The sequence below is a fragment of the Bradyrhizobium canariense genome (genome assembly GCF_019402665.1).
Classification (GTDB): Bacteria; Pseudomonadota; Alphaproteobacteria; order Rhizobiales; family Xanthobacteraceae; genus Bradyrhizobium; species Bradyrhizobium canariense.
Genome location: NZ_VSST01000004.1, coordinates 1 through 56,612, shown reverse-complemented (window position 1 = coordinate 56,612; position 56,612 = coordinate 1). Strand labels below are relative to the sequence as shown.

50 protein-coding genes (1 of these 50 running past the window's edge) are annotated in these 56,612 nt (G+C 64.7%); 25 read left to right on the top strand and 25 right to left on the bottom strand.

Going from position 1 to position 56,612, the window contains the following annotated elements:
* From FXB41_RS01785 to FXB41_RS01755, 7 genes are all read right to left on the bottom strand, one after another.
* On the bottom strand, positions 1-189 hold the 5' portion of the coding sequence (locus FXB41_RS01785; RefSeq protein ID WP_246648514.1) for an ABC transporter ATP-binding protein. Its footprint begins 540 nt before the window's first position; only the first 189 of its 729 coding nucleotides appear in the window; its start codon is at positions 187-189; its stop codon lies beyond the left edge, outside the window.
* Entirely contained in the window at positions 182-949 is a 768-nt protein-coding gene (locus tag FXB41_RS01780; protein ID WP_007615741.1) for an ABC transporter ATP-binding protein, read from the bottom strand. Before FXB41_RS01780 ends, FXB41_RS01785 begins: the two co-directional genes overlap by 8 nt.
* Complete coding sequence (locus tag FXB41_RS01775) at positions 942-1,886, bottom strand: branched-chain amino acid ABC transporter permease (protein WP_219679016.1); 945 nt, start codon at positions 1,884-1,886, stop codon at positions 942-944. The genes FXB41_RS01780 and FXB41_RS01775 overlap by 8 nt, the downstream gene beginning before the upstream one ends.
* Complete coding sequence (locus FXB41_RS01770; protein WP_219679014.1) at positions 1,883-2,800, bottom strand: branched-chain amino acid ABC transporter permease; 918 nt, start codon at positions 2,798-2,800, stop codon at positions 1,883-1,885. Before FXB41_RS01770 ends, FXB41_RS01775 begins: the two co-directional genes overlap by 4 nt.
* A 311-nt stretch (positions 2,801-3,111) precedes the next feature.
* Positions 3,112-3,330 (bottom strand): hypothetical protein, encoded by a 219-nt coding sequence (locus FXB41_RS01765; RefSeq protein WP_027514447.1) that lies wholly within the window; start codon positions 3,328-3,330, stop codon positions 3,112-3,114.
* Between the two features lies 1 nt (position 3,331).
* The gene (locus FXB41_RS01760) at positions 3,332-3,991 is read right to left on the bottom strand and encodes an acyl-homoserine-lactone synthase (RefSeq protein ID WP_219679010.1); all 660 of its coding nucleotides are present in this window, start codon (positions 3,989-3,991) and stop codon (positions 3,332-3,334) included.
* Positions 3,992-4,074: 83 nt separating this feature from the next.
* A complete protein-coding gene (locus tag FXB41_RS01755) occupies positions 4,075-4,803 on the bottom strand; it encodes a helix-turn-helix transcriptional regulator (protein ID WP_007597931.1) in 729 nt (242 codons plus the stop codon).
* Between the two features lie 167 nt (positions 4,804-4,970).
* On the opposite strand from FXB41_RS01755, the gene FXB41_RS01750 reads away from it, so the two are divergent.
* The 9 genes from FXB41_RS01750 to FXB41_RS01710 all read left to right on the top strand — a co-directional run bounded on the left by FXB41_RS01750 (position 4,971) and on the right by FXB41_RS01710 (position 14,009).
* Positions 4,971-5,147: a hypothetical protein gene (locus FXB41_RS01750; protein WP_007597932.1), complete on the top strand. Its 177-nt coding sequence runs from the start codon at positions 4,971-4,973 to the stop codon at positions 5,145-5,147.
* 328 nt (positions 5,148-5,475) lie between these two features.
* On the top strand, positions 5,476-6,414 hold the full coding sequence (locus FXB41_RS01745) for a LysR family transcriptional regulator (RefSeq protein ID WP_219679008.1): 939 nt from the start codon (positions 5,476-5,478) through the stop codon (positions 6,412-6,414).
* A gap of 143 nt (positions 6,415-6,557) precedes the next feature.
* On the top strand, positions 6,558-7,436 hold the full coding sequence (locus tag FXB41_RS01740) for a shikimate dehydrogenase (RefSeq protein ID WP_219679005.1): 879 nt from the start codon (positions 6,558-6,560) through the stop codon (positions 7,434-7,436).
* Between the two features lie 58 nt (positions 7,437-7,494).
* Positions 7,495-8,625, top strand: a complete 1,131-nt coding sequence (locus tag FXB41_RS01735) for an ABC transporter substrate-binding protein (protein ID WP_219679003.1) — start codon at positions 7,495-7,497, stop codon at positions 8,623-8,625.
* A gap of 157 nt (positions 8,626-8,782) precedes the next feature.
* Positions 8,783-9,658, top strand: a complete 876-nt coding sequence (locus tag FXB41_RS01730; protein ID WP_219678999.1) for a branched-chain amino acid ABC transporter permease — start codon at positions 8,783-8,785, stop codon at positions 9,656-9,658.
* Positions 9,655-10,653, top strand: coding sequence for a branched-chain amino acid ABC transporter permease (locus FXB41_RS01725; protein ID WP_007597943.1), 999 nt, complete (start codon positions 9,655-9,657; stop codon positions 10,651-10,653). Before FXB41_RS01730 ends, FXB41_RS01725 begins: the two co-directional genes overlap by 4 nt.
* A complete protein-coding gene (locus FXB41_RS01720; RefSeq protein ID WP_219678996.1) occupies positions 10,650-11,393 on the top strand; it encodes an ABC transporter ATP-binding protein in 744 nt (247 codons plus the stop codon). The genes FXB41_RS01725 and FXB41_RS01720 overlap by 4 nt, the downstream gene beginning before the upstream one ends.
* Positions 11,394-11,403: 10 nt before the next feature.
* Complete coding sequence (locus tag FXB41_RS01715; RefSeq protein ID WP_007597945.1) at positions 11,404-12,141, top strand: ABC transporter ATP-binding protein; 738 nt, start codon at positions 11,404-11,406, stop codon at positions 12,139-12,141.
* Positions 12,138-14,009: a bifunctional sugar phosphate isomerase/epimerase/4-hydroxyphenylpyruvate dioxygenase family protein gene (locus FXB41_RS01710; RefSeq protein ID WP_219678994.1), complete on the top strand. Its 1,872-nt coding sequence runs from the start codon at positions 12,138-12,140 to the stop codon at positions 14,007-14,009. The genes FXB41_RS01715 and FXB41_RS01710 overlap by 4 nt, the downstream gene beginning before the upstream one ends.
* A 150-nt stretch (positions 14,010-14,159) precedes the next feature.
* Here FXB41_RS01710 and FXB41_RS01705 read toward each other — a convergent pair whose 3' ends face one another.
* Positions 14,160-15,332, bottom strand: a complete 1,173-nt coding sequence (locus FXB41_RS01705; RefSeq protein WP_219678992.1) for an ABC transporter substrate-binding protein — start codon at positions 15,330-15,332, stop codon at positions 14,160-14,162.
* A gap of 307 nt (positions 15,333-15,639) precedes the next feature.
* Between FXB41_RS01705 and FXB41_RS01700 the strand changes: the two genes are divergently transcribed.
* A complete protein-coding gene (locus tag FXB41_RS01700; protein WP_007597949.1) occupies positions 15,640-16,902 on the top strand; it encodes an NAD(P)/FAD-dependent oxidoreductase in 1,263 nt (420 codons plus the stop codon).
* A gap of 176 nt (positions 16,903-17,078) precedes the next feature.
* On the opposite strand, the gene FXB41_RS01695 is transcribed toward FXB41_RS01700, so the two are convergent.
* Both FXB41_RS01695 and FXB41_RS01690 read right to left on the bottom strand, forming a co-directional pair.
* Complete coding sequence (locus FXB41_RS01695; protein ID WP_007597950.1) at positions 17,079-18,290, bottom strand: ABC transporter substrate-binding protein; 1,212 nt, start codon at positions 18,288-18,290, stop codon at positions 17,079-17,081.
* 44 nt (positions 18,291-18,334) lie between these two features.
* A complete protein-coding gene (locus FXB41_RS01690; RefSeq protein ID WP_007597951.1) occupies positions 18,335-19,555 on the bottom strand; it encodes a cytochrome P450 in 1,221 nt (406 codons plus the stop codon).
* A gap of 84 nt (positions 19,556-19,639) precedes the next feature.
* Here FXB41_RS01690 and FXB41_RS01685 point away from each other — a divergent pair, with 84 nt between their 5' ends.
* A complete protein-coding gene (locus FXB41_RS01685; protein WP_007597952.1) occupies positions 19,640-20,146 on the top strand; it encodes a MarR family winged helix-turn-helix transcriptional regulator in 507 nt (168 codons plus the stop codon).
* Positions 20,147-20,505: 359 nt separating this feature from the next.
* Here the strand turns inward: FXB41_RS01685 and FXB41_RS01680 are convergent, their stop codons facing one another.
* Positions 20,506-22,356, bottom strand: a complete 1,851-nt coding sequence (locus tag FXB41_RS01680) for a feruloyl-CoA synthase (RefSeq protein WP_219678989.1) — start codon at positions 22,354-22,356, stop codon at positions 20,506-20,508.
* A gap of 307 nt (positions 22,357-22,663) precedes the next feature.
* Here FXB41_RS01680 and atzF point away from each other — a divergent pair, with 307 nt between their 5' ends.
* A complete protein-coding gene (gene atzF, locus FXB41_RS01675; RefSeq protein ID WP_219679040.1) occupies positions 22,664-24,469 on the top strand; it encodes an allophanate hydrolase in 1,806 nt (601 codons plus the stop codon).
* Between the two features lie 111 nt (positions 24,470-24,580).
* Here the strand turns inward: atzF and FXB41_RS01670 are convergent, their stop codons facing one another.
* The 10 genes from FXB41_RS01670 to ugpB form a co-directional block, all read right to left on the bottom strand.
* The gene (locus FXB41_RS01670) at positions 24,581-25,303 is read right to left on the bottom strand and encodes a GntR family transcriptional regulator (RefSeq protein ID WP_219678988.1); all 723 of its coding nucleotides are present in this window, start codon (positions 25,301-25,303) and stop codon (positions 24,581-24,583) included.
* 4 nt (positions 25,304-25,307) lie between these two features.
* A complete protein-coding gene (hpxZ, locus tag FXB41_RS01665; RefSeq protein ID WP_219678985.1) occupies positions 25,308-25,700 on the bottom strand; it encodes an oxalurate catabolism protein HpxZ in 393 nt (130 codons plus the stop codon).
* Position 25,701: 1 nt separating this feature from the next.
* Positions 25,702-27,099, bottom strand: a complete 1,398-nt coding sequence (locus FXB41_RS01660) for an AtzE family amidohydrolase (protein ID WP_219678982.1) — start codon at positions 27,097-27,099, stop codon at positions 25,702-25,704.
* Between the two features lie 7 nt (positions 27,100-27,106).
* The gene (locus FXB41_RS01655; protein WP_007597962.1) at positions 27,107-27,286 is read right to left on the bottom strand and encodes a DUF4089 domain-containing protein; all 180 of its coding nucleotides are present in this window, start codon (positions 27,284-27,286) and stop codon (positions 27,107-27,109) included.
* A 19-nt stretch (positions 27,287-27,305) separates the two neighbouring features.
* Positions 27,306-29,051 (bottom strand): dipeptide ABC transporter ATP-binding protein, encoded by a 1,746-nt coding sequence (locus FXB41_RS01650; protein WP_219678980.1) that lies wholly within the window; start codon positions 29,049-29,051, stop codon positions 27,306-27,308.
* A gap of 103 nt (positions 29,052-29,154) precedes the next feature.
* Positions 29,155-30,054: an ABC transporter permease gene (locus tag FXB41_RS01645; RefSeq protein WP_007597966.1), complete on the bottom strand. Its 900-nt coding sequence runs from the start codon at positions 30,052-30,054 to the stop codon at positions 29,155-29,157.
* A gap of 9 nt (positions 30,055-30,063) precedes the next feature.
* Positions 30,064-31,077: an ABC transporter permease gene (locus FXB41_RS01640; protein WP_219678974.1), complete on the bottom strand. Its 1,014-nt coding sequence runs from the start codon at positions 31,075-31,077 to the stop codon at positions 30,064-30,066.
* A gap of 239 nt (positions 31,078-31,316) precedes the next feature.
* Entirely contained in the window at positions 31,317-32,939 is a 1,623-nt protein-coding gene (locus tag FXB41_RS01635; protein WP_219678972.1) for an ABC transporter substrate-binding protein, read from the bottom strand.
* A gap of 395 nt (positions 32,940-33,334) precedes the next feature.
* Entirely contained in the window at positions 33,335-34,282 is a 948-nt protein-coding gene (locus FXB41_RS01630; protein ID WP_219678969.1) for an aminoglycoside phosphotransferase family protein, read from the bottom strand.
* Between the two features lie 190 nt (positions 34,283-34,472).
* Positions 34,473-35,855 carry a sn-glycerol-3-phosphate ABC transporter substrate-binding protein UgpB gene (gene ugpB / locus FXB41_RS01625; RefSeq protein WP_219678966.1) on the bottom strand — a complete coding sequence of 461 codons (1,383 nt, stop codon included), beginning with the start codon at positions 35,853-35,855 and terminating at the stop codon, positions 34,473-34,475.
* 143 nt (positions 35,856-35,998) lie between these two features.
* Between ugpB and FXB41_RS01620 the strand changes: the two genes are divergently transcribed.
* From FXB41_RS01620 to FXB41_RS01575, 10 genes are all read left to right on the top strand, one after another.
* Positions 35,999-36,994: a TRAP transporter substrate-binding protein gene (locus FXB41_RS01620; RefSeq protein WP_219678964.1), complete on the top strand. Its 996-nt coding sequence runs from the start codon at positions 35,999-36,001 to the stop codon at positions 36,992-36,994.
* Positions 36,995-37,048: 54 nt separating this feature from the next.
* Positions 37,049-39,079, top strand: a complete 2,031-nt coding sequence (locus FXB41_RS01615) for a sensor histidine kinase (RefSeq protein WP_219679037.1) — start codon at positions 37,049-37,051, stop codon at positions 39,077-39,079.
* Positions 39,049-40,794: an ATP-binding response regulator gene (locus FXB41_RS01610; protein ID WP_219678962.1), complete on the top strand. Its 1,746-nt coding sequence runs from the start codon at positions 39,049-39,051 to the stop codon at positions 40,792-40,794. The genes FXB41_RS01615 and FXB41_RS01610 overlap by 31 nt, the downstream gene beginning before the upstream one ends.
* Positions 40,795-40,804: 10 nt before the next feature.
* Positions 40,805-41,539, top strand: coding sequence for a response regulator (locus tag FXB41_RS01605; protein WP_007597984.1), 735 nt, complete (start codon positions 40,805-40,807; stop codon positions 41,537-41,539).
* Between the two features lie 409 nt (positions 41,540-41,948).
* Positions 41,949-42,560, top strand: a complete 612-nt coding sequence (locus FXB41_RS01600) for a sigma-70 family RNA polymerase sigma factor (RefSeq protein WP_018456005.1) — start codon at positions 41,949-41,951, stop codon at positions 42,558-42,560.
* Between the two features lie 454 nt (positions 42,561-43,014).
* On the top strand, positions 43,015-43,713 hold the full coding sequence (locus FXB41_RS01595; protein WP_219678959.1) for a cytochrome c biogenesis CcdA family protein: 699 nt from the start codon (positions 43,015-43,017) through the stop codon (positions 43,711-43,713).
* A 31-nt stretch (positions 43,714-43,744) separates the two neighbouring features.
* The gene (locus FXB41_RS01590; protein WP_219678957.1) at positions 43,745-44,308 is read left to right on the top strand and encodes a thioredoxin family protein; all 564 of its coding nucleotides are present in this window, start codon (positions 43,745-43,747) and stop codon (positions 44,306-44,308) included.
* Positions 44,309-44,411: 103 nt separating this feature from the next.
* Complete coding sequence (locus FXB41_RS01585; RefSeq protein ID WP_007597993.1) at positions 44,412-45,386, top strand: hypothetical protein; 975 nt, start codon at positions 44,412-44,414, stop codon at positions 45,384-45,386.
* Between the two features lie 383 nt (positions 45,387-45,769).
* Positions 45,770-46,363 carry a L,D-transpeptidase gene (locus tag FXB41_RS01580; RefSeq protein WP_007597994.1) on the top strand — a complete coding sequence of 198 codons (594 nt, stop codon included), beginning with the start codon at positions 45,770-45,772 and terminating at the stop codon, positions 46,361-46,363.
* Between the two features lie 54 nt (positions 46,364-46,417).
* Positions 46,418-47,455 carry an amino acid ABC transporter substrate-binding protein gene (locus FXB41_RS01575; RefSeq protein WP_219679035.1) on the top strand — a complete coding sequence of 346 codons (1,038 nt, stop codon included), beginning with the start codon at positions 46,418-46,420 and terminating at the stop codon, positions 47,453-47,455.
* Positions 47,456-47,736: 281 nt separating this feature from the next.
* Here the strand turns inward: FXB41_RS01575 and FXB41_RS01570 are convergent, their stop codons facing one another.
* Together FXB41_RS01570 and FXB41_RS01565 are read right to left on the bottom strand one after the other, a co-directional pair.
* Positions 47,737-48,876, bottom strand: coding sequence for an acyl-CoA dehydrogenase family protein (locus FXB41_RS01570; protein ID WP_219678955.1), 1,140 nt, complete (start codon positions 48,874-48,876; stop codon positions 47,737-47,739).
* Between the two features lie 144 nt (positions 48,877-49,020).
* Positions 49,021-50,235, bottom strand: a complete 1,215-nt coding sequence (locus FXB41_RS01565; RefSeq protein ID WP_219678953.1) for an acyl-CoA dehydrogenase family protein — start codon at positions 50,233-50,235, stop codon at positions 49,021-49,023.
* 136 nt (positions 50,236-50,371) lie between these two features.
* On the opposite strand from FXB41_RS01565, the gene FXB41_RS01560 reads away from it, so the two are divergent.
* A complete protein-coding gene (locus FXB41_RS01560) occupies positions 50,372-50,917 on the top strand; it encodes a carboxymuconolactone decarboxylase family protein (RefSeq protein ID WP_219678951.1) in 546 nt (181 codons plus the stop codon).
* A 91-nt stretch (positions 50,918-51,008) separates the two neighbouring features.
* On the top strand, positions 51,009-51,503 hold the full coding sequence (locus FXB41_RS01555; protein WP_219678950.1) for a VOC family protein: 495 nt from the start codon (positions 51,009-51,011) through the stop codon (positions 51,501-51,503).
* A gap of 127 nt (positions 51,504-51,630) precedes the next feature.
* On the opposite strand, the gene FXB41_RS01550 is transcribed toward FXB41_RS01555, so the two are convergent.
* Together FXB41_RS01550 and FXB41_RS01545 are read right to left on the bottom strand one after the other, a co-directional pair.
* Entirely contained in the window at positions 51,631-52,869 is a 1,239-nt protein-coding gene (locus tag FXB41_RS01550) for an MFS transporter (RefSeq protein WP_219678948.1), read from the bottom strand.
* Between the two features lie 141 nt (positions 52,870-53,010).
* Positions 53,011-54,258, bottom strand: a complete 1,248-nt coding sequence (locus FXB41_RS01545; protein ID WP_219678946.1) for an MFS transporter — start codon at positions 54,256-54,258, stop codon at positions 53,011-53,013.
* A 217-nt stretch (positions 54,259-54,475) separates the two neighbouring features.
* Between FXB41_RS01545 and FXB41_RS01540 the strand changes: the two genes are divergently transcribed.
* Positions 54,476-56,545, top strand: coding sequence for a prolyl oligopeptidase family serine peptidase (locus FXB41_RS01540; RefSeq protein ID WP_219678943.1), 2,070 nt, complete (start codon positions 54,476-54,478; stop codon positions 56,543-56,545).
* Positions 56,546-56,612 lie beyond the last annotated feature (67 nt).

The window sequence follows — 56,612 nt, the reverse complement described above, 5'->3', positions numbered from 1 at the left end:
GCGCGCCGGCGTCAGGCCCATGATGGAGCGGATGGTCGTGGTCTTGCCCATGCCGTTGCGGCCCATCAGCGAGACCATCTCGCCTGATTTGACCGACAGCGACAGGCCGAACAGCACCTGGGACAGGCCATAGCAGGTCTCGATGCCGTCGACCTTGAGCAGCGTGTCACCCATCCCTTTTTCAGCCATGGTGCGTCACCACATGCGCCTCGCCGAGATAGGCGCGCTTGACGTCCTCGTTCGCCCTGATCGCGGCCGGATCGCCGGAGGCGATGACGCGGCCATAGACCAGCACCGAGATACGGTCGGCCAGCGCAAACACCGCCGGCATGTCGTGCTCGACCAGCACGATCGAGACCTCTTTACGCAGTTCCTGGAGCAGCTGCACCATGCGCTGGGACTCGGTGACGCCGAGGCCGGCCATCGGCTCGTCGAGCAGCAAAAGTTTCGGCTTGCTTGCCAGCGCCACGGCCAGCTCGATCTGGCGACGCTCGCCATGACTGAGCCTGGACACCAGGACATCGGCACGATGGGCGAGACCGACGCGGTCGAGCGCGGCATGCGCGGCATCGCGCAGGCCCTTCTCCTTGCGTGCATCGGCGAAGAAGCGAAACGAGGTGCCGGCATGCGCTTGCGCCGCGAGCGCAACATTGTCGGCGGCGGTGAAATCGAGCAGCAGCGAAGTGATCTGGAACGAACGTGCCAGGCCCAACGCGCAGCGGCGATAGGCCGGCAGATAGGTGATGTCGCGCCCCGCCAGCGAGACGCTGCCGGAATGCGGCTCCAGATGCCCGGTGAGCTGGCTGATCAGCGTGGTCTTGCCGGCGCCGTTCGGGCCGATGATGGCGTGCAGCTCACCCGCCGCGACGTCGAGCGAGACGTTGTCGGTCGCAATGATGCCGCCGAAGCGGCGCACCAGCCTGTCGACGCGGAGCAGCGGCTCAGCCACGTTGGAGCCTCCCGAGCAGGCCCATGATGCCGCCGCGGCCGAACAGCACGATCAGCAGCAGCAGTGGGCCCATGATCAGCGCCCAGTATTCGGTGAGCTGCGACAAGAACTCTTCCAACAGCAAATACACCACCGCGCCGATGACCGGACCGAACAGCGTGCCCATGCCCCCGAGGATCACCATCACCATGAGGTCGCCGGAACGCGTCCAGTACATCACGGCCGGGCTGACGAAATCGGTGTTGTTGGCGAGCAGCGCACCGGCGAGGCCGCACATCATGCCCGAGATGACGAAGCAGACCAGCTGGTAGCGTTTCGAGGGAAAGCCGATCGCCTGCATGCGCTGCTCGTTGGAGCGCAGGCCCTGCAGGACGAGACCGAAGCGCGAATTGGCGATGCGCCAGATCAGGAAGACCACGCCGAACAGGCAGGCGAGGCAGAGATAATAGAACTGCGTGCGGTTCGACAGATTGATCAGCCCGGAGAAGTCGCTGCGCTTGTAGACGGTGAGGCCGTCATCGCCGCCATAACGCGCCAGCCCCGAGGCGACGTAATAGGCCATCTGCGCGAAGGCGAGCGTGATCATGATGAAGTAAACGCCACGCGTGCGAAGCGAGAGCGCGCCAATCACCAGCGCGTAAGTCGCGGACGCCGCGAGCGCGACGGGAAACTGGATGAAGCCGCTTCCCACGCCTTCCTGCGCCAGCATGCCGACCGCGTAACCGCCGATGCCGAGATAGGCGGCGTGGCCAAAGCTCATCATGCCGCCAAAACCCATGATGAGGTTGAGGCTCGCGGCCGCCAGCGCCAGAATGACGACGCGGGTGAACAGCGTCAGGATGAAGATGTTGCCGGAGAGTTGCGAATAGAGCGGCAGCAGCACGAGGCCCGCCAGCATCAGGGCCGTGACGGCCTTAGCTACAGTGAAAGTCTTCATCGGCGGCTGGCCGGAAACAGCCCCTCCGGACGCACCACCAGCACGATCGCCATCAGCAGATAGATCAGCATGGACGACAACGCGGGCGCGGCGGTGGAGGCCGCGGCGCCGCTCAGCACCTGCCGCAACAAATTGGGCAGGAAAGCGCGGCCGAGCGTGTCGATCATGCCGACAAAGATCGCGGCCAGGAACGCGCCGCGGATCGAACCGATACCGCCGATCACGATGATGACGAAAGCGAGGATCAGGATGTTCTCGCCCATGCCGATCTGCACGGTGAGGATCGGCGCCTGCATCAATCCGGCAAGGCCGGCGAGCGCGGCACCGAGGCCGAACACCAGGGTGTAGAGCAGCTTGATGTTGATGCCGAGCGCACCGATCATCTCGCGATTGGAGGCGCCGGCCCGGATCAGCATGCCGATGCGGGTGCGCATCACGCCGAGATAGAGCAGCAGCGCAACCAGCAGCGCCACGACGATGATGGCGAGGCGATAAGCGGGATAGTGAATGCCCGGCAGGATCGGCACCGGCACGGTGAGCCAGGCCGGCAGCGGCAGCGCAAGCCCGGCCGGGCCCCAGATCAGCCGCACGGCTTCATTGAAGAACAGGATCAGGCCGAAGGTCGCGAGCACATGGTCGAGATGGTCGCGTCCATAGAGATGCCGCAGCGCGGTCATCTCGAGCACAATGCCGAGCACGAGCGTCGCGCCGAGCGCCAGCAGCGCGCCGAGCAGGAAGCTGCCGGTCCAGGCTGCGAAGGTCGCGGCGAAATAGGCGCCCATCATGTAGAGCGAGCCGTGCGCGAGGTTGACGAGATCCATGATCCCGAACACCAGCGTCAGGCCGGCGGCGAGCAGGAACAGCAGCAGGCCAAACTGCAATCCGTTCAAGAACTGTTCGACGACGAGCAGCATCAAAACTCTTTCAGGCGCACGCAGGTTCGCGCCGATGTTCGAACACGGTCGCCATCAGTGAAAGAGCTCCCCCTGCCTCTACAAGGCGGAAAAATGGGTAATGGCAGTATCGTTCCGAGGCAAGAGCGATTCGACACCCAACATGCACTTTGTTGCATGCCGATGCATGCGATCGGTCCTGGCCCCTGCAATCGGCCTTGCAAGAAGACTGCCGCGCAGGATGGGTCAACCTGACGCACCCAAAACGGATCACCCTCCCTCCGTTGCCGGAGAGAGGGTGTGAATTCGTCGCAACGTGTAGATGGAGCCGCCTAGTGCGACGTCATCTGCCGGGGAAGGTCATCCGGCTCGGCAAGCACGCTATTGGCCGTCGAGGCCTCCAGCGCCGCCATCCGGAACAGATAGGCGAGCGTCGCCAATCCGGTGTCTTCCGCCATCTGCGCGAGTTCGAGCGCCATGTCGGACATGTAGCCGAGATTTTCGTCCTTGATCTGCGCCATGATCTGGCTGTCCCGCATCATGTTCGACATCTCAGGCGCTCTTTCGTTGCGCGGCAGCGAGGCCGCAGAGGTTGGCACGGGCGACGGCGTCCAGACGCGGGCCGTCCTGTTGCACGATAGAAGGCACACCGATGCGATCATGCAGGGCATCGAGCGTCTCGCGACGAATGTCGATCGTCGCCGCCATGGTCCACGCATTCTCCACCAGAGCCGGTAGGCCGAGCGGGGTCACGACGAAGCCGGCCTCATGAAAGCGCGGCAACCACCAGGTTTCCATGATCGCGCTGACCTGCGCGATCCCCTGACCGAGGCAGAACTCCTGCACCGCCGCCATCAGTTGCAGGTTGAGCGCGCCGTCGCGGCGATCGCGCACGACGAAGTAGCGCGACCATTCCCAGACCAGCGGATCCGAAGGACAGCCGCGAACCGATGCCAGATGCGGAAAGACTTCGCTCATCATCGAAGGCTTGGTGGTCGGGTAGAGCCGGTGACCGCCGATAACACGGCGTCCCTCCAGCGCAAGCAGATAGACTGTGTCCTCGTCGTCATAAGAATCGATCTCGCGACAATCCGGCCTGCGCAGCGTCTCCCAGCGCCGCTCTTCGACGAAGATGTCGTGCCGCAGCCGGAAATGCTGATCGAGTACATCTTCGTAAAGGTGGCGATTTACTGCAGAAATGGCGTGAATCATGAAAGCCCCCATTCGTCCTCAATGGAGGGCACCCTCTGCGAAAAGAGAATGGTTCGATATTGGGAAATTTCCCAGTACGTCGCTTAGGGATTGATGATCTTGTTGCGAATCGCCAGTGCAACCGCATGCGTACGGTTCACGGCTCCGAGCTTGCGCCCGGCGGTCGCGAGATGCTCTTCGGCGGTACGCTGCGTGATGTGCAGTATCTCGCCGATTTCCCAGGCCGATTTGCCCTGTGAGGCCCAGGAGATCACCTCGCGCTCGCGCGGAGTGAGGCGCGTCGAGGGATACGGCGCCGGATCGAGCAGACGGCGAATGTGGTCGAAGCCATACATCGCCATCAGGTGCAATGCCGGCTTGCTGCGGGCGTTGAGATCGAGATGGATGCCGCCGAGCGACACGGCGGCTTCATAGCCGGTGAGCCCGTGGATCGGCACGATGAAGCCGCGCGACATGCGGAAATCGCCGGCGCGGTTCATGACCTCCGCCGCGCCCGGATCGAGTTCGGCATCATAGGGTGCTTCCGACCACTCGAATGGGTTGACCGATTGTCGGCACATCCGCACCACGGGGTCGACGCGGTCGTAGTTGTTCTGGGTGTAGAGGCTGAACCATTCCGCGGGCCAGCGCTTGGCGAGCACCATCTGTGCGAACCGCTGGTCGGGATTCGGCAACCCTGTCACGATGATGGTTTCAAAGCCGAAGCGCCCGAAGGCCCCTTCGAGCGCATTCATAGCGTCCGGAACCCTCCGATAGGCCCCTAGCCCCTCAATGAAGTCGAGCGCTTCCCGGCCATAATCCACGGCGGACATCGGTGCGTTTCCTGACCCTCGCTGTGCGATATAGCACGTCTTTGGGCACTGCCTCAATTCACGGTTTCCGTAGTTTCCCGGTATCCCATTGACCAAGAAGGTTTAATCTACTTGTGGAAGAAGCGACGTCAAGATACACCTACAATGTCTGAAGCGGGGAAACCACGATGGAAGACGAGGACATCGCCCTCAACAGCGTGCTCGGCCTGGAACTCAACCGCGTATTTTTCGCGGTCCGCGAAACGGCAAACAAGCAGAAGATCATCGAGTTCGCGCGCGGGGTGCTGCAAAGCGAGCGCAGCAAGCCAGCAGAGAGCGCCTCGCCGGACGGACCGGCGAGCTAGCACGCAATCGCTGTGAGCGCACGAACGGTCCGTTCGGTGCCATGCCTTCCTCTGAACCGAACAACCGAACGCGAATGTTTCCTTCCTTCTCCCCTTGTGGGAGAAGTGGCATAGGCGGCCTTCGGCCGCCGTTCTTAAAACAAAACGCCGATGCTTCGCATCGGCTATGGCGCCGGATGAGGGGTTGTTTCCACGCGTTCAAATGCGCGAGGCTCGCGCGGGAGAGAACCCCTCACCCGTCTCGCTCTATCGCTGTGATCCACCCTCTCCCACAAAGGGGAGAGGGAAAGGCAGCGCCGCCCACGATTATCTTTTGGATGCCTAGGACATGATGACGCTGCGCCAGGTTGAAGTGATCCGTGCCGTGATGGTGACGGGCACGATCGGCGGCGCGGCGAAGCTGCTGAACGTTTCGGCGCCGGGCATCAGCCGCCTCGTCAAATACACCGAGCGCTCGCTCGGCATCCGCTTCTTCCAGCGCCAGAACGGACGCTATTTCCCCACCCCGGAAGCCGAGAACATCTTCGAGCAGATCAACGGCGTCTACAAGAAGGTCGACGACCTTTCCGAGATCATCTCCAAGATCGGACGCGGCGGATTGTCGGAATTGCGCATCGGCTCGGTGCCGAGCATTTCGCAAGTCATGGTGCCGCGCGCGATCGAGCGGGTCCGGCGGCGCTATCCGGATCTCGGCATCGACATCAACATCCTCAAGCTCGAGGAAGCCATCGACTACCTCATGCTCGGCCGCGGCGAGTGCGTGGCGATGAGCTACCGCCTGGAGCATTCCGGGCTCGACTTCATGCCGCTCGCCTCAGGCGAGCTCTACTGCATCGTGCCGCCGGGCCACGAGCTCGCCGGCCGCAAGCAGGTCTCCGCCGCCGAGATCACGCGCTATCCGCTGATCGGCATTGATCCCAACGATCCCTACGGGCGGATCATGGCCGAGATCTTCGCGCGCCACCGCCTCGCATACAACATCACCATCCGCGCCCGCTTCGGCACCACGGTCTGCGCGCTGGTGAAGGCGGGGCTCGGCATCGCCGTCATCGACCAGTTCACGGTGGCCCATGGCGGCTATCCCGGCATCGAGCTGATCAAGATCACCGAGCCAACGCGATTCGAGACCTATATCGCGGTGAAGCGCGGCGCGCCGCTGTCGCTTCATGTCGAGTATTTCATCGAGTCCCTGCGCGCGGAAATGCGCGCAGTCGAGCCGTCGCAGGGCAAAGGCAGGGCCGCGGCGGCACGGGGGCGGAAGAGATAACATTATGTTAGGTTTGCAGGACAAAAGGGTAATTGTGTTAGGCTGAGGAAAGACTATCGTTCCTAGGGGAAGCCCCTTGGAACTGGGCGGATTTCCCCGCTAATGGCCGGGACCGAACGCTCCCAACGAGACGATAGCGAACCATGTCAAAGCGCGGACCCGCCGCATCCAAAAAGCTCCTGACCGGCCTGATCGGCGCACCCATCGCGCATTCCGCCTCCCCTGCCATGCATGAGCGCGCCGCGGAGGGGCTTGGCCTGCGCGGACATTATCAGCTCATCGAAGTGGCCGGCGCCGATACGGCCGGGCTCCGGCTGATGCTGGAAGGCGTGCGGCGCCTCGGCTTTGCCGGCGTCAACGTCACCTTTCCCTACAAGGAGGCGGTGGTCCCGCTGCTCGATGAACTGGCACCGGGTGCGGCCGCCATGGGCGCGGTCAACACCGTCGTCGTCAGGAACGGACGGCTGACCGGCCACAACACCGACACGACCGGCTTTGCGCGCGCCGTCGCGCCGCTGCTGGCGCCGTCCGGCAACGCGGTGGCCGTGATCGGCACCGGCGGCGTCGGCAAGGCGATCGCCTTTGCGCTGGCGAGCCTTGACGTGACCGACATCCGCATCTTCGACAGCGAGCCGGCACGCGCCGAAAAACTCGCCGCGCTGCTCGTCAAGCAGGGGGGCGCCAGGGTCGCCGCAAGCGTCGAGGATGCGCTCGACGGCGCAACCGGCCTCGTCAACGGCACACCGGTCGGCATGCTGCCGAACCGGGAAACGCCGGTCTCGGCGACGCTGCTGCGTCAAAACCTGTGGGTCGCCGACGCCGTCTACTCACCGCTGATCACACCGCTGCTGGCGGCTGCCCAAGCCAAGGGCGCGCGGATCATGACCGGCCGGGAGCTTGCGATCTACCAGGCCGCCGACGCTTTCGAACTGTTCACGGGTCTTGCCCCATCGACCGAGATCATGGGAGAGGCATTCGACGAGGTGATGGCGGCACGAAGCTCGGCCTATCACGCAGCGTAACCGAAGCGGCCGGACACAAGGCCGCGCACAACATCAACGAAAAATGGGAGGAGAGACCATGAAATCGACCATTCTGGCCGGCGCCCTGCTTGCCTTCGCGACTGCAACCAGCGTCCACGCCCAGGCGATCAAGCTCGCCGACGTCGCCGAGTTGTCCGGCGGCGGCGCCACCGTCGGCACCAATTGGAAGAACGGCATCGACCTCGCGATCGAGGAGATCAACGCCAAGGGCGGCGTGCTCGGCCGCAAGCTCGAAGTCACTCATGCGGATTCGCAATCCAACCCCGGCGTCGCGCGCGCGCAGGTGCAAAAGGCGCTCGATGCCGAGCCCTATGTGCTGCTCGGACCCGGCTATTCCGGCTCCGTGAAGGTGACGGCGCCGCTGGCGGCCGAGGCCGGCATCGCGCAGATCATGGGCGGCGAAGCCGCCGAGCTGACGCAAGGCGGAAACAAGTTCCTGTTCCGCACTTCGTTCGGCCAGCAATCGTCGATGCCGAAGGTCGCCAAATACATTCACGACGACATGAAGGCGAAGTCGGTCGCGGTGGTCTGGGTCAACAATGACTTTGGCCGCGGCGGTCGCGATGTCGTCGTCAAGGAGCTCGACCGGCTCGGCTCCAAGGTGGTCGCCGATCTCTCGACCGAAGCGGGTCAGGCCGATTTCGCCGCCGACGTCGGCAAGATCAAGGCCGCCAATCCCGATGCCGTGTTCGTCTATTTGAACGAGGAAGAGAGCGCACGCATCCTCAAGGAGCTGAAGCGCCAGGGCGTCACCGCGCCGCTGATGGGCGAGACCACGCTGATCGGGCAGAAGGTAATCGAGCTCGCGGGCGATGCCGCCAACGGCGCGCGTGGCCATGTCGGTCTCACCACCGATGCGCCGGTCGACCTGATCAAGGCGTTTCGCGACAAGTTCGCGAAGAAGTACAATTACGTGCCTGATCATAACGGCCTGAAAGGCTATCTCGCGGTCTACATGGTGAAGGCCACCACCGACAAGATGGGGAAGGTGGATTCGAAGGCGTTCGCCGACACCCTGCATGGCCTGACCATCAAGGCGGTGGACGAGCCAGGCATCCTAATGGACGTCACCTTCAGCGACACCGGCGACATCGACCGCCAGAGCTTTCTGGTGGAAGTGGTCGAAGGCAAGCAAGTGGTGAAGCAGGTGCTGCCGAAGGTGAATTGAGGTCTTTGCCTCTCGCCGCGCCTGTCCGTCGAAGGTTTAGCGAAGGCGGATGCGGAGCGAGATCTTTCGTCTCCCTCTCCCCGCCCTTCGCGGGGAGAGGGAGAAAAGGAAGAGCGGGGAGAGCGAGAAGACAGAGCGCGAGCGCCGAGAGGGGAAAATGTCCAATCTGTTCGATCTTCTGGTCGCGGGACTTGCCACCGGCGCGATCTATGCGCTGGTCGCGGTCGGCTTCACGCTGCTGTGGCAGACCTCGCAGACCATCAATTTCGCGCAGGGCGAGTTCGTGATGCTGCCGGCGTTCCTGATGCTGGCGGCGATGCATGCCGGCGCGCCGTTCTGGCTCGCGATCATCCTCGGCATCCTGCTCTCGATGCTCCTGCTCGGCCTCGCCTTCAAGATGCTGCTGGTGGATCCGATGCTACGCCACGGCGTGCTGCCGCTCGCGATCGCGACCATGGCGCTCGCGATCGGCCTCAAGGAGGCCGTCAAGCAGTTCTTCAGCGCCGAAGCCTCACCCTTCCCCTCGATCGTGCCGACCGGCGATATCTCCATCCTCGGCCATGCCGTCTCGCTGCAAAGCATCGGCGTTCTCCTCCTCGCCATCCTTGCCGTCTTCGGCTTGACTGCGCTTCTCAACCGCACCTCGCTCGGCCACCAGATGCAGGCGGCGGCGCAGAACCCGACGGTGGCGCGCATCATCGGCGTCCCTGTCGAGCGCATGATTCTCCTGACTTTCCTGATCAACGCGTTCCTGGTCGCGCTCGCCTCGCTGTTGATCACGCCGATCTACCTCGCGAAATTCACGTCCGGCGAGGTGCTGGGCCAGGCTGCCTTCATCGCCGCGATCATCGGCGGCTTCAACCAGGTGCGAGGGGCGATCGCAGGCGGCCTCCTGATCGGCGTGCTCGACAATCTCGCAGCCGCCTATGTCTCGACGCAGTATCGCGCCGCCGTGCCGATGATCTTCCTGATCGCCGTCATCCTGTTCCGGCCGCAGGGCCTGCTCGGCCGCGCCGAGGAGCGCACCGTATGAGCGGCTTCGCCAAACCTCTCAAGATCGCGTTCGGCCTCATCGTCATCGCTGCGCTGATCGCAGTCCCCATGAACTTCAACCGCTATGGCCTGTTCATCCTGAGCCAATGGGCGGTGATGGCCATCGCCGCGATGGGCCTCAACCTCACGCTTGGCTATGCGGGCCAGGTCTCGCTGGCGCAGGGCGCCTTCGTCGGCATCGGCGCTTACGTGGCAGCGATCATGACCACGCATGGCTGGCCGCTGCCGGCGGCGATCGTCGTCGCGATCGGCCTGAGCTTCGCGGTCGGCTGGGTGCTCGGCTATCCGGCGCTGCGGGTGCAGCACCACTACCTCGCCTTCGTCACGCTCGCCTTCTCCACGCTGGCCTTCCTGGTGTTTCGCAACGAGAGCTGGCTCACCGGCGGCATCTACGGCATCTCCAACATTCCGCGCCCGCACATCTTCGGCATCGCGACCAACAAGCCGCTGCCGTTCTACTATGTCTGTCTCGGCTCGCTCGCGATCGTGTCGCTTGCAGTGTGGTGGCTGATCCGCTCGCCCTGGGGCCGCGCCTTCATGGCGCTGCGCGAAAACCCGCTGCGGGCGCAGTCGCTGGGCGTCGACACGCGACGCTATACGCTGATGGCGTTCGCGATCGGCTCTGCGCTCGGCGGCGTCGCCGGCGCGCTCTATGCGCCGCTGACGCAATATATCGATCCCGTGCCGTTCAACCTGTCGCTCTCGCTCGACCTCCTGATGATGGTGATCGTCGGCGGCGCCGGCTTCTTCCTGGGTCCGTTCCTCGGCGCGATGATCGCGGTGCTGCTGCCGGAATGGCTGCGCTTCACCGAGGGCTATTATCTGATGCTGTACGCGATCGCGGTGATGGGGCTGCTGATCTGGTCGCCGACCGGCATTTTGGGAATCCTCGACCGCTATCTCGCCGAGCGCCGAACCAAGGCGGCCTCGGCCCAGCGCGCCGTCGCAAAGTCCCGGCTGGAGACAGTGCAATGAGCGCGGTCCTCGAAGTCTCCGACATCAAGAAGAATTTTGGCGGCATCAGCGCCGTCGGCGGCGTCTCTTTCGACGTCCGCGAGGGCGAGATCCTCGGCCTGATCGGACCGAACGGCTGCGGCAAGTCGACCCTGTTCAACTGCATCCTCGGCCAGCTCACGCCGAGCGGCGGCGAGGTCAAGCTCGACGGCAAGGTCGTCACGGGCCTGCGACCCGCCGAGCTCAACAAGCTCGGGGTCAGCCGCACCTTCCAGCTCCTGCAGGTGTTCCCAAAACTCTCGGTGCGCGAGAACCTGATCCTCGCAGGACAGGAGCACCAGGGCAGCATGGCCTCGCGGCTGGTCGGCCGCTCCGATGCCGGCCTGACGGAGGCCGCCAACCAGATGATCGGCTTTTTCAAGCTCGATCATCTTGCCGACGAGCCGGCCGGCGGTTTGTCCTATGGCCAGCAAAAACTACTCGACGCCGCCATGGCCTTCATGGGCGGACCGCGGCTGGTGCTGCTCGACGAGCCCGCCGGCGGCGTCAACCCGTCGATGCTGGCGGACCTGAAGGAGCGGCTGGTCGCGATCAACCGCGAGAAGAACGCCACCTTCGTCGTGATCGAGCACAACATGGAATTCGTGATGTCGCTGTGCTCGCGCGTGATGGTGATGGCGGAAGGCAAAGTGCTGGCAATGGGACGACCCGACGAGGTCCGAAAGAACCCCGCCGTGATCGAAGCCTATCTCGGACATTAGGAGAGCGACCATGAGCGATCCGATCCTCTTGGTTCACAATCTCGTCGGCGGCTACGGCAAGATGACGATCCTGAACGGCACCACCTTCGCCGTGCCGCAGGCCACCATCACCACCATCATCGGCCCGAACGGCGCCGGCAAGTCCACCGTGTTCAAGGCGATCTTCGGCCTGCTCAAGCTGCGCGAGGGCAAAATCAGCTTCGCCGGCCGCGACGTCACCAATCTGAGCCAGCGCGCGCTGCTCAATGCCGGCATCTGCTACGTGCCGCAGGGCCGCAACATCTTTCCCGAGCTGTCGGTGCGCCACAACATCGAGCTCGGCGGCGTTTCCGCCGGCAAGGGCATCGACCTGCAGAGCCGGATCGAGGCCGCGCTCGACCTGTTCCCGGCGCTGCGGCGGAAATCGACGCAGCAGGCCTCCACGCTATCTGGCGGCGAGCAGAAGCAGCTCGAAATCGCCCGCTCGCTGCTGCTCGAGCCGAAGCTCGTGCTGATCGACGAGCCGTCGATCGGCCTGTCGCCGCTGATGGTGCAGCAGACTTTCGACATCCTGAAATCCCTGCGCGACCGCGGCGTCACCATTCTGATGATCGAGCAGAACGCACGCTCGGCGCTGGAGATTTCCGACATCGGCATCGTGCTCGAGCTCGGCCAGACCCGCATGGTCGACGGTGCGAAGCGCATTTTGAATGATCCCCGCATCGGACAATTGTTCCTTGGCGGCGCCATGGAGGACAACGCAGCATGACCAAACGCTCGATCGCAACGGTCTCTCTCTCCGGCGCCCTTGACGAAAAGCTCCGCGCCATCGCATCCGCCGGATTCGACGCGGTCGAGATTTTCGAGAACGATCTGCTGTCGTTCGGCTCAGGCCCGCGCGACATCGCAAAGCTCTGCGGGGACCTCAATCTCGAGATTTGCGCGTTTCAGCCGTTCCGCGATTTCGAGGGCATGCCGGAGCCGCAGCGTTCGCGCAACTTTGCCCGCGCCGAACGCAAGTTCGACCTGATGCAGGAGCTCGGCACCGATCTGCTGCTGATCTGCTCCAACGTGTCGCCGGCCGCGCTCGGCGGCATCGACCGCGCCGCAGACGATTTTCGCGAGCTTGGCGAGCGCGCCGCCAAGCGGTCCTTGCGCGTCGGCTACGAGGCATTGGCCTGGGGACGCCACGTCAACGATTACCGCGACGCCTGGGAGATCGTGCGGCGCGCCGACCATCCCGCGATCGGCGTGATCCTCGACAGCTTTCACGCACTGGCCCCCGGCTTTCCGGTCCGCGCGATGGCCTCGATCCCCGGTGACAAGATCTTCCTGGTCCAGCTTGCGGACGCGCCGAAGCTCGAGCTCGACATCTTGTCGTGGAGCCGGCACTTCCGCTCCTTCCCCGGCCAGGGCGACCTGCCGGTCGGCGAGTTCATGGCGGCGATCGCGGCGACGGGCTATGCCGGGCCGCTGTCGCTGGAGATCTTCAACGACCAATTCCGCGCCGGCTCGGCCATACAGACCGCGGTCGACGGCCTGCGTTCGCTGATCCTGCTGGAGGACCAGCTTGCACCGGCTTGGCCAAAGCTCGTCAGCGAACCCTTGGCGCCCAAGCCCAAAAGTGGAGGCACGGGATTCATCGAGTTTGCCGTCAACGAGACCAAGGCCGGCGAACTGGCCCGCCTGCTCGCGCAACTCGGTTTCCGCAAGACCGGCAAGCATCGCAGCAAGGCGGTGGAGCGATGGTCGCAAGGCAAGGTCGAGCTCGTCGTCAACTCCGAGACCGACGGCTTTGCGCATTCGCACTACGTGACGCATGGCCCCGGCGTCTGCGCCATCGCGCTCGACGTCGACAATGCCGGCCTCGTCATGCAGCGCGCCGAGACACTGAAGGCGCGCACCTTCTACCAGCCGGTCGGGCCGGGCGAGCTCGAGATCCCCGCGATTCACGGCGTCGGCGGCAGCCTGCTGTATTTTCTCGACCAAGCCGGCAAGAACTGGAACACGGATTTCGAACCGGTCCCGAGCGACGCCGGCGCGGACGCGCTGCTAGCTGTCGATCACATCGCGCAGTCGATGCCCTACGACGAGATGCTGTCCTGGCTGCTGTTCTACACCGGCATCCTCGATCTCGAGCGGCTGCCGCAGATGGAGATCGCCGATCCCAGAGGCCTCGTGCAAAGCCAGGCCGTCATCAACGGCGACCAGAGCCTGCGCTTCGTGCTCAACGGCTCATCCGCCAACCGCACGCTGCCGGCCCGTTTCATCTCGGAGTTTTTCGGCTCGGGCGTGCAGCACGTCGCGTTCTCCTGCCGCGACATCTTTGCGGCGGTCGCGGAAATGCGCAAGCGCGGCGCGGATTTTTTGGATATCCCGGACAATTACTACGATGACATCGAAGCCAAATACGACCTCGCACCCGAGCTGATGGCGCAGCTGCGCGCCAACCATATTCTCTACGACCGCGAAGGCGACGGGGAGTTCTTCCAGGTCTACACCCACATCTTCGATGAGCGTTTCTTCTTCGAGATCGTGGAGCGGCGGGATTATCAGGGGTTTGGTGCAGCCAATGCCGGGATCAGGCTTGCCGCGCAGTCACGCGAAGTGCGGCCTGTGAGCATGCCGCGGGTGTAGTGGCCGTCATTGCGAGGAGCCCTTGCGACGAAGCAATCCAGAATCCCTCCGTGGAAAGATTCTGGATTGCTTCGCTACGCTCGCAATGACGAGAGAGAGAGCTGAGAACCCCTCTCCCCGTAAGGACGGGGAGAGGGAGAAGCAATCAGCTCACTTCATCGCGCATTTGTCGTGGAAACGATCCTGGTCGTTTTCGACGATGGTCGCGACCGTCTTCAGCGAGAGTTGGCCCTCGCCGTCCTTGACCACGTCCTGGAGATAGAAGCTCTGCACCGGGATGTGGTTCTTGCCGTACTTGAGGGGACCGCGCAGCGACTTGAAGTTGGCCTTCTCCATCTCGGCCTTCATCGCGTCCTTCTTGCTGGTGTCGCCCTTCACCGCGACCACCGCGCTGTTGATGAGCTGGGCCGCGTCGTAGGCTTGCGCGCCGTAATAGGTGGGACGCAGGCCGGTGTATTTCTTGCGATAGTCGGCGACGAAGCGCTTGTTCTGCTCGTTGGGCAGATCATTCACCCATTCCTGCGCGCCGGGAACGCCGAGCGCATTCTCCTTCTGCAGCGGCAGCGACAGCTCGTCGACGGTGAAAGCCGTGTAGAGCGGCATCGTGCTCTTCAGCCCGGCCTGCGCATATTGATTGAGGAACTGCACGCCGGCTGCACCCGGATAGAACACGAAGATCGACTCGGCCCCCGAGGCGCGCGCCTTGGACAGCTCGGCGGAGAAGTCGAGCTGGCTCGGCCAGACCGTGTATTCCTCGCCCTTGACCTCTCCCTTGAACGTGCTCTTCACGCCCGCGAGCATGTCCTTGCCGGCGGCATAGTTCGGGCCGATCAGGAACACGCTCTTGACGCCCTTCTGGTTCATGTAGAGGCCCATGGCAGCCGGAGTCTGGTCGTTCTGCCAGGAGGTCGAGAACACGTAGGGCGAACAAAGATCGCCGGCGAGTTGCGACGGGCCGGCATTGGCCGAGATCAGGAAAGTCTGCGAGTCCACCGCGGTCTTCAGCGAGGCCAGCAGCACGTTGGACCAGATATAGCCGACGATGAAGTCGACCTTGTCGGACTGCACCAGCTTCTCGGTCTTCTGCTTGCCGACGTCGGGCTTCTGTCCGTCGTCCTCGTAGATCACCTCGACCGGCTTGCCGTCCATCTTGCGGCCGAGATGATCGAGCGCGAGCTCGAACGAGTTGCGCATGTCATTGCCGATCACGGCGGTCGGGCCGCTGAAGGTCGAAACGAAACCGATCTTGATGGTGTCGCCGGCGGATGCCGGGCCTGCCAGCACCAGCGCCGCTGCGCCCGCCAGCCAGAATGCCGTCCTCATAACCACTCCCCTCCATATTATTATGCCCGGAAGCGGGGTGATTGCCGCCCCGGGTCATCTCTATTGAACGCAAAATCTTTCGCGCCGCCAATGGCTCGGCGCCCGCCCCTGCACCATATTTCGCCCCGATCGGCGATAGCAAGAAATATAATTCTACTCACTTCGGCGGAGCATGCGGCGCTTTTTCGCGGGATAGCGATACACTCGATATCCTTAGCCTATGCGTCCATTGATGACGGCTATTGGACCACCACGCCCAATCCGCACTTAAATGAGAGAATAGAGCAGCGAGATTCGAGGGCGCAACATGACCACGACACCGCACCGCGTCGTCATTGTCGGAGCCGGCTTCGGCGGGCTGGAGACGACCTACCGGCTCGCCGGCAGCCCGGTCGAGATCACGCTGATCGACCGCCGCAACCATCATTTGTTCCAGCCGCTGCTCTACCAGGTCGCGACCGCCTCGCTCGCGACCAGCGAGATCGCCTGGCCGGTCCGGCATCTGATGCGCGACCGGCGCGACGTGACGACGCTGTTTGCGGCCGTCAGCGGGGTGGATGCCGACAGGCGCTGCGTGCTGATCGACGATGGCAGCGAGGTGCCGTACGACACGCTGGTGCTCGCCACTGGCGCCCGGCACGCTTATTTCGGCCACGACGAATGGGAGCAGTTCGCGCCCGGCCTGAAGACGCTGGAGGACGCGACCACCTTGCGCCGTCATATCCTGGTGGCGTTCGAGCGCGCCGAGCGCGAGACCGATCCGGCCAAACGCGCGGCACGGCTGACTTTCGTCATCGTCGGCGCCGGCCCCACCGGCGTCGAGCTCGCCGGCACCATCGCGGAGATGGCGCATCACACGCTGCCAGCCGACTTCCGCAACATCGACACCAACAAGGCGCGCGTGGTGCTGATCGAGGCCGGCCCGCGCGTGCTGGCAGGCTTTCCAGATGATCTCTCGGCCTATGCCCAGGCCTCGCTGGAGAAGATCGGCGTGGAGGTCGTGCTGGGACAGGCCGTCACCGAGATCGACCGCGACGGCGTGGTGTTCGGCGGCGAGCGGCTCGATGCCAAAACAAAGATCTGGGCCGCCGGCGTCCGTGCCTCGCCCGCCGCGGAATGGCTGGGCGCACCGGCCGATCGCGCCGGACGCGTCCAAGTGGAAGCCGATCTCACCATCCCCGGTCATCCAGAAATCTTTGCGATCGGCGACACCGTTTTGATCAACGCCTGGGACGGCAAGCCGGTGCCCGGCATCGCGCCGGCCGCCAAGCAGCAGGGCCGTCACGTGGCCGAGACCATCAAGGCCCGGCTGCGCCAGGAGCCGACCGGGCCGTTCCGCTACAAACACTCCGGCAGCCTCGCGCAGATCGGCAAGCGGCTGGCGGTGATCGACTTCGGCCGCATCAAGCTGCGCGGCACCATCGCGTGGTGGATCTGGGGCATCGCCCACATCTACTTCCTGATCGGCTTGCGCCACCGCCTCAGCGTCGCCCTGAGCTGGCTCTGGATCTACGCCCGCGACCAGCGCGCCGCGCGGCTGATTACGCAGGGAAGCAGCAAGGTGGTGTAGCTTTTTCTTCCTTCTCCCCTTGCGGGAAAAGGTGGCGCGAAGCGCCGGATGAGGGGTCTGTCTCAGCGCGCTCGAAAGAGAATGACTCGCGGAGAGAACCCCTCACCCGGCTTCGCTTTGCGAAGCCACCCTCTCCCACAGATGGAGAGGGTGCAGCGGCGCTCGCGGCTACATCACTACTTCACCAACCCGCACCCACCTTCCGCCAACGGTCGAAACGCCTGCTCCGCAGAGATCGTCGAGACCAGCTTGTAATAGTCGTACGGATATTTCGATTCCTCCGGCTTCTTCACCTCGAACAGATACATCGGATGCACGACGCGGCCGTCCTGGCGGATCGTGGTGTCGCCGAACAGCTTGTCCTTACCCCTAAACTTCTTCATCTCGGGCACGGCGTCCTTGGCGTTGTCGCTGCCGGTCGCGGCGACCGCGTTGAGATAAGCGAGCGTGGAGGCATAAACTCCCGCCTGGTTACCGCTCGGCATCTTGCCGTTCATACCGGGCCGCGCCGCGAAGCGCTTGGCGAAGGCGCGGGTGTCGTCGTTCATGTCCCAATAGAACGCTTCCATGAGCTGGAGCCCTTGCGCGACCTTGATGCCCATGCCGTGGACGTCGTTGATGAAGAGCAGGAAGGCGACGAGCTTTTGTCCGCCCTGCTGGATCCCGAACTCAGCGGCCTGCTTTACCGCGTTGATGGTGTCGCCGCCGGCATTGGCGAGCCCGATCACCTGCGCCTTCGAGCCCTGCGCCTGCAACAGGAAGGAGGCAAAGTCGGAGGTGCCGAGCGGGTGCTTGCTGGAGCCCAACACCTTGCCGCCATGCGCTTCGATGTATTTCTGGGCTTCCGCCTCGATGCCCTTGCCGAGTGCGTAGTCGACCGTGAGAAAATACCACTCCTTGCCGCCGCGCGACATCATCGCCGCCGCCGTGGTGTTGCCGGTGGCCCAGGCGTCGTTGACCCACTGGATGGTGTTGGGCGAGCAGGCCTTGCCGGTGAGATCGGAGCTCGCGGTGGACGACGCAAGAAACGTCATGCGGCTGTCGCGCAGCAGCGTGTTGATGGAGAGACCGACGGCCGAGTTCGGCACGTCGACGATGGCGTCGACACCCTCGACATCGAGCCATTTGCGCGCGATGGCGTTGCCGACATCGGCCTTGTTCTGGTGATCGGCATAGACGATGTCGACCTTGATGCCTTTTCCGCCGCCGTTGAAATCCTCGGCGGCCATGCGCGCGGCCTCGACCGAGCCCATGCCGTTGGTGTCCTGGAAGATGCCGGAGATGTCGTTGAGCACGCCGACACGCACGACGTTGTCCGAAATCTCGGCATTTGCCGCGCCGCCAATCAGGCTCGCGGCCAGCGCAAGCGTCCACTTCAAGTTCTTCATTGTTCCCTCCCCTGTCGTATTTGTTGTTTTCGATGCCGGTCGCGTCAGGCCGGCGTGATGCTCACGGGCAGGCTGTCGAGCCCGCGCAGCGTGTTGTTGAAGCGGCGCTTTGGCTCGCCCGTGATCTCGATTTTTGCGATCCGTCGGGCCAGCGCCGCGAGCATTGTCTCGCCTTCCAGCCGCGCGACCAGCTGGCCGACGCACATGTGAATACCTGAGCCATAGCCAACATGGCCGGACGTGCGGCGGGTGATGTCGTAGCTGTCAGGCTTGTCCCAGCGCCGCGGATCGCGATTGGCAGCCGCCAGGAACATCAACACCTTCTCGCCCTCACCGATGGTCGCGCCTGACAGTTCGACCTCGCGCGTTGTCGTGCGGAAGAAGGTCTGCACCGGGCTTTCAAAACGAACGGCCTCCTCGAAAGCGTTGCGCGCCAGGGTGGGATCGCCACGCAGGCGCTGCCACTGCTCCGGAAAGCGCGCCAGGCAATACACCGCAGCACCGATGCCGTTGACCGTGGTGTCGAGGCCCGCCGACAGCAGCGAACGCACCAGCAGCGGCGCTTCGGTGGCGGTGATGGCACCCTCGTCGACATGGGCGTGGATGCAGGCGCCGATGCCGCCGGGCGTGAGGTTGTCCCGCTGGCACTGCTCGGTGACGTAGGCCTGGTGCGGCGCCGAGCGCGCGATCGCTTCCTGGCGCAACTGGTTCGGCGGGCCGAAGGCGTTGAACACGACACTGGCATAGGGAATGAGATTCTCGCGCCCCTCCGGCTTCAGCCCGAGCGCATCCGGGAAGATCGACAGCGGATAGGCCTCGGCGAGGTCCGTGATGGCATCGAAGCTGCGCTTCTCCAGCAGCGCGTCCACACGCTGTTCCGCTACCGCGGCAAAGCGGTCGCGGAGCCCCTTCATCACCGTCGGCGACAGCACCTTTGAGAGCACGGCGCGGGTACGGGTGTGCGCGGGAGGATCGGCTTCGAGGATCAGGCTCGGCGGCCGCCACGGCGTCTCCTTCTTGAAGTCGGACAGGCCGACGCCGCGGCTGGAGCAGAAGGTCGCGGGATCATTCAGCACGGCATGGACCTCGGCATAGCGCGCGACGCCATAGACGTTCCACTTGTCGAGATAGACGACAGGTCCCGCCTCCCGCAGCAGCTCATGCGTGGGATAGGGATCGGCGAAAAAATCCATCGCGAAAGGATCGACGTCGAGATGCGGGACGGCCGACGAACCGTTGATTTCCGGGGAGCTGGAAGCGCTCATGGAAGTCCTCACTTATTTTGATCTTGTGCAAGGGCGGCGCTTACCCTTAGGTCTTTCGGACACGCCGCGAGACAGAATCCCGATATGCCGCCGTCTTCGACCAGAGCCCGCCAGAAACCTGCGCCCGCCGATACGGGACCGACGCTCGATCTCGACCGCTACGTCCCCGCGTTCATCACCTTCATCGCCAACAAGCTCTCGAACAGCGCCACGGCGTTCTATCAGCGGCAGTTCGGCGTCAACGTCACGGAATGGCGGATCATGTCGCTGCTGGCGATCGAGCCCGGCATTCCGGCGTCGCGCATCTGCCACGTCATCGGTTTCGACAAGGGCCCGGTGAGCCGAACGCTGGCCGGTCTGGAAAAGCGGGGCCTGATCTCGATCCGCACCGATCCCAACGATGGGCGCACCCACTCGATCTCGCTGACGGCGAAGGGCCGCGCCATCCATGACAAGGTGATCGTCGCGGCATTCGAGCGCGAACGGCGCCTGTTGTCCTGCCTGGACAAAGACGAGCGCGAGGTGCTGATCGACCTGTTGCGCCGTCTGCACGAAAATCTCGGCGCGGTCACCGGCAGCACCGAGACCTGACGAACCACGCAGCGAGCGCTGAGCCCTGTCATGTCCGGGCATGCACCGTCGTTCGCCGGCGGTACCCTCTCTGCCGAGCATAGCTTCCTCCGATCCGACGCGGCGGTTCTCCCGCCGTCATCCTAGTCTGGAACGGTTCGCACAAACTAGTTGCTTAGGCAACAAAAGAATCATGCAGGATAATGCGGCAGGTTGGCTGGCCTTTTTCTTTGCCCCGCTCTCGTGTTCCGGACGCGCTGCAGCGTGAAGCGCTGCTGCGCAGAGCCGGGATCCACGCGACCGCGCGCACAAACGAGATAGGCCCGGCTCTGCAGCGCATCACTGGGTGCTGCGCTGCTTCCGGGGCACGGGCCCAAGCGCTACAGACCGATCCACTCGCCTGGCGCAGCGTCATCCAACCGCGCCACCGCATCGGCACGCCGCGTCAGCACCGCGCGCTGATTGATGTAGCCCTTGTCGGTGATCTCGCCGCCGTCCACCGACGGCGGCTCGTCGAGCAGCAGGGCACGCGTGGCGTGGCCGGAGGAGTTGGCGCCGTGTTGCTTGAGCTTCGCCAGACCCTGCGCGATCGCGGCTCTGACCTTGTCATGCGCAAGCACGTCGTTGACGCCTGCGGTCTCAGGCAGGCCGGCATGCGCGCGGCACGCAGCGATGTTCGGAAACACCAGGAAGCGCACCTCGTCGCCGCCATGGCCGGTGATGACGATATCCTGCGCGAGCGGCGCCAGCGCGGCGATGCCGGCGAGGCGCAGCGTGCCGACGCTGACCCAGGTGCCGGAATTGAGTTTGAAATCCTCCGCGACGCGACCGTCGAAGAACAGGCCGCGCTCGGGCCGCTTCGCATCGGCGAACTTCACGGCGTCACCGATGAGATAAAATCCCTCGTCGTCGAACGCCTGCCTGGTCAGCTCCGGCGCTTTCCAATAGCCCGGCGTGACGTTGGGGCCGCGCACGCGCACCTCCAGCTTGTCGCCCGAGGTGACGAGCTTCAATTCGGTGCCGGGGATAGGCACGCCGATGTTGCCCGAGCGTTCCGCGAGGAAATGGCAGTCGGTGGCCAGCGGCGAGGTCTCGGTCGAGCCCCAGGCCGAGACCATCGGCATCGCGCGGCCAACAGTCTTGACGGAGAGTTCTTCGAGCGCGTCCCAGAGATTCTGCGGCAACGCGGCACCGGCGTAGAACGCGAATTTCACCTCGCTGAAGAAGCGGCGACACAGTTCCCCGTCGCCGCGCAGCGCCGCGATCAGCATATCGAAGCCGCGCGGCACGTTGAAATAGACCGTCGGCATCACGCTTCTGAGATTGGCGAGTGACATCGCAAACAGACCGGGCGCCGGCTTGCCGCCGTCGATATAGAGCGAGCCGCCATTGCGCAGCACGAGATTGAAATTGTGGTTGGCGCCGAAGGTGTGGCTCCAGGGCAGCCAGTCGAGAATGACGAGATCGTCGCGCCCCTGTTCGAGAAACGTCCAGGTCTGCGCCTTGGCCTGCTGGCTCGACGTCAGCATGCGCTGGGTGTTGATCACGGCTTTCGGCGTGCCGGTCGAGCCCGAGGTGAACAGGAATTTTGCGATGGTGTCCGGTGTGACAGCGGCGAAGGCTCTTGCGACGTCCGCCGTTTCAGGCGTCGCCGCAACGGTGCGAAAGGCGAGCGCATCGGCGTCGCTCGCGTTGCCGCTGATGATCTGCGCGCTATGCAGCGGCTTGATCGCGGCCAGTGCCGCCGCAAACGGCCTCGTCGCGGAGACATAGATCGCGGCGGGCTCAAGCAGCGTGATCATGCTCTTGAGCTTGTCGAAATCCTTGGACATCAGCGAATAGGCCGGCGAGGTCGCCGCCGAGGGCACGCCGACATGCTGGGCCGCCAATGCCAGCAACGCATGATCGATGCTGTTGTCGGAGAGGATCGCGAGCGGGCGCTCCGGACTGAGACCTTGCGCCAGAATCCAGGACGCTGTCGCGCGCACCTGCCGGAGCGCCTGCGCATAGGTGACGGTGGTCCATGGCGCTTCGGCACTGCTGCGCTCCGCGAGGAAAATCGTATCAGGCCTCTGCCGCGCCCATTGCTCCAGCCAGTCGCCGACGCAACGCGCGCCATCGCGCAGCGGCTCGGGCGAGCGCAGCACGATGCTGCCGTCGGCGCGATGCTCGGCAACGGTTCTGGGTGTCGCGAACAGGCTCGAAGCATCACCGCGAGGGGCGGCTGTCATGGTTTCCTCCTCGCCCGGGAGCCGGGACCGACCGCAGCCTCGTCGGGACCGCGTTGGCCAGCATGTTGGCCACGACAATTGTTGGGGCGCAAGCTCGGGGCTCGGTGAGCTGCCCATTATTTGCGCAAATGCCCGTAACAGGGCGCTGACACGCAGGCCCGCCGGCGCTCGAAATATCCCACAAGCCACTGATCCATCGATAATATCCGCAGCACTTGTCCTGCCCGGATTCTGTACACAATGGCACATCGCTTGCTTCGATCCGGGTGAAGAGACGTAGCCGGAGTTTGTCGCCATGAGGGCTGAAATGGGGGCTGAGCAGCCTGAAACGATCGCCGCGATCGTGGCCGCGCACCGCGCGGGCACGCTCACGCCGGCGCAGACGGTCGCGCGCACCTATCAGCGCATCCGCGACCACAACGATCCCGCCGTCTTCATCAGCCTGCGCGACGAAAACGACGCGATCGCGGAAGCCGAGAAGCTCGCCACCAAGGAGGCCGCCGGCCTGCCGCTCTATGGCGTGCCGGTGGTGGTGAAGGACAACATCGACGCGCTGGGATTTCCGACCACCGCGGCGTGCCCGGCCTTCTCGTACATCCCGACACACGATTCGACCGCGGTTGCGCGGCTGCGCGCCGCCGGCGCGATCATCATCGGCAAGACCAATCTCGACCAGTTCGCGACCGGCCTTGTCGGCGTGCGCTCGCCCTATGGCATCCCCAGAAACGCGATCCGTGAGGACCTCATTCCCGGCGGATCGAGCTCGGGATCGGCTACCGCCGTCGGCGCCGGGCTGGTGCCGCTGTCGCTCGGCACCGACACCGCCGGCAGCGGGCGCGTGCCGGCGATGCTCAACAACATCGTTGGTCTGAAGCCGAGCCTCGGCATGATTTCGACCGCTGGCCTGGTGCCGGCCTGCCGGACGCTGGACTGTATCTCGGTGTTCGCTTTGACGGTCGACGACGCCGCGCTCGCACTGTCGGTGATGGCGGGTCCCGATCAGGCCGATCCGTTCTCGCGCGACCGGCCGCTTGGCGCGATCACCCCGCTCCCGGCAAACCTGCGCCTGGGCGTGCCGCGCAGCGGACAGCTGATCTTCTTCGGCGACAAGAAGGCGGAAGCGGCTTACGCTGACGCGTTGAAGCGCTGGACCGCGCTTGGCGCAACCCTCGTCGAGTTCGACCTCGAGCCATTCTACGAGACGGCGCGGCTGCTCTACGAAGGACCGTGGGTCGCCGAGCGCTATCTCGTGATCCGCGACCTGCTCGCCTCCGCGCCGGATACGATCCATCCGGTGACACGCGAGATCACCGCGGCCGGTGCGCGGTTAACGGCGGCGGAGACCTTCTCCGCGCTCTATCGCCTGCAGGGCCTGCGCAAGATCGCCGAGCGCACCTTCACCAATATCGACGCGCTGGTGCTGCCGACGGCGCCGACGGCCTATACGACCGCGCAGGTGCTGGCCAATCCGGTCGAGCTCAACAGCCGGCTCGGCACCTACACCAATTTTGTCAATCTGCTCGACCTCTGCGGTCTCGCGCTGCCGGCGGCGATGCGCGCCGACGGCATCCCGTTCGGCATCACGCTCCTTGCGCCCACCGGCCACGACGCGCTGCTCGCGAGCATCGGGCGCATGTTCCATGCCGATACCAAACTGACGCTTGGCGCAAAGGGCGTGGCGCAACCCGCGCTGGCGCCGCTTGCCGCAAGCGGCATCGACGAGATTCCGATCGCCGTGGTCGGCGCGCATCTGTCCGGCATGGCGTTGAACGGCGAGTTGAAAGCGCTGAACGGCCAGCTGATCGAGGCGACCAGGACCGCGGCGGACTACAAGCTCTACGCATTGAAGACCACGCCGCCGAAGCCGGGCATGCTGCGCGTCGAAACCGGCAAGGGCGCGTCGATCGAGCTGGAGATCTGGATGCTGTCGTCGTCCGCCTTCGGCAAGTTCGTCAACGCGATTCCCGCGCCGATGGCGATTGGCACCGTGCGGCTGGCGGATGGCCGCAGCGTGAAGGGATTTCTCGTCGAGCCCGAGGTGCTGGGCGAGGCGCGAGATATCACGGCTTATGGTGGATGGCGGAAGTTTATGGCGGAAGCCGCTACGGCATAGGTCTCGTAGGGTGGGCAAAGCGAAGCGTGCCCACCATCACCGTCAGCTTGGGTAGATGGTGGGCACGGCGCTTTGCGCCTTTGCCCATCCTACAGCACCGTGCGCGCGGCCCTACACCGACACCGCGTAGATCTCGTACTCCCCGCGCACCAGCTCGATATGCGCGCGCATCGCGGCGGCGGCGCCCTGCTTGTCGCCGCGCATGATGGCGACGACGACGCGGTCGTGCTCGGCTTGCGACTTTGCCAATCGGCCGAGGTTGCGGAACTGGGCGCGACGAAACGGCTGCACGCGCACGCGCGTCGCCAGCGTGATCTCGGCGATGTAGCCGTTCTGCGATCCCGCATAGATCGCGTTGTGGAAGCGCTCGTTGACCTCGTGGAAGCGCTCGGGATTGCCGGCGTAGCTCAACACCCGCAGCTCTTCGTGGATGGCTTCGAGGCCGTGACGCTCGGCAGCTGACATCCGTTCGGCGGCAAGACCCGCGCACAGCGCTTCCAGCTCCGCCATCGCCTCGAACATGCCCGTCAGCCGTTCGAACGAAGGCTGTGCCACCACCGCGCCGCGATGGGCGCGTGCTTCGACGAGGCCGCTTGCCACGAGCTGGCGCAGCGCTTCCCGCACCGGCGTGCGCGAGACGCTGAAGCGGCGCGCGATGTCGGTCTCGTCAAGCGGCGCGCCGGGCGGCAGAGCTCCGCGCACGATCTCGTCGGCGAGCTGCAGGCGCAGCTCCTCGGCGCGCGTGATTTTGTGCGCTGATGGTGACGCCCGGTCGACACGCGGCACCGCCGGATCGGCCGGCAGCGCTCCGGGCGGAAGATCGTCAAGCGTCATACGGTCAGGTCTCTTTCGACTCGTCGATGATGCTGACATGGGCGGCGACGACGCGCCAGCCCTCCGGGAATTTTACCCAGGTCTGCATCTGCCGGCCGACCTTGCCCGGCATCGTGTCGCGATAGAACAGGGTGGAGGCGACCGCCGTGTCGCGGCCATAGCTGGTGATCATGGTTTTCGCGGTGCGGCGATTGAGGCCGACCGGCGAGCGCCCGGCGCGGAATCCGGAGATCGCCTCATAGCCGTAGAGATTCTCGCCGATGCCATAACGCAGCGTGCGGGGATCGTTGCGGAAGAGCTCGCCGAGCACCGCGACGTCGTTGGTGATCAACGCCTGCTCATAGCGATCGAACGCGGCTTTGACGTCCGCGATCACGTCGGGGAGATCGATCTCCATCTCAAAATCCTTTTGCGCTGGGCGCGGCGGCGACGCCCATCTTCTCCAACGCGTATGCGACGCGCAGCGCGATGTCCTCGCGCCATGGCGCGGCGATGATCTGCACGCCGATCGGCAGCGGTTCGAGCGGCACCGGCACGGCAACCACAGGCAGGCCGATGAAGGAGATCGGCTGGGTGTGGATGCCGATATTGGCGCGCACCGGCAGCTCGACGCCGCCAAGATTGAAATTGATCTGGCCGAGTTTCGGCGCGGTGCACGGCGTCGCCGGTGCGATCAGCACGTCGACCGACTTGAATATCTCGGCGAGTTGCGTTCGATACCAGCGGCGGAATTTTTGCGCGCGGTCGACCAGCGGCGCCGGCACCATAGCGCCCGCGATCAGCCGGTCGCGCACGGCGGGATCGAAATCGTTCGGCCGCTTGCGGAGCCGGTCGAGATGCAGCGAGGCGCCTTCCGTGGTGGTGATGACATAGGCCGCCGCGCGGGCGCGCGCGGCTTCCGGCACGTCCACCACGCGCGTTGCGCCCAGCGCCTTGGCGACGCGGCTGACGGCTTCGACGGCTTCCGGAAACAGATTCTGCTGGAAGTACCCGCCGGCGATTGCGATGCGCAGGTCCGAAACCGGATTGGCGAGCAGCGGCAGCGTCGGCTCCAGACCACGTGTGGTGGTGCAGGCGGCGTCGTCCGCATCCGGCCCCTGCATCGCGTCGTAGGCGAGCGCGAGATCGGTGGCGGAGCGCGCGAACGGGCCGAGATGATCGAGGCTCGCGACGAACGGGAAAGAGCGCGCACGCGAGAGCCGGCCATAGGTCGGCTTCAGGCCGAAGATGCCGCAGAACGAGGACGGCACGCGGATCGAACCGTTGGTGTCGGAGCCGAGCGCGATCGGCACCAGCGCGCCGCCGACGGCGCTGCCGGATCCGCCGGAGGAGCCGCCGCTCATCCGCGTGGTATCATGCGGATTGCGCGAGGGACCGTCATGGACGTTCTCGCCGGTGAAGTCATAGGCGTATTCGCCCATGTTGAGCGCACCGACCAGCACGGCGCCAGCCGCTTCCATACGCTCGATCAGCGTGGCATCGCGCGTCGCGGGCGCGCGGTCTCGGTTTATCTTCGAGCCGGCGCGGGTGGCGAGGCCTGCGACGTCGAATAAATTCTTCACCGCGAAGGGCACGCCGGCCAATGGGCCGACGGTCTTGCCGGCGGCGATGTCGGCATCGATCGCGCGCGCTTTGGCGCGGGCGCGATCGGCGGTGATGTCGGTGAAGGCGTTGAGGATGGTGTCGTGCTGCTTGATACGCGCAAGCGCTGCTTCGGTCGCATCGAGCGCCGACATCTTGCGGCCCGCAACCGCGCTCGCGATCTCGGAGGCCGTCATCTCTGGCTTGGTCGTCATGGCGGCGTCAGACCGTGAAGACGGGCGCCGGCTCGGTCTCGTCCGGCAGCGCGAATTCGTCGACGAAGCGGCCGAGCCGTAGCGAGACCTCGAGATTGGCGCGAATGGACGACCTCCATGCTTCCTCGACAGGCAACGCCAACGCTTTCGTAACAGCGTCGATATAATCGTCCAGCGGTTCGGCCATCACGCTCCCAAACAAGCTCTCAGTGTGCGCCCAGTGTCTGCAGCGGCGGATGCGGGATCGCCGTCAGCAGCTCCTTGGTGTAGTCGTCCTGCGGATCGCTCAAGACCCGCTCGGAAGATCCTTCCTCGACGATTCGACCCGACCGCATGACAATGACACGATCGCACAACAAGCGCACTACGTTCAAATCATGCGAGACGAACAGATAACTCATACCTAGCCGCGCCTTGAGGTCCTGGAGCAGATTAAGGACCACCGCCTGGACCGAGACGTCGAGCGCGGCGGTCGGCTCGTCCAGGATGACGAGTTTCGGGTGCAGGGCAATGGCGCGGGCGATGCCGACGCGGGCCTTCTGGCCGCCCGACAATTGGTGCGGGAAGCGATCCAGCAGATTGTGCGGCAGGCCCACCATGGTGGCGAGCTCCTCACAGCGGGCGCGGAGCGCGTCCCGCCCCCTGATGTCGCCAAGCTGCATGATGGGATCGGCGATGGCACGCACGGCGGTGAAGCGCGGGTTGAGGCTGTCGGTCGGATCCTGGAACACCATCTGGATGCGGCTGCGCTGCGGCAGCCGGGCAAAGCCGGCGGGCGCGATGGCGCCGATGTCCTCGCCGTCGAACTGGATCAGGCCCGAGGTCTGGTCCAGCAGCCGCATCACCATCATCGACGTGGTCGATTTGCCGCAGCCGGACTCGCCGACCAGGCCGACACTCTCGCCGTGACCGATCGAGAAGCTGATGCCGTCCACCGCGCGGAACACATCGGGCTCGACCGGGGGCTTGCGGCCGAACAATTTGCCGAGCGTGGCCGTGGCGCCCTGACGGGGATATTCCTTGACCAGCTTGTCGATGAGGAGGAGAGGCTGCTCGCTCTTCTTGGCCTCGTCTTGCGAAGCCTGATGGATGGCCGGGTCAGGCCCGGCCGCGATAGTTGAGCCTTCCTCCTCCGGCAACAGATCCCGCAGGCTCACGCCGAGCCGCGGCGTCGCGCGCATCAGCTTCTTCGTGTAGGGGTGCTGCGGGTTGGCGAAGATGTCGGCGGCCTTTGCGGTCTCGACCACCCGGCCCTTTTCCATCACCACGACGCGGTCGCAATAGGCGGCGGCAAGGCCGAGATCATGCGTGATCAGGATGGTGGACATCGCCTTGCGCTTGGTCAGCTCGACGATCAGATCCATCACCGCCTTCTGCGTGGTGACGTCCAATCCAGTCGTCGGCTCATCCGCGATCAGCAGCTGCGGATTGCAGGCAAGCGCGAGCGCGATGACGACGCGCTGGCACATGCCGCCGGACAATTCGAACGGATACGCGTGATAGCGCTCGCGCGGGCGGGCGATCTTGACCTGCTCCAGCGCCTCGATCGCCTTTTCGCCGCGGTCCGAGACCATGGCCTGCTGCACATGGGTGCGCAGCACGTCTTCGATCTGGTCGCCGACCTTCCGGATCGGGTTGAGCGCGGCGCGCGGGTTCTGGAAGATCATCGAGACTTCGCGACCGCGCAAATCGCGCATCTGGTCTTCGGTCGCGGCCTTGACGTCGATGCCCGAGAACATCACCGAGCCCTCGGCGATCCGCCCTGCACGATCGAGAATGCGCATCACGGCATAGGAGGTCACCGATTTGCCGGAGCCGGACTCGCCGACGATCGCCAGCGTCTCGCCCTTGGCAACGGAGATGTTGACGTGCTGGACGGCTTTGACGATGCCGCGGCGGGTGGTGAATTCGACCGTGAGGTCCTGGACGTCGAGCAGGGGCTGGGCGGTCATGGGTGCCTCCCAAACAAAAACATCGAAAACAACCCCATGCACAGTAGAATAGCATTGGAATCATTGGAGAATTTTGAGCGAAAATTTGCGCGGAATCCAATCATCACGTCCTCCGCTGGGGGTCGACGATGTCGCGCAGGCCGTCGCCGAGGAGGTTGAAGCAGAACACGGCGATCATCAAAGCGAGGCCCGGGAATAGCGCGATCCACCATTCGCCTGACACCATGAAGCCGGCACCTTCGGCGACCATGATGCCCCATTCCGCCGTTGGCGGACGGACGCCGAGGCCGATGAACGAGAGACCGGCGGCATTGAGGATGGCATAGCCCATGGTCAGCGACATCTGCACGATCATGATCGGCATGATGTTTGGCAGGATATGCACGAGGAGAATGCGGAATTCGCCGTTGCCGGACAAACGCGCGGCCTGCACGAAGCCGGCGTTGCGGCGGACATTGGCTTCGGCGCGCGCGACGCGGGCATAGAGCGGAAAGTTCACGATTGCCGTGGCCAAGATGATGTTCTGCACGGTGTTGCCGAGCGCGGCGACGATGCCCATGGCGAGCACGAACAGCGGGAACGCCATGATGGTGTCGGCGATGCGACCGACGATGCGATCGGTCCAGCCGCCGAAATAGCCGGCCGCGATGCCGGCGAGCCCGCCCATCAGGAACACCAGGACGACGGAGGCGACCGCGATGAACGTATCGAGCCGCGTCGCCACCACGACGCGACTGAAGATATCGCGGCCCAACTGGTCGGTGCCGAACCAATGCGCGGCCGATGGCGGCTTCAGCGACGCCGCGGTGTCGGACGCCAGCGGGTCATACGGCACCACATAGGGGCCGAAGATCGCGGCAAGGAGGATCACGATCAGCAGTGCGAAGGCAAAACCGGTGACCTTGTTCTCGCCGAGCACGTAGCGGGTCTGGTCGAGGAGCGCGACGAATCCCGAGGTCCGCGCGGGACCGACAGGTTCAACAGCAGGCGCAACGGAGCTCATTGTGTCCCCCTACCCTTCCAAGCGCACGCGCGGATCGATCACGCCATAGAGAATGTCGATCACGAGATTGAGCAGCACGTACATCACCGCCATGGTCAGCACGAAACCCTGCACCGGCGCGAAGTCCGACGAGATCAGCGCCTCGACCGCATAGGAGCCGATGCCGGGCCAGGCGAACACTTTTTCCACCAGTACGTTGGCGCCGAGCAGGAACGAGAACACCATGCTCAGCGTGGTGACGACGGGGAGCATCGCGTTGCGGAAGGCGTAGGTGACGATGACGGTCGCCGGCGACAGGCCGCTGGCGCGCGCGGTGCGAACGAACTCGGACGACAGCACCGCCAGCATCGAGGCGCGCGTCATGCGCGCGATCGGCGCCAGCGAGAAGATCGCAAGCGTCGTCGCCGGCAGGATGAGCTGGCTGCATGCCGAACGGAACGCCTCGAAGTCGCGCGCGATCAGGGTGTCGATCAGATAGAAGCCAGTCACCGTCGGCGGCGCGCTGTAGAACACGTCGAGCCGACCGAGCGGCGCAGGCGACCAGCCGAGCCGGAAATAGAAGACATAGACCAGCACGAGGCCGGTGAAGAACACCGGCAACGAGACGCCGGCGGTCGTCGTCACACGACAGAGATGATCGACCCACGATCCCGGTCGCGTCGCCGCCAGCACGCCGAGCGGAATCGCAATCACGATCGAGACGATGAGACCGAGCAGCGTCAACTCGGCGGAGGCCGGCAGGCGATTGCGGATCTCGGCCGCGACCGGCTGGCCCGTCGTGAGCGAGTTGCCGAAATCGCCATGGGCGAGATCGTTGGTGTAGCGGAAGAACTGTTCGATCAGCGGCTTGTCGAGGCCGAGCTTCTTGCGGATCTGCTCGACGGCTTCCTTCGTCGCGGCGGGGCCGGCGAAATACGCGGCGGGATCACCGGGCAGCGCGCGGGTCAGCAGGAAGGTGACGATGACGACCCCGATCAGCGAGGGAATCGCGAACATCAGGCGCTTGCCGATCATGGTCAGCATGGGGTGCTCCTCCTGGGCTGCGCTGGTGAGCACGCTCGCGCGGCTCGCTCCACTGCGTTCCCTCCCCCCTTGTGGGGGAGGGCTAGGGAGGGGGGTGGCTCCGGGAGAGGTCGGAGTTCGTGGCTACCCCTCTCCCCAACCTCGAGAGCGAGCTTCGCTCGCCTCGGACCCCACAAGGGGGGAGGGAGCCCGAAGAGCGTGCTCACCTCACTCTGAAGGACAGCGCCCGCCATCCGCCCTCACCCCTTCGCCATCGCGCGATAATCCAGCCTCCGGTGGAACCAGTATTGGTAGCCGCTGATGTTCTTCTGCATCGCGACGTTAACGAAGGGCTGGTACAGCGGGATGCGCGGGATGTCGCTGTAGGCGAGGTCGACAAAGCCCTTCACGTCGGTGTCGTAGGTCGCGGTGTCGCCGGTCGCGGCAGCATTGCGTGCGCCGTCGATCAGCTTGTCCATCTCCGCCGACTTGTAGCTCATGGTGTTGAAGACGGAATTATTGCCGTGATAGCACCAGTAGAAGAAGTATTCGGGGTAATCGAGCCATCCCGAGAACACGTTGGTGAAGAGCGGCATCTCCTTCTTGTTCAACTCGGTGCGCCAGTTGGCGCCGGGCACCTTGTTGATGGTGGTCTTGATGCCGATCTGGGCCAGGCTCTCCTGCACCAGCACGCAGAGCGGCTCGTTGACGCCCGCGAAGTTGAGGTCGAACGAGATCGTGGTCTCGAAGCCGTTGGGATAACCGGCCTCGGCCAGCAGCGCCTTCGCCTTGTCCATGTCGGTGTTGTATTTGTGCGGCTGCGGCCAGGCGACTTCGGTCGGCTTGTCCTTCGGCGCGCCGAACATCGGGTTCGCCAGCCCGAACATCACCGCGTCCATGATCTTCTGATAGGGAATCGCGTAGGCGACCGCCTGACGCACCTTGGGATTGTCGAACGGCGGCTTGGTCACGTTCATGCCGATATACTGGATGCCGTTGGAGAACGGCAGCGACACCACGTTGAGCTTGCCGCTCGCCTTCATCTCCTGAAAGTCCTTGAACGGCAGCTCATATGAGATGTCGGCGTCGCCGCGCTCCAGCAGCGCGCGGCGATTGCCGGCCTGCGGCACCATGCGCCAGATCACGCGCTTGATCTTCGGCAGCGGGCCGCCGACCCAATCGTCGTTGCGCTCCATCACGACTTCGGTGCCGGCGGTCCATTTCGTCACCTTGTAGGCGCCCGAGCCCGCGGTCTGCTGCTTGGTGTACTCAAGACCCCAGGGATCCTTCTCGCTGGCATTTTTCTTCACCAGTTCGGAATTGATGATGCAGGGCACGATCACCGCGAGATCGGGGATCGTCAGCTTGTCCTTCTTCAGGAAGTCGACACGCACCGTGTAGTCGTCGATCACGACGAACTGCTCAGGCTTGGTCAGCGAGCCCGCGCTCATTTGGAAGGTGGGGAAGCCGCCGACGCTGACGGCGCGGTCGAGCGACCACTTCACGTCCTTGGCTGTGACAGGCGCGCCGTCGTGGAATTTGGCGTTCTTCTTCAGCTTGAAGGTGACCGACATGTCGTCGATCTTGAAGTCCTCGGCGAGCTCGCCCTTGAACTTGTCGCGGTCGTAATAGGGCACCCCGCCGGGGCCGGTCTTCATCTCGTGGCTGAGCAGCCGGTCGTAGCAATTCCAGGACACCTCGTAGCCGGGCACGTTGGTGCCGACACCGTGGATGTCGAGATTGTTGGGGCCGCCCTCCGAGACGATCAGCAGCGTCTCCGAGCGCGCATCGGCATAGGCGGACGAGACCATTGAGGGCATGGCCGGAAGCGCCGCGCCTGCGGCCAATCCGGAAACGGACTTGAGGAAATCGCGGCGCTTCATGAAATGGCTCCAACGCAAAGTTTTCTGGTTGGAACTGGATTCGCAAGGTTCGTGCCAAGGCTTAAGGAGAGTTTAAACCGGAATAAGCCTCTGATATATCTACATGAAACAGCCATTGACCGGACCGTCGATCAAGGGCTAATCATTTGGGACGTTGCATACAAAGATGCGCATTTGCTCATAAAATAAGCTGAATTGAGCTTCGCTTGTTTGGCGGGCGGCTTATTGAACCGCCGTCGTCCTGGCGAAAGCCAGGACCCATTACCCCAGGGAGAAGTTGCGGCGCGAAGCTGGCAACCACGAGTCTTCGCAAAACCCCGCCCTGGGGTAAGGGGTCCTGGATCAGCGCTGCGCTTGTCCAGGACGACAGCGTTGATGAGGTCGGCAGCGGTGAATTACTCTGCCCAGATCAGCTCCTGCAGCTCGACCAGATCGTTCGCCTTGTCCTGCCAGCCCTCGATGCAGATGTGGCTGTTGAGGTCGCTGGCGCGATGCAGCAGCATCAGCGCCATCAGGCGGCGCTTGAGCGCGAAGTCGGGCTTGGCGTAGCCAAAGCCTTCGAGCAGGCTGCGCACCCTCCCCGGCCGGCCCGCTGCCATGAAGGCGCTGGGGCCGAGCAGATCGTAGTCGCGCCATCCCGCCAGCACGTCGCCGAAGTCGAAGAGCCCGGCGAGCGACCATTGGCCGTCGTCGCAGGCGAGCAGGAAGTTCTCCGGAATGTATTCGCCGATCAGGATCACCGGCGGCGCATCCGTCGGAATCAGTTTTGCCGCATCACGCAGGAGATCGTCGAGGCCGGCGAGGAATTTCGGCGCAAGACCGAGACGCGTGTGCCGCGCCTTGCAGCCCTGCATCTGGACGCGCATGAAGTCGTCCCAGCGCGGCTGGATCTGCGCGAGCGGGCCGAGCGGCGCACGCTGCACGGACGCGATGGTCTCGCCGATCTGGCGCAGCACGCGCTCCTTCTGCGCTTCAGGTAATTGCGGCCAGGCCTCCGAACCAAGCGTGCCGGCAAGGCGTGTGACGACGAGATAAGGCCAGCCGTCGCGCTCGCCTTCGGCGACGATCTCGGGGATCGGCAGATGGAGGCGGCCGGCAAGCTGGGTCAGCGAGCCGTGCTCGGAGACGAATTGCGCGCGGAGCAGCGGCGGGAAGATTTTCAGGATCAAGCGATCGCCGAGCCCGACCACGAGATTGGTGCCGGTGGTAAACACGTGCGGCGCGCTGACATCGAGATCGTGGCTGCGGGCGATGTCGAGCGCGACGGAGAGCCATCGCGGAGGGTCGGCGCGAAAGGCGCGAAAGCTCTCGGCGTCGGCGAAGTGGGGGAGTAACATCGACATCGTAACCTAATGCATTTCAAGAGTAGTTTCCCCGCGGCCCATCCTTCGAGACGCCCGCTTTGGCGGGCTCCTCAGGATGAGGACGGAGTGCGCGACAACAATTTTGGCGGGCAGCGAAGCCGCTTAGCCTCATCCTGAGGAGACCGCGCCAGCGGGCGTCTCGAAGGACGAGGCGTGCGCTCAGCGCCCGCTACCGATCCGGGCTGGCGCGTTCGAACTGGCGCAGGATCTTGTTGCCGCGTTCGACAGCGGCATCGAGCGCGGCTTGCGCGCTCTTGCGGCCGGCAAAGGCCTGCTCCAGCTCGTCCTCGATCGCGCCGCGGATCAGCACGAAGGAGCCGAGCCGGATGCCCTTCGAATTCTCCGTCGGCGGATGCAGCGTGATCTCCTCGAACGAGATTGCCGAGCCGGGATTGCGCTCGTAAAAACCTTGCGCCCGCGTCAGCTCGAAGGCGGCGCGGGTGACAGGCAGATAGCCGGTGTTCTGGTGCCAGGCGGCCTGCACGCCGGGCTGCGACAGGTAGGCGAAGAACCGCGCCACGCCCTTGTATTCCTCGCGCGGGCGGTCGCGCAGCACCCACAGCGTGGCGCCGCCGATGATCGAGTTTTGCGGCGCGCCCTTCACGTCGGGCCAGTACGGCATCATGCCGTAGCCGATCTCGAACTTCGAATTTGCCTTGATGTCGGCGCGCGTCGCCGAGGAGCCGATGAAGATGCCGCATTCGCCGTTCTGGAAGCGCGGCTCGGCCGACTGGCCGCGGCCGCTATAGTCGAACACCTTGCTCTTCTGCCACTCGCTGAGCTCGGCGACATGACGCACCAGAGACGGATTGTTGATGGTCAACTCCGCATCGAGCGCGGCAAAGCCGTTGGTCCGCGTCGCCAGCGGCAGATTGTGAAACGCCGAAAAATTCTCGACATGGATCCAGGACGGCCAGGACGTGGTGAAGCCGCACGCCGCGCCGCGATCACGCAAGCGTTTTGCAGCGGCACCGAGCTCCGGCCAGGTCTTCGGCGGCGTCTCCGGATCGAGGCCTGCGTCGCGGAACATGGTCTTGTTGTAATAGAGGATCGGCGTCGACGAATTGAACGGGAACGACAAGAGATTGCCGGCCGCATCGGTGTAGTAGCCGGAGACGGCGGGAAGGTAGTCATTCAGCGAGAACGGCTCGCTCATGTCCCGCATCAGGCTGAACACGGGATAAATCGCGCCCTTGGCCGCGGTCATGGTGGCCGTGGCGACCTCGTTGACCTGGACGATCGCGGGCTGGCTGCGCGAACGGAAGGCGAAGATCGCGGCCGTCACCGTCTCGGTGTAACTGCCCTTGTAAGAGGGCACGACGCGATAATCCGGCTGCGAGGCGTTGAAGTCGGAGGCGAGCTTCTCGAGCTGCCGGCCGAGCTCGCCGGACATGGCGTGCCACCACGCGATGTCGGTCGCGGCCCGCACCGGTGCGGCCAAGGAGAGGGCCGCAAAGGCGGCGACGACCTGCAAGAAGCGCAATGTTGAAATCACGATGGCTCTTTCCGTATCGCGCGACGACGGCGACGGTCCCTGCTTAAGGCGCGGCATTTGCCGTTTCAACCGGGAATGCGCGCCGGCCGCGCCGCACAATCATGCCGAAGCCCCGGGCGGGATGGCCTTCCCCCGACCATCTGCTAGATTGCATTGAACCTTTTCCTCCCGCCATAGACTCCACCACTGAGGGGTTGAGTGTGCCAGTGTTGAACCGTGCCGAACGTTCGCGGACCGGGGTGGTTTTCGTCGCGCTTCTGATCGCCATCTGCGCGACGGGAGCCGCTGCGCGCGAATTCCGCGCCGCCGACACCCAGACCGAGGATTATCCGACCGTGCAGGCGCTGCGCTACATGGGCGCCCTGATCGCCGAGCGCAGCGGCGGCCGGCACGAGGTCAAGGTGTTCCACTCCCGCCAACTCGGCGAGGAGAAGGAGACCATCGAGCAGACCCGGGTCGGTGCGATCGACCTCAACCGGACCAATGTGGCACTGATCGGCAACTTCGTCCCGGCGATGAACGTGCTGGCGATGCCGTTCCTGTTGCGGTCCATCGAGCACATGCAGAAGGTGCTGGACGGGCCGATCGGCAGCGAGATCCTCGGCAGCTTCGAGCCATATGGCTTCGTTGGCCTCGCCTTCTATGATTCCGGCGCGCGGTCGATCTACAACGGCGCCCGGCCTGTGCGGAGCGTCGCGGACCTCAAGGGATTGCGGATCCGGGTGCAGCAGTCGGAGTTGATGAGCCAGATGATCCGCGCGCTCGGCGCGGAGCCGGTCGAGATGCCCTATGGGCAGGTGCTTGCCGGGCTTGCCAACCACCTGATCGACGGCGCCGAGAACAACTGGCCATCCTACGTGACGACGGACCATTACAAGCATGCCGGTTATCTCGCCCTCACCGAGCACACGATGAGCCCCGAAGTGCTGGTGATCTCGCTGAAGGCCTGGAAAAGCCTGTCGGCCGCTGACCAGACCATCTTCAGGGAAGCCGCGCAGCGGTCGAGCCGCTTCATGCGCGAGAAATGGCGCGACCTCGAGGAGCAGTCGCAGCGCAAGGCGGAAGCAGCGGGCGTCACCATCGTCAGGGATATCGACCGCAAGCCGTTCGAGGACGCGATGGTCGCGATCTACGCCAAGGCCGGGCAGGATCCGGTCGCGGCCGCGCTGATCGAACGCATTCGCAAGGTGGAGTGAGGCCACTTGCCCGGGCTTGGACACAGCGAGCACGCAGACAGGTCGCCGGGCCCGATGGGGCGGCTGCGCGCGCGGCTGGTCGGCATGCTCCGGGCCGTGCCGATCCGCTGGCGCATCCTGTCCATCGCGGCGCTGAACTCCGCCGTGGTCATCGTGCTGGTCGGGCTGATCTGGAACGGCTCGCAGGTGCTCGGCTCGGCCTGGGACGACGTGCGCCAGGTGCGCGAATCCGACCGGATCCTGGCGCTGCTCGAAAGCGAGACCGGGCGGCTGCACAATCTGATCCACCGCTACATCAACCAGCCGAGCCCCGATTTGTTCGCCGAGATCCTGCTGCTGCGCGAGGCGGTGCTGGGGACACTGAGCAACCGAGCCGCCAAGGACCCGATGCTGTCGGGCTCGGTCGAGGAGCTGGAGCGCACCACCGACCGCTTCCTCAACGGCTTCGGCGAGCTGCGCGGCGTGCAGGCGACCATCGCCAGGACCTATGAGGATCAGGTGCAGGGACCGGCCAGAGACATGGCCGGGCTCTACTCCATCATCGAAGGCGCCACCGGCCATCGCGACGCGCTGATCTGGCCTTCGCTGGGCAAGTCGCGCGAGGCCTTCACCGCGATGCTGGTCGCGGCCAATTCCTACTATCTGTCGCTGTCATCGGGTGCGGCCGACGACGCCCGCCGCAACACCGAGACGATCGAGAAGACCATCCCCGTGATGATCGATCTCGCCGACAACGACCTCCAGCGCATGGCGCTGCGACGACTCGCGGCCCGGACCGCGGCGCTGCGCGAAGGCTTTGCAAAGCTCTCCGAGCAGCTCACGAACCGTACCGAGCTGCTGCGCAACACCATCGACGCCAACCAGGCCGAGGCGATCGGCGCCATCGACGATCTCTCCACCAAGATGCGCCAGCGCGAGCAGAAGGCGCAGGAGACGTTCGACCGCACGCTGGCGGACATCTCCCGCCGTGTTCTCTCCATCGCCGTGATCTTCCTCGGCATCATCCTCACCGCCGGCGTGCTGATCGCGCTGTCGATCCGGCTGCCGCTGCAGCAGATCATGGCGGCGATGCGCGCGATCACGCTCGGCGACCTCGGCCGCGAGGTGCAGGGCACGCGCGCGCGCGACGAAGTCGGCGCCATGGCGCGCGCGGTGGAAGTGTTCCGCGAGAACGCGATCGCGAAGCGTCAGACCGAGGACGAGCTGCGCGCGTCCAAGGAGAAGGCCGAAAGCGCGCTACTCGAGCTCAACGCCGCACAGCAGAATCTGATCGATGCCGAGAGGTTCGCCGCCCTCGGCGGCCTCGTCGCCGGCGTCGCGCACGAGGTCAACAACCCGATCGGCATCAGCCTCACCGTTGCGTCGAGTTTTGCCCGGCGCACCGAAATCTTCGAGGCCCAGCTCAAGGGTGAAGGCGGCCTGCGCCGCTCGCAGCTGGAAGAATTCGTGCAGTCCTCACGCGACGCCTCGCAGCAGCTCGTCGCCAATTTGCAGCGCGCCGGCGAACTGATCCAGTCTTTCAAGCAGGTCGCGGTCGACCGCTCCCATGCCGAGCGGCGGCAGTTCTCACTCAGCGAAGCCACCGACCAGATCATCGCGAGCCTGCGGCCGGTGCTGAAGCGGTCGCCGATCACGCTCCATGTCGACATGCCCGAGGGGCTGCTGCTCGATGGCTATCCCGGCTCCTACGGCCAGATCCTGACCAATTTGTTCCTCAATGCCGCCAACCACGCCTTTGCCGACGGCCGCGCCGGCACGATCACGATCTCGGCGCGGCCGCGCGGGGCCGACGACGTCGAGATCATCTTCACCGATGACGGGGCCGGCATGACCTCCGACGTGCAGCGCCAGGCCTTTGACCCATTCTTTACCACCAGGCGCAATGAAGGTGGCACGGGACTCGGCCTCCATATCGTCTATAACCTCGTCACCCAGCAGCTCGGCGGTCGCATGATGCTGGAATCCAAGCTGGGACAAGGCACTACATTTCGCATTATCATGCCCCGGGTCGCCAGGGGCGGCGGGCAAAGCACAGAGACTGACGGGACTTCTCAATGGCCGAACAGGACGATGTCCTCCACCTGATCGACGACACCGGTACCGCATCGGAGGATGTTGACGCCCGGAAATGGAAGATCGCCGTCATCGACGACGATCCGGCCGTGCATGACGGCACGCGCTTCGCGCTGTCCGACTACAACCTCAACGGCCAGGGCCTGGAGATCCTCTCCGCCCATTCCGCGGCCGAAGGTCGCAAGCTGATGGCCGCGCATAACGACATCGCTGCCGTGCTGCTCGACGTCATCATGGAGACTGATGTCGCCGGCCTCGAGCTGGTCGAGTACATCCGCAACGAGCTCAAGAACGAGACCGTCCGCATCATCCTGCGCACCGGACAGCCCGGCCAGGCGCCCGAGCGGCGCGTGATCGTGCAGTACGACATCAACGACTACAAGGCCAAGACCGAGCTCACTGCCGACAAGCTGTTCACCTCGCTGACCGCGGCGCTGCGCTCCTACCAGCAGCTCGAGCGCATGCTGCAGACAAGGCGTGGGCTCGAGATCATCATCGACGCGGCTTCCACGCTGTACGACTTCAAGTCGATGCAACGGCTCGCCGAGGGCGTGCTGACCCAGCTCGCCTCGCTGCTCAACGTCGATTGCGCCGGCATCCTGGTCTTGCGCGACAATGGCGGCATCGACCCCGAGCTCTCGGTGCTCGCCGGCAGCGGCTGCTACAGCCGCTTCATCGGCACGACCTCGTCGAAGGCGCTCGACCCCGATCTGCGCGCAATGGTGGAAGCCGCTTTCCAGGGCCGCAAGAACGAATTCGCCGACCACCGCAGCGTGATCTATTTGCGCACCGGAAGCGGACGCGAGGTCGTGGTGCTGCTGCAGGCCGAGCGCGAGCTGTCCGAGACCGACCGCTCGCTGGTCGAGATCTTCTCCAGCCGGCTCTCGATCGCCTTCGACAACGTCATCCTCTACCAGCAGCTCCAGGCCGCCAACACCCAGCTGGAAGACCGCGTCGCCCAGCGCACCCGCGCGCTGATGCAGGCCAACCGCCGCCTCTCGGCGCAATGGCTGCGGCTGCAGCGCGCCAACGGCTTCAAGAACGAGATCCTCGGCACCGTTGCCCATGATCTGAAGAATCCGCTCGGCGTCATCCTGGGCCGCACCGAGATGCTGAAGGAGCTGATCTCGACCGGCGCGTCGTCAAGCGGCGTGGTGGCCCAGGTCGATCACATCCGCGATGCCACCAAGCGCCTGACCACGATGGTCGATCATCTGATCTCGGACGCGATGGCCGATGCCTTCGACATCACCATCCGCCGCGAGCCCGTCGACGTCGCGGCTCTGGTCAAGGAGGTCGCCGAGGCCAACCAGCCGCTCGCCGTCAACAAGCAGCAGGCGATCAGCGTCACCGCGCCCGTCAACATCGTCACCATGTGCGACACCGACCGCATCCGCGAGGCGATCGACAATTTGATCAGCAACGCCATCAAATACTCACCGATCGGCGGCAAGATCGGCGTCATCGTGAGCCATGAAGGCGGCGACACCATCGTCCGCGTCAGCGACGAGGGCGCCGGCCTGTCGCCGGAGGATCTCGGCCGCCTGTTCGGCCGGTTCCAGCGACTGTCGGCAAAACCGACCGCCGGCGAGAGCTCGACAGGGCTTGGGTTGTCCATCGTCAAGCGTATTATCGACATGCATGGTGGCGAGGTGACCGCCGAGAGCGAGGGCCCCGGCAAGGGCTCGAGCTTCACCATCACCCTCCCCGCGACCGAAATACCGTGATCTCAGGACCATGACCCAAAGCCAGCACATCATGATCGTCGACGACGAGGCCCCGGCCCGGGAGATGGTCGGCGATTACCTCAAGATGCACGGCTTCACCGTGACGCTGTGCGACGGCGGCAAGTCCTTGCGTACGGCGATCGACGGCAGCATGCCTGACCTCGTCGTGCTCGACCTCAACATGCCGGAGGAAGACGGGCTCTCGATCATCCGCGACCTCAAGAGCCGCATCAACGTGCCGGTGATCATGCTGACGGCGACGGCGAGCCCGATCGACCGCGTCGTCGGCCTCGAGCTCGGCGCGGACGATTACGTGGCCAAGCCGTGCGAGCTGCGTGAGCTGATGGCGCGCATCCGCTCGGTGCTGCGCCGGAGCGCGCCGGCGAAAGCGGTGGCGGAAACGGCGGCTGCGAAATCGGACAAGGAGCAATTGGTACGGTTCGGGACGAAGTGGCTCGATCTCGAAGCGCAGGCCTTGCGCGACGACGAGGGCAACGAGCACCCGCTGACCGCATCCGAGTTCGGGCTCTTGAAAGTGTTCGCGGCCAATCCGAAACGCGTGCTGTCGCGCGAGCGCCTGCTGGAATTGGCCAACGCGCGCGATGCCGAAGCCTTCGACCGCGCCGTCGACCTGCGCATCATGCGCATCCGCCGCAAGATCGAGCCCGATCCGGCAAAGCCCGCCGTGATCCGCACCATCCGCGGCGGCGGCTATTTGTTCTCGCCGGCGGGCGAGAAGGCGTAGCGGCCCCATCGTCGTCCTGGCGAAAGCCAGGACCCATTACCCCGACGGCTAATTTGGCACACGGCTGGTGATCGCCAGTCGTCGCAAAACGTCTCCCTGGGGTAATGGGTCCTGGATCGGCGCTCGCTTTGCTCCCTTGTCCAGGACGACACGGGAGCGCGAACGCAAAAGCCCGAAATACGTTCCCGGCGCCTCCGCTTGTCGCCTCATCCCCACCCCGTATTTTCCGTACATTGAAATTCCACGCTTTTTTGCCCCGAATGTTTCGTCGCGACTAATCCGACGAAACAATTTGGCGGCGCACGAAACCATTTTCCCCTTTTCGTGCAGACGTCCCGAAACGTTGGCTCATTAACACTTTGGTCGAAGGAAACGCCGCTCGGTTGCGGCGCTACGGGGAGCCAAGTCAATGCCGAACGTGATCGCCATCAACGCCCAAGCCAGCCAGAGCATCATTGCCGCTCAGGCGACCTCGGACGACATGCTTCTCGAAAGCATTGCCGACGGCAACCGGACGTCCATGCACATCCTTTATTGCCGGCACAATGTGCGCGTCTACCGCTTCATCCTGCGGATCGTGCGCGACGCCACCACGGCGGAAGACCTCGTCAGCCAGGTGTTTCTGGACGTGTGGCGGACCGCCGGCCAATTCCAGGGCCGCTCGCAGGTTTCGACCTGGCTGCTCTCGATCGCCCGCTTCAAGGCGCTGACCGCGATGCGCCAGCGTCGCTTCGAGGACATCGACCAGGAAGACGTGCGCCAGATCGCCGATGGTTGCGACACGCCGGAGACCTCGCTCGACCGCAGCGACACCAGCGCGATCCTGCGCGCCTGCGTTCAGAAGCTGTCACCCGCGCATCGGGAAATCATCACTCTGGTCTACTATCATGAGAAGTCGGTGGAGGAGGTCGGACAGATCATCGGCATCCCGCAGAGCACGGTGAAGACCCGGATGTTCTATGCCCGCAAGCAACTCGCCGAATTGCTCAAGGGCTGTGGCGTCGAGCGCTTCGCCGCCTGAAGTTCAGATATTTCAATGGGATAGGACATCTGTTTTGGCCCTGTCCCGGACACGGAAGTGTTACCGCCGACGAAACAATTGAAACAAAGCACAACATCAGGCGGAAAAACTTCCCTCCTATAAAGCTCACATACGGTTTCGTTAAACCTCCCAAGACCTCCAACGACCCGGACGGGATGCCCCCCTCCGGGTCGTTTTGTGTTTGGGGGTCTGTGGGGCGATAGAGCTGACCGCGGGGACGGTGCACCTCTCCCGCTTGCGGCGGGTGGGGGCTCTCTCCTCTTGGGGAGTCTCGCTCGCGGAGAGAGCCCCCACCCCAACCCTCCCCCACAAGGGGGGAGGGAACGCACCGCCGCCCTTGGCCGGCACCTCCTCCGTCACGAGCACGTGACACTCGTAACAATCCGCCCATCACCGCCGAACCATCCTCGTGACCCCCATCACGAGTGCCCTGATGCTCGAACTTCTCTTCGCTGTCCTCGCCGGCATCCTCACCATCGCCGCGCCCTGCACGCTGCCGATGCTGCCGATCCTGCTTGGCGCCTCGATCGGCCGCAGCTCGCATCTGCGTCCGGCGATGATCGCGCTCGGCTTCGTCATCTCGTTCTCCGCGACCGCGCTGTTGCTCGGCGCCATCACGCGGCTGTTTGATTTCGATCCGAACGTGCTGCGCGAGGCGGCATCGATCCTGCTGCTCGGCTTCGGCCTGTTGATGCTGTGGCCGGCGCCATTCGAATGGCTGTCGATCCGGCTCAACGGCTGGCTCGATCTCGGCAACTCCAGCGCCACGCAGCGCGAGGGCGCGCTTGGCGGGCTCGTGCTCGGCACCACGCTTGGCCTGGTCTGGACGCCCTGCGCCGGCCCGGTGCTCGGCTCGATCCTGACGCTGGTCGCGACGACTGAGAACGCGACCTGGGCCGGCACGCTGCTGATCGCCTACGCGATCGGCGCGGCGATCCCGATGCTGGCGATTGCCTATGGCGGGCAGGCCGCGACGACGCGGGTGCGCAGTCTCGCGCGCATCTCGCCCAAGCTGCAACAGGGCTTTGGCGTCGTCGTGATCGGCTTCGCGCTCGCCGCCTATTTCCAATACGACACGCTGATCGTGGCGTGGCTCACCGGCTTCTATCCCACCGGCCAGATCGGCCTGTGATCATCGCGCATCTCAACCGGAGGACTCGTCCATGACTTTCAAACTGCTCGCCGTCTCCGCCGCACTGATCGGCATCGCCGTAACAGGCGCCGTCATCCCCGGCATCTGCGACGAGGCCGCGCGCGCCGTCCCTATCGTCACCGCGGCCGCCAGCCAGCAGACCGCGCCCGACTTCACCGGCATCAACAACTGGTTCAACTCGAAGCCGCTCAGCCTCGCCGACCTCCGCGGCAAGGTCGTGCTGGTGGACTTCTGGACCTATGGCTGCGTCAACTGCGTCAACACGCTGCCGCACGTCACCGAGCTCTACGCCAAGTACAAGGACCGGGGTCTCGTCGTGGTGGGCGTGCACACGCCGGAATTCCCGTTCGAGCGCTCGGCGTCCAATGTGCAGGCGGCGCTGAAGCGCCACGGCATCGCCTATCCGGTGGCGCAGGATAATGATTCCAGGACCTGGAACGCCTACAGCAACCAGTATTGGCCGGCGCAGTACATCATCGACCAGAACGGCAAGATCGTGTTCCAGCACGCGGGCGAGGGCCGCTATGACGAGATCGACCGCACCGTGGCAAAGCTGCTGAACGCCAGCAGCTGATGCGGCCCGGATATCACGCGGCTGGGTTCGCCTGACGGGCTTGTTGCTTGACTCCACGGACCCGTCCGTGGAGTTTCGCGGGCCACGTAATCAGCCGCCCGCGATGGACGACGCCACCAGCAGCACTGACATTCGCCTTCGTGAAGGCGCCTCGATCGCGCAGCGGCTGGTCATGTCCGGCTTTGCGGCTGCCGTTGCGCTGTGCTTCACGCCGGGCCTGTTCACGCACGACCCCCTGGAGGTGATCATCTCCGTGGTCGCGCTGCTGGTGGGAGCAGCGTTCGTCGGAATCATCATGCTGGCGCCGGCGGTGGTGTGGATCATCACGCCAGACGAGATCCTGATCGGGGAGCAGCGCCCGTTCGGAAAACTCCGGACGCGGATCGTCGCCAAGGACGACATCAAGGGATTACAGGTTCCCGGCAGCAAGAGGGCGAAAGCCCGCTTCCAGCTCGCCTTCACGCTGGCCTCCGGTGAGCGCCTGACATCGCCGCCGATCGCCGATGTCACCCACGTGCACGAGACGGTGGCGCGGATCGCCACGCAATTCGACGTTCCCGAGGTCGAGTCTCCGGTCAATCCTCTCGATGCCAGCAATCCCGAGATGCGCCTCGGCGACCCCCTCGAGCCGTTTTCCGCAAGAGACATCAGGATCGTCGCACTGATCGTCGTCGCATTGTGCGCCGTTCCCTACGCCTACAGGCTCTGGCGTGGCCTGTCGCCCGGGCCGGTGGACATCATGCTGCTGCCGGTCGGCGCGATCGCCGCTATCGGCGTTTATCGATATGCCAACCTTGTGACCGGCGCCTTCTGGATCATCCGTCAGGGCGATATCCGCGTCGAACGCCTGTGGGGCGACGGCACGCTGCGCGCCGACCACATCGAGGGGCGCGACGTGAAGTCGATCACGGTCGAGCGCCGCGGCCGCTCCGAGGACGAGCACTGCATCGTCGTGGTCCGATTGCAGTCGGGACGACGGTTTCGCAGCCCTCGCATCGGGTCAAGGCCAGAGGCCCGGGCCGTGGGGACGGAGATCGTCCGGCGGCTCGGGATCGCGCCGGAGAACAACCAGATCTAGCTGGGATCCAGTGCGATTGGCGAAGTTTGATCTCGCCGCGAATTCGGTCTGAGCCTCTCCCGCCTGCGGGAGAGGTCGGCGCGTCCGGGCGATGCGAAGCATCGTCCCGCGCGACGGGTGAGGGTTCTCTCCACGTTGGGAGTGCCCCATTGCAGAGACACGCTCTCCCCGACCCTCCCCCGCAGGCGGGGGAGGGAGCACATCGTGCCCAGCTCACTGCTTTTCGCGCCATCCCCTGTTTGTGGCATTGCCGGCGGTCCGTCAAAAAACCAAAGCATTCTCGTGACATGCCAGCCGGGCGCGCCATCAACTTGCCATGAAGCTGCCGCTGGGTTCAGATGGTTCCGAACGATATTTGCTGTGGCAGTGGGGGAGAGCTTGAAATGACGGATTTTCGTCGCCTGACCGGGATGTTTGTGGCTGCGATCGGCCTGATCCTGTCCGCGCCCCATGCCTACGCCCAGCAGCCCGACCGCGGCGACGAGCCGGGCCTGGTCGCCGACGATGCCTATGAGCTCGATCCGGAATGGCAGAAGCAGGTCGTCTACTTCCGCACCACCGAAGCGCCGGGCACCCTCATCATCTCGACCGCCGAACGGCATCTCTATCTGGTGCAGCCCGGCGGTCGCGCGATCCGCTACGGCATTGGCGTCGGCCGCGATGGTTTTCAGTGGCAGGGTCTGGTGAACATCACCAACAAGAAGGAGTGGCCGGACTGGACGCCGCCGCCGGAGATGATCCAGCGCCAGCCTTATCTGCCGCGCTTCATGGCCGGCGGCCCCGGCAATCCGCTCGGCGCACGCGCCATGTATCTGGGCACCACGGTCTACCGCATCCACGGCACCAATCGGCCCGACACGATCGGCACCAAGGTCTCCTCGGGCTGCTTCCGGCTCGTCAACCGCGACGTCGCCGATCTCTACGATCGCGTCCCGGTCGGCACCAAGGTGGTCATCCGGCAGAAGCCCGAACTCTGATCTCCTCGCCCTGGCGAATATTCCTTTTCCCGATTATTTCGAGAGAGCAACATGATGCGCACTTTTCGTGGCGGCCTGCTGATCGGGCTCGCAGTCGCCGTGCTGGTCGCCGTCCTGGCCATCATCTATGAATTCTACGACACCCGCACGCTGAAGCGCACCGTCCGCCGCGGCGAAGTGCTGTGCGGCGTCAACAAGGGGCTGCCGGGCTTCTCGATCCCCGACGACAAGGGCAACTGGACCGGCTTCGACGTCGATTTCTGCCGCGCGGTGGCCTCCGCGATCTTCAACGACCCGAGCAAGGCGAAGTTCGTCGCGCTCGATGCCAGCGAGCGCTTCAAGGAATTGCAGAGCCGGAAAGTGGACATCCTCTCGCGCAACTCAACCTGGAGCATGGCGCGCGAACTCGACTACGATCTCTATTTCCCCGCGGTCGCCTATTACGACGGCGCAGGCTTCATGCTGCCGCGCGCGCGCAACAAGGAAACCGCGCTGGACCTGACCGGGAGCAAGGTCTGCGTCCAGACCGGGACCACCACGGCGCTCAACGTCGCGGATTACTTCCGTGCCAACAACATGAAGTATGAAGAGGTGAAGTTCGACAAGCTGGACGAGGTCGTGAAAGCCTACGACACCGGCAAATGCGACACGCTCTCCGCCGACGTCTCCCAGCTCTACGCGCTGCGGATCAACCTGTCGAAGCCCGGCGACAGCATGATCCTGCCGGACATGATCTCAAAGGAGCCGCTTGCGCCCGTCGTGCGCCAGCGCGACGACGACTGGATGATGATCGTGAAGTGGACGCTCTACGCGATGATCAACGCCGAGGAGCTCGGCGTCTCCTCGGAGAACATCGACGAGGCCCTGAAGTCGAAGAAGCCGGAAGTGATGCGGCTGGTCGGCACCGAGGGCAATTACGGCGAGCAGCTCGGCCTCACCAAGGATTGGGTCGTCCGCATCATCCGCAACGTCGGCAATTATGGCGAGATGTACGAGCGCAACATCGGCGAGAAGTCGAAGCTGAAGATCCCGCGGGGCATGAACCAGCTGTGGAATGCGGGCGGCGTGCAGTATGCACCGCCGGTGCGGTAAGACGGTCTAACCACCGTCATTGCGAGCGTAGCGAAGCAATCCAGAATCCCTCCGCGGTGACAGTCTGGATTGCTTCGTCGCAAGTGCTCCTCGCAATGACGAGCTTGGGGCGGGCGCGCTATCCACAATCTCAACTGTCGTCGCCCGGCTTGACCGGGCGATCCAGTATTCCAGAGACGGTTGCGATCAATCGAGAAGCCGCGGCGTACTGGGTCGCCCGGTCAAGCCGGGCGACGACACCGCCTGTGAGGCGACGCCCTGGACCTCACACCCGTCTCGCCTCAATACCCCCGCGCCCTCGCCAGCTGCTCGGTGTGGTAGTTCGCATCGCCGAACAATTCCTCGCACACGCGCGCGCGCTTCATGAAGAAGCCGATGTCGAACTGGTCGGTCATGCCCATGCCGCCATGCATCTGCACGCCTTCCTGCACCGCGCGCGTGGCGGTGGTGCCGGCGCGGGCTTTTGCCACTGCGACGCTTGACGCCGCCTTGGCGACGTCCGTATCGAGCGCTTGCAGCGCCTTCATCACGGCGGCGCGGGTGATCTCGATGTCGACATAGAGTTCGGCGGCGCGGTGCTGCAGCGCCTGGAATTCGCCGATCAGCTTGCCGAACTGCTTGCGGCTCTTGAGGTACTCGACGGTGCGGTTGAACACTTCTTCGCTCAAGCCGACCATTTCGGAGGCTACCGCGCCGCGCCCGATATCGAGCACGCCGTCGAGCAGTGCGGCGCCCTGGTCGATCTCGCCGAGCACGCTGTCGGCGTCGACCTCGACATTGGCAAGCTCGATCCGCGCCGCATTGTGCGCGTCGACCATGATGGTGCGCTCGATCGCAACGCCCTTGGCCGCAGGGCTCACCAGAAACAGCGTCAGCCCCTCGCGTTCGCCGGCCGAGCCGGCGGTGCGTGCCGCGACAATGAGAAGGTCGGCAACGTGACCGTCGACGACGAGCGCCTTGGCGCCGGAGAGCCTGAAACCATTGCCGGCGCGTACGGCCTGGAGGCCGGTCTGAAGCGGGCGGTGTTTTGCGCCCTCGTCGACCGCGAGCGTCGCCAGCAGGGAGCCGTTGGAGATCTTCGGCAGATACTCCGACTTCTGCCCGGCATTGCCGCCACGGTTCAGCGCCGAGGCCGCGACCACGCTGGTGGCGAGGAAGGGCGACGGCATCAGCGTGCGGCCGATCTCCTCCATCACCACGCCGGCCTCGACATAGCCAAGGCCGCTGCCGCCGAACTCTTCCGGCACCAGCAAGCCGGCAAAGCCCATCTCGGCGAAGGAATGCCAAAACTCCTTGGAGAAGCCGATGGGGTCTTTGCTATCGCGCAGATGCCGCAGATGCGACACCGGCGCCTTGTCGCTGATCAGCCCGCGCGCGCTGTCGCGGAGCATCGATTGTTCTTCGGTGAGGACGAGGGCCATGTGCGTGTTCCGATTTGAAATCTATTTTGTCTTGGTCATTCCGGGATGGCCCGAAGGGCCAGGCCCGGAATCCATCAGGCGGTATATACGCGGTGAAATGGATTCCGGGCTCGCGCTACGCGCGCCCCGGAATGACTGAGAGCCTCACGCCCCCGGCAGATCGAGGATGCGCTTGGCGACGATGCCGAGCATCACCTCGGTGGTGCCGCCCTCGATCGAGTTGGCCTTGGTGCGCAGCCAGGCGCGCGGACGGGCGCCTTGCCTGGAGCGCTCGCTCTCCCATTCCAGCGCATCGACACCGCCGGCCGACATCAGGATCTCGTAACGGCGCTTGTTGAGCTCGGTGCCGTAATATTTCATTGCCGACGAGAACGCCGGATGCGCCTGACCCGCCTTGGCGAGATCGACCGCGCGTTCGGCGCAGGCTGCAAGGGCGGCTTCATCGACGTCGAAGCTGGCGATCCGGCCGCGCAGCATGGAATCGTCGAGCCGTCCCAGCGCATCGGTGCCGACGGAATCGGCCGCGATCTGGCCTAGCGGACGGCCGACGCCGCGCTCGCCCATGCCTGATATCATCGCGCGCTCATGCTGGAGCAGATATTTCGCGACGTCCCAGCCGCGATTGACGGTGCCGACCACATGCGATTTCGGCACGCGGACATTGTCGAAGAACGTCTCGCAGAACGGCGAGTAGCCGGAGATCAGCAGGATCGGCTTGGTCGAGACGCCCTTCGAGGCCATGTCGAACAGGATGAAGCTGATGCCGTCATGCTTCTTCGCGGCGGGATCGGTGCGGACGAGGCAGAAGATCCAGTCGGCGTAATTGGCATACGACGTCCAGATCTTCGACCCAGTGATCACGAAATCGTCGCCGTCGCTCTCGGCGCGGGTCTGCAGCGAGGCAAGATCGGAGCCGGCGTTCGGCTCGGAATAGCCCTGGCACCAGCGGATCAGGCCCCCTGCGATTTTCGGCAGGTGCTCTTTCTTCTGCGCGTCGTTGCCGTATTTCAGCAGCGCCGGCCCGAGCATCCAGATGCCAAAGCTCGACAGCGGCGGGCGCGCTCCGATTCGTCCCATCTCCGCACGCAGCACCTTGTGCTCGGCGGCGCTCAGGCCACCGCCGCCGTACTCCTTCGGCCAATCGGGTACGGTCCAGCCCTTGTCGCGCATGCGCTCGAACCAGATGCGCTGCGGCTCGGACGAGAATTTTGCGTTACGTCCGCCCCAGAACACGTCGGCGTCGGACGTTGCGGGCTTGCGCATCTCCGGCGGGCAATTGGCTTCCAACCAGGCGCGCGTTTCGCTGCGGAATGTTTCGAGATCGGCGGTCTCAGTCTCGCTGGCCCTGGAGTCAGTCATGGGTCGTTTCCATCATTCAAAATCGGCTTGTTGGGCACGACTCTGGGCCAAGCTCCCGCGGAATTCAACCACTTCCGTGTCACGCATCCGCTATAGTCGCGGCCACGGCGAGCTTGAAAACAAAGAGGAAACAACAATGCGCCTGAAGCTTCTTTCGCCTGGCGAAATGAACGAGAGCCAGCGGCAGACCTATGACGAGTCGATTGCCGGCAAGCGGGGCAAGCCGCCGGCACCGATGATGGCGTGGCTGAACAGTCCCGACATGGCCCGTCATGCCACGCGGCTCGGCGAGGTCCTGCGCTACGACACGATATTCCCCGCAAAACTTTCGGAGATCGCGATCCTGGTGACGGCGCGGCACTGGACCGCGCATTACGAATGGTACGCGCACAAGCGCCTCGCGCTTGCCGGCGGCATGGACCCCGACATCATCGACGCGATCCGCGACCGCCGCACGCCTGTCTTCGACGATCCCAAGGGCAAGATGATCTACGACGTCGCGAAGTCGCTGCATGAGGGCCATGGCGTCGAGAAGGGTCTCTATGCCGAGGCGGTGAAGCTGCTCGGCGAGCGCGGCGTGGTCGAGGTGATTGGTCTCTGCGGCTATTACACGCTGGTGTCGATGACGCTGAACACGTTTGAGTTCGAGCTGCCGGAGGGCGAGGCGCGGGAGCTGTCGTAAGTTGCCTATCCGGAAACGCTGGGTTTCGGGATAGGTCAGTAGCACTGTTCCGAGCCCGGGCTTATGTGGAGTCCATCAACGGAGCAGCCGCATGTCGCAGAACCAAGCCGTCGCCGCCGGCACCAGGATCGGCCACGTCCATCTCAAAGTCGCCGATCTCGATCGCGCGCTCGGCTTCTATTGCGGCGTGCTCGGTTTCGAGCTGATGCAGCGCATGGGCTCGGGCGCGGCCTTCATCTCGGCCGGCGGCTATCACCACCACATCGGGCTCAACACCTGGGAGAGCAAGGGCGGCTCGCCGCCACCGCCAGGCACGACCGGGCTCTATCACACCGCGATCCTCTATCCGACCCGGCCCGCGCTGGCGGATGCGCTGCACCGCGTGCTCTCGGCCGGCATTGCGCTCGACGGGGCGAGCGACCATGGCGTGTCCGAAGCGCTGTATTTGCGCGATCCGGACCAGAACGGCGTGGAGCTGTATTGGGACAAGCCGCGGGAGCAATGGCCGTTCGGGCCGGATGGCAAGCTCGCGATGTTTACGAAGCGGCTGGATGTGGACGGGCTGCTGAAGCAGCGGGAGGCTTAAACTCAACTCTCTCCTCGTCATTGCGAGGAACGAAGCGACGAAGCAATCCAGAATCTTTCCGCAGTAGCAGTCTGGATTGCTTCGCTGCGCTCGCAATGACGGAGGATGTTGAAGCGACGCCGCGCCTCTACGCAGTCGTCGCATGCGGCTTCCCCCGCACCATGATCAGCGCCGCCGCTACCAGCTCCAGCGCAATACACAGATAGAACGGCAGCTCATAGCCACCGGAGAAATCGCGCAGAAAACCGACCACGCCGGGGCCGAATGCATAAGTCACCTGGTTGATCGCGGTGTTGAGGCTGATCAGCACGCCGAACGAGGCGGAATCGAATTCCTGCTGCACGATCAGCGACGGCAGCGTGATGAGATTGCCGACCGAGAAGCCGAACAATGCGCAGGCGGCGATCAGCACGTAATCACTGTGCAAATTGATGACGACGAGAAGCGCGACGGCCTGGCTCAGGAACGACAGCGCCGAGGCAAGCCGCTGATTGAGGCGGTCGATCACCAGCGAGAACAGCACCCGGCCGATCACCGCCATCGCGGTCAGCACCGCAACCGCGACGGCCGCGCGCTCGCGCCCGATCACGGGATCGAGGAACGAGATCAGGTGGACGATGAAGCCGACCTGCGCGAACAGCACCAAAGCAAAGGCAATTGTCACCGTGAGGAAGCCGACATCGCGTAACGCCTGGCTGCGAATCTGCGCCGACGATTGCGGTTTAGTTTTCGTCGCGGCGCGCCGGCCATGGAGATCGGGCGGGCGGCCGACGACAATCAGGATCACCGGCACGAGCAACGCCAGCATGGCGCCGGCCACGATAAACATCGCGCTGGCGAAGCCGACGTGACCGATCAGGGTCACCAGCAACGGCACACCGACAATGCCGCCGAAGCTTGCGCCATTGAGCGCGAGACTGATGGCCATGCCGCGCTTGTGGTCGAACCACAGGCTGATCGTGTTGGTGATCATGGCCAGACTCGTGCCGGCCCAGCCGAAGGCGAGCACGGCGTTCGCGAGATAAAGCTGCCACGGCTCACGCACCGCGCCGATCGCGACCGCCGCGGCGGACATCGCCAGCGTCCCCGCGATCAGGCCGAGGCGCGGGCCGTATGTGTTGACGGCCTCGCCGACGAAGACGACGAGCAGCGCGCCGAACAGATAGAAGAACGTCGTGCCGGACGAGATCAGCGAGGCCGACCAGCCGTGCGCGCGCTGGAGCTCGGCGACATAGACGCTCTGGCCGTAGAAGCCGAGCCCCCAGCCGAAGGTCGCGAGCAGGAAGCAGACCGCAACGATGCGCCAGCCTTCGTAGCGGAGGGAGGATTCGTCGATGGATACGTCGTGCCGGGGATTATCGAGCATTTGCGCTTGTCCTTCGTTTCCCCCGCGAGCGCCTTGCTTCACGCCCGCCTGTTCATGACGAGCATCATGTAACAACCCAAGTCCCGAAAATCACTTCGGCCTGGATCGAACTATCAACGCTGCTGACAGCCTCCCGCCATCTCAGATCGCGTCCGGAAACTCGCCCATGGCCGCGTCCAGCCGCGCCTTGCGGCGGCGGGTCCAGGACGCCAGCGAGAGCACGGCGAGCCCGAGCAGCACCGGCGGGAACACCACCATGTTCACCGCGGACCAGCCGTAACTGGCGAGCAACTGGCCGGACGAGAACGAACCGATCGCCATCATGCCGAACACCAGGAAATCGTTGAAGGCCTGCACCTTGTTGCGCTCCTGCGGCCGGTGCGTCTCCAGCACCAGCGCGGAGGCGCCGATGAAGGAGAAATTCCAACCGATGCCGAGCATGATCAGCGTGGCCCAGAAATGCATCGCGGTGATGCCGGACAGGCCGATGCCGGCCGCGCCGGCCTCCAGCAGCAGGCCGGCGGCAACAACCTTCCGCGCGCCGAAGCGGGCGATCAGCGCACCCGTGAAGAAGCTCGGCCCGTACATGGCGACGATGTGCCATTGAATGCCGAAATTGGAATCGGAAACGCTCAAGCCGCACAGCTTCATGGCGAGCGGCGCCGAGGTCATCACCAGATTCATCATGGGGTAGGAGATGACGCCGCACAGCGCCGCCGCGATGAAGCGCGGCTGGGTCACGATCTCGAGCAGCGGCCGCCCGCCGTGAAGATCGGCCGGTGCCGGCTTCGGCATGTCGACCCCGGCGACGATACCCATCGCGACCAGCGCGACAGCCGCCTGGACCAGGAAGCTGAAGGCGAACAGATAAGGCTGCCAGACATCCATGGTCCATTGCACGAGCTGTGGACCGAGCACGCCGGCGAACACGCCGCCCGCCATCACCCAGGACACCGCCTTGGGCCGGTACGCCGCGCTGGCGCCGTCGGCGGCAGCGAAGCGGTAGGACTGCGCCACCGCGCCGTAGAGGCCGCCGAGAAAAGTCGCCAGACAGAACAACGGAAACGAAGCGTGCAGGATCGCGAAGCAGCCGAGCAGACCGGTCAGCGCGCCCACACCGGTGCCGACGATGAAAGCGACGCGGCGGCCGAAGCGGCGCGAGATCGCGCCGGTCGGCAGCGTGCCGGCGGCGAGGCCGAGCACATACATCGAGATCGGCACGGTTGCGAACGAGACGTCGGGCGCGAGCGTCGCGCCGACGATCGCGCCGGTTGCGAAGATCACCGCCGAGTTGGCGCCGGTCAGCGCCTGCGCGGCGGCAAGGCGCACCACATTGGCACGCACGCGGGCGTCGGCGGCGATCTCATTGGCTGCAGTCACATCCAGCATCGGCATTTCCGCCCCAACGGGCTTTCGAGGGGCTTCAAAGGCTTTCAAAGGCTCGCTTGATTCCCGCCACTATGGCGGGACGCGAGAGGGCGGGCAACCGGCGCAAACGGGCGCAGGCCATGCCTCTGACGCAATCGGGCCGATGATAATGGGCCGCGCACTTGACGGCTTGCGCTCGATCAAATCCTATCCGCCGCGACCTTCCGGAGTTTCGTTCATGTCCGTCGACGACAGGCCTACGCTCAGCGCTCCCGACGACGATCCCTGGCTCTGGCTGGAGGAGATCGAAGGCAAGCAGGCGCTCGATTTCGTCACGCGGCAGAACAGCCTGACGCTCGACGCGTTCGGCGGGACCGCCTTCGCGCGCGACCGCGACATGCTCGCGGCGATCTACGATCGTCCCGACAACATTCCCTATGTCAGCCGGCGCGGCGACGAACTGCACAATCTCTGGAAGGACGCCACCAACCCGCGCGGCTTGTGGCGGAAGACTTCGCTCGCCGAGTTTCGCAAATCGCATCCCGCGTGGGAAATCCTGCTGGACGTCGACCAGCTCGCGGCACGCGAAGGCGAGGACTGGCTGCTGAGCGGCATCACCACTCAGCCGGGAAGCGCGCGCGCCATTTTGAGTCTGTCGCGCGGCGGCAGCGACGCCGTCACCTTGCGGGAATTCGACCTCGGCACCAAGAGTTTCGTGGCGGACGGATTTGCGCTGCCGGAAGCCAAGGGCGGCGCCGATTGGCTCGATGCCGACACGCTGCTGCTGTCGAGCGCCCATGGCGAAGGCATGGCGACTGCTTCCGGATATTCGCGAACGGTTCGCCTGTGGCGGCGCGGCCAGCCTGTCGATCAGGCGCAAATGATCATCGAGACCACGGCCGATCATATGGCGATCTCCGGCATCGTCGACGACACCGCTGCGGCCCCGCGCAGCTGGATCGTCGACCAGATCGACTTCTTCAATCATGCGCTCTGGCTGCGCGACGCCGACGGCACGACGACGAAGCTCGATCTGCCGACCGGCATCTGGTTGCAGGCGCATGGCGACTGGTTCGCGATGAAGCTGCGCGAGGCCTGGTCGATCGAGGGCAGAACCTATGCCGCCGACACCGTGCTCGGCATCTCGCTCCCGGCCTTCCTCGCCGGCAGCCGCGATTTCGCGGTGCTGTTCGCGCCCGAACCTCGCCGTGCCCTGCAAGGCCTGTTCTGGGCCGGGGGCAGGCTGGTGCTGTCGATCCTCGACGAGCTCCAGCCGCAATTCGAGATCTGCACGCCGTCCGCCACAAGCTGGAGCCGCGAATCACTTGGCGGCCTGCCGCAGATCGGCGTGGTCGACATCTGGCCGCTGGATCGCCATCCCTCCGAGAGCAACGGCGACCTGCTTGCCAATGTGCAGGATCCGCTGACGCCGCCGTCGCTGCTGCTCATCGAGCGCGGCGTCGCGAGCCCGATCGTGCTGAAGCAGGCGCCGAAAACATTCAACGCCGACGGCCTCGTGGTCACCCAGCACGAGGCGATCTCGATCGACGGCGAGCGCATTCCCTATGTGCAGACCGGCCCCAGCGGCGAGACCGGCGATGCACCGGTCTATATGAGCGCCTATGGCGGCTTCGGCCTCGCCGTGAAGCCGTACTACAATTCGTCGCTCGGCAAGCTGTGGCTGGAGCGCGGCGGCACCACGGTGCAGGCGAATTTGCGCGGCGGCGGCGAATTCGGTACGCGCTGGCACGATGCGGGGCGATACGCCGGCAAGAAGCTGTCGCACGATGATTTCGCCGCCGTTGCCGCCGATCTCGTCCGCCGCGGCGTGACGACGGCAAAGCGCATCGCCGCGCAGGGCGGATCCAACGGCGGCATCCTCATCACCAACATGCTGGTGCGATACCCCGAACGTTTCGGCGCGCTGTTCTGCACCATCCCGCTGATCGACATGCGCCGCTACACGAAGCTGCTCGCCGGCGCGAGCTGGATCGCGGAATATGGCGATCCCGACAAGCCCGAGGAATGGGACTGGCTGAAGACCTACTCCGCCTATCACAACGTCAAGGCCGGCCAACCCTATCCGCCGATCCTGATCGCCACCACGCGGCGCGACGACCGTGTCCATCCCGGGCATGCGCGCAAGATGGCGGCAAAGCTCCAGGCCATGGGCTACGAGGCCTGGTTCTACGAGCCTGAAGCGGGCGGCCACGGCTACGGCAAGGACAACAAGGAGCGCGCCGGGTTCGAGGTGATTGGCTTTCGGTTCTTGAAGGAGAAGATCGGGTGGAAGGACGGCGAGGGCTGACGACCTCTTGATTGAATCAGTGGGAGCGCAGCAGGCGGTGCACCTCGCCCGCTTGCGAGGGCTTTGC

What these genes read in the sequence shown, in the direction of transcription:
- FXB41_RS01775 (WP_219679016.1), bottom strand. Translation starts at nt 1,886, where the DNA reads ATGAAGACTTTCACTGTAGCTAAGGCCGTCACGGCCCTGATGCTGGCG.
- FXB41_RS01770 (WP_219679014.1), bottom strand. Translation starts at nt 2,800, where the DNA reads ATGCTGCTCGTCGTCGAACAGTTCTTGAACGGATTGCAGTTTGGCCTG.
- FXB41_RS01765 (WP_027514447.1), bottom strand. Translation starts at nt 3,330, where the DNA reads ATGTCGAACATGATGCGGGACAGCCAGATCATGGCGCAGATCAAGGAC.
- FXB41_RS01760 (WP_219679010.1), bottom strand. Translation starts at nt 3,991, where the DNA reads ATGATTCACGCCATTTCTGCAGTAAATCGCCACCTTTACGAAGATGTA.
- FXB41_RS01755 (WP_007597931.1), bottom strand. Translation starts at nt 4,803, where the DNA reads ATGTCCGCCGTGGATTATGGCCGGGAAGCGCTCGACTTCATTGAGGGG.
- FXB41_RS01750 (WP_007597932.1), top strand. Translation starts at nt 4,971, where the DNA reads ATGGAAGACGAGGACATCGCCCTCAACAGCGTGCTCGGCCTGGAACTC.
- FXB41_RS01745 (WP_219679008.1), top strand. Translation starts at nt 5,476, where the DNA reads ATGATGACGCTGCGCCAGGTTGAAGTGATCCGTGCCGTGATGGTGACG.
- FXB41_RS01740 (WP_219679005.1), top strand. Translation starts at nt 6,558, where the DNA reads ATGTCAAAGCGCGGACCCGCCGCATCCAAAAAGCTCCTGACCGGCCTG.
- FXB41_RS01735 (WP_219679003.1), top strand. Translation starts at nt 7,495, where the DNA reads ATGAAATCGACCATTCTGGCCGGCGCCCTGCTTGCCTTCGCGACTGCA.
- FXB41_RS01730 (WP_219678999.1), top strand. Translation starts at nt 8,783, where the DNA reads ATGTCCAATCTGTTCGATCTTCTGGTCGCGGGACTTGCCACCGGCGCG.
- FXB41_RS01725 (WP_007597943.1), top strand. Translation starts at nt 9,655, where the DNA reads ATGAGCGGCTTCGCCAAACCTCTCAAGATCGCGTTCGGCCTCATCGTC.
- FXB41_RS01720 (WP_219678996.1), top strand. Translation starts at nt 10,650, where the DNA reads ATGAGCGCGGTCCTCGAAGTCTCCGACATCAAGAAGAATTTTGGCGGC.
- FXB41_RS01715 (WP_007597945.1), top strand. Translation starts at nt 11,404, where the DNA reads ATGAGCGATCCGATCCTCTTGGTTCACAATCTCGTCGGCGGCTACGGC.
- FXB41_RS01710 (WP_219678994.1), top strand. Translation starts at nt 12,138, where the DNA reads ATGACCAAACGCTCGATCGCAACGGTCTCTCTCTCCGGCGCCCTTGAC.
- FXB41_RS01705 (WP_219678992.1), bottom strand. Translation starts at nt 15,332, where the DNA reads ATGAGGACGGCATTCTGGCTGGCGGGCGCAGCGGCGCTGGTGCTGGCA.
- FXB41_RS01700 (WP_007597949.1), top strand. Translation starts at nt 15,640, where the DNA reads ATGACCACGACACCGCACCGCGTCGTCATTGTCGGAGCCGGCTTCGGC.
- FXB41_RS01695 (WP_007597950.1), bottom strand. Translation starts at nt 18,290, where the DNA reads ATGAAGAACTTGAAGTGGACGCTTGCGCTGGCCGCGAGCCTGATTGGC.
- FXB41_RS01690 (WP_007597951.1), bottom strand. Translation starts at nt 19,555, where the DNA reads ATGAGCGCTTCCAGCTCCCCGGAAATCAACGGTTCGTCGGCCGTCCCG.
- FXB41_RS01685 (WP_007597952.1), top strand. Translation starts at nt 19,640, where the DNA reads ATGCCGCCGTCTTCGACCAGAGCCCGCCAGAAACCTGCGCCCGCCGAT.
- FXB41_RS01680 (WP_219678989.1), bottom strand. Translation starts at nt 22,356, where the DNA reads ATGACAGCCGCCCCTCGCGGTGATGCTTCGAGCCTGTTCGCGACACCC.
- atzF (WP_219679040.1), top strand. Translation starts at nt 22,664, where the DNA reads ATGGGGGCTGAGCAGCCTGAAACGATCGCCGCGATCGTGGCCGCGCAC.
- FXB41_RS01670 (WP_219678988.1), bottom strand. Translation starts at nt 25,303, where the DNA reads ATGACGCTTGACGATCTTCCGCCCGGAGCGCTGCCGGCCGATCCGGCG.
- hpxZ (WP_219678985.1), bottom strand. Translation starts at nt 25,700, where the DNA reads ATGGAGATCGATCTCCCCGACGTGATCGCGGACGTCAAAGCCGCGTTC.
- FXB41_RS01660 (WP_219678982.1), bottom strand. Translation starts at nt 27,099, where the DNA reads ATGACGACCAAGCCAGAGATGACGGCCTCCGAGATCGCGAGCGCGGTT.
- FXB41_RS01655 (WP_007597962.1), bottom strand. Translation starts at nt 27,286, where the DNA reads ATGGCCGAACCGCTGGACGATTATATCGACGCTGTTACGAAAGCGTTG.
- FXB41_RS01650 (WP_219678980.1), bottom strand. Translation starts at nt 29,051, where the DNA reads ATGACCGCCCAGCCCCTGCTCGACGTCCAGGACCTCACGGTCGAATTC.
- FXB41_RS01645 (WP_007597966.1), bottom strand. Translation starts at nt 30,054, where the DNA reads ATGAGCTCCGTTGCGCCTGCTGTTGAACCTGTCGGTCCCGCGCGGACC.
- FXB41_RS01640 (WP_219678974.1), bottom strand. Translation starts at nt 31,077, where the DNA reads ATGCTGACCATGATCGGCAAGCGCCTGATGTTCGCGATTCCCTCGCTG.
- FXB41_RS01635 (WP_219678972.1), bottom strand. Translation starts at nt 32,939, where the DNA reads ATGAAGCGCCGCGATTTCCTCAAGTCCGTTTCCGGATTGGCCGCAGGC.
- FXB41_RS01630 (WP_219678969.1), bottom strand. Translation starts at nt 34,282, where the DNA reads ATGTCGATGTTACTCCCCCACTTCGCCGACGCCGAGAGCTTTCGCGCC.
- ugpB (WP_219678966.1), bottom strand. Translation starts at nt 35,855, where the DNA reads ATGCCGCGCCTTAAGCAGGGACCGTCGCCGTCGTCGCGCGATACGGAA.
- FXB41_RS01615 (WP_219679037.1), top strand. Translation starts at nt 37,049, where the DNA reads ATGGGGCGGCTGCGCGCGCGGCTGGTCGGCATGCTCCGGGCCGTGCCG.
- FXB41_RS01610 (WP_219678962.1), top strand. Translation starts at nt 39,049, where the DNA reads ATGGCCGAACAGGACGATGTCCTCCACCTGATCGACGACACCGGTACC.
- FXB41_RS01605 (WP_007597984.1), top strand. Translation starts at nt 40,805, where the DNA reads ATGACCCAAAGCCAGCACATCATGATCGTCGACGACGAGGCCCCGGCC.
- FXB41_RS01600 (WP_018456005.1), top strand. Translation starts at nt 41,949, where the DNA reads ATGCCGAACGTGATCGCCATCAACGCCCAAGCCAGCCAGAGCATCATT.
- FXB41_RS01595 (WP_219678959.1), top strand. Translation starts at nt 43,015, where the DNA reads ATGCTCGAACTTCTCTTCGCTGTCCTCGCCGGCATCCTCACCATCGCC.
- FXB41_RS01590 (WP_219678957.1), top strand. Translation starts at nt 43,745, where the DNA reads ATGACTTTCAAACTGCTCGCCGTCTCCGCCGCACTGATCGGCATCGCC.
- FXB41_RS01585 (WP_007597993.1), top strand. Translation starts at nt 44,412, where the DNA reads ATGGACGACGCCACCAGCAGCACTGACATTCGCCTTCGTGAAGGCGCC.
- FXB41_RS01580 (WP_007597994.1), top strand. Translation starts at nt 45,770, where the DNA reads ATGACGGATTTTCGTCGCCTGACCGGGATGTTTGTGGCTGCGATCGGC.
- FXB41_RS01575 (WP_219679035.1), top strand. Translation starts at nt 46,418, where the DNA reads ATGCGCACTTTTCGTGGCGGCCTGCTGATCGGGCTCGCAGTCGCCGTG.
- FXB41_RS01570 (WP_219678955.1), bottom strand. Translation starts at nt 48,876, where the DNA reads ATGGCCCTCGTCCTCACCGAAGAACAATCGATGCTCCGCGACAGCGCG.
- FXB41_RS01565 (WP_219678953.1), bottom strand. Translation starts at nt 50,235, where the DNA reads ATGACTGACTCCAGGGCCAGCGAGACTGAGACCGCCGATCTCGAAACA.
- FXB41_RS01560 (WP_219678951.1), top strand. Translation starts at nt 50,372, where the DNA reads ATGCGCCTGAAGCTTCTTTCGCCTGGCGAAATGAACGAGAGCCAGCGG.
- FXB41_RS01555 (WP_219678950.1), top strand. Translation starts at nt 51,009, where the DNA reads ATGTCGCAGAACCAAGCCGTCGCCGCCGGCACCAGGATCGGCCACGTC.
- FXB41_RS01550 (WP_219678948.1), bottom strand. Translation starts at nt 52,869, where the DNA reads ATGCTCGATAATCCCCGGCACGACGTATCCATCGACGAATCCTCCCTC.
- FXB41_RS01545 (WP_219678946.1), bottom strand. Translation starts at nt 54,258, where the DNA reads ATGCTGGATGTGACTGCAGCCAATGAGATCGCCGCCGACGCCCGCGTG.
- FXB41_RS01540 (WP_219678943.1), top strand. Translation starts at nt 54,476, where the DNA reads ATGTCCGTCGACGACAGGCCTACGCTCAGCGCTCCCGACGACGATCCC.